The sequence below is a fragment of the Erythrobacter sp. CCH5-A1 genome (assembly GCF_001557115.1).
Lineage (GTDB): Bacteria > Pseudomonadota > Alphaproteobacteria > Sphingomonadales > Sphingomonadaceae > Erythrobacter.
This window is the reverse complement of the sequence record NZ_LSKQ01000176.1, coordinates 1-41,354: the sequence shown is the minus strand read 5'-3', so window position 1 is coordinate 41,354 and position 41,354 is coordinate 1. Positions and strand designations below refer to the sequence as shown.

General features: G+C 66.5%; 33 protein-coding genes and 1 tRNA gene. 23 read left to right on the top strand and 11 right to left on the bottom strand.

All coding sequences use genetic code 11. The features are described from left to right. Positions 1–10 precede the first annotated feature (10 nt). Positions 11–1,183, top strand: a complete 1,173-nt coding sequence (gene purT / locus AX708_RS10390) for a formate-dependent phosphoribosylglycinamide formyltransferase (RefSeq protein ID WP_066527310.1) — start codon at positions 11–13, stop codon at positions 1,181–1,183. A 60-nt stretch (positions 1,184–1,243) separates the two neighbouring features. Here purT and AX708_RS10385 read toward each other — a convergent pair whose 3' ends face one another. Next, positions 1,244–1,573, bottom strand: a complete 330-nt coding sequence (locus AX708_RS10385; RefSeq protein ID WP_066527312.1) for a UrcA family protein — start codon at positions 1,571–1,573, stop codon at positions 1,244–1,246. Positions 1,574–1,824: 251 nt separating this feature from the next. Between AX708_RS10385 and AX708_RS10380 the strand changes: the two genes are divergently transcribed. From AX708_RS10380 to AX708_RS10365, 4 genes are all read left to right on the top strand, one after another. Next, positions 1,825–2,841, top strand: a complete 1,017-nt coding sequence (locus tag AX708_RS10380; RefSeq protein WP_066527314.1) for a nitronate monooxygenase family protein — start codon at positions 1,825–1,827, stop codon at positions 2,839–2,841. 91 nt (positions 2,842–2,932) lie between these two features. Continuing rightward, positions 2,933–4,075 carry a DUF418 domain-containing protein gene (locus AX708_RS10375; protein WP_066527316.1) on the top strand — a complete coding sequence of 381 codons (1,143 nt, stop codon included), beginning with the start codon at positions 2,933–2,935 and terminating at the stop codon, positions 4,073–4,075. A 58-nt stretch (positions 4,076–4,133) separates the two neighbouring features. After that, positions 4,134–5,000, top strand: a complete 867-nt coding sequence (gene purU, locus AX708_RS10370; protein WP_066527318.1) for a formyltetrahydrofolate deformylase — start codon at positions 4,134–4,136, stop codon at positions 4,998–5,000. A gap of 44 nt (positions 5,001–5,044) precedes the next feature. Next, positions 5,045–6,310, top strand: coding sequence for a serine hydrolase (locus AX708_RS10365; protein ID WP_066527321.1), 1,266 nt, complete (start codon positions 5,045–5,047; stop codon positions 6,308–6,310). Positions 6,311–6,318: 8 nt separating this feature from the next. On the opposite strand, the gene AX708_RS10360 is transcribed toward AX708_RS10365, so the two are convergent. After that, a complete protein-coding gene (locus tag AX708_RS10360) occupies positions 6,319–8,499 on the bottom strand; it encodes a PQQ-dependent dehydrogenase, methanol/ethanol family (RefSeq protein WP_233999645.1) in 2,181 nt (726 codons plus the stop codon). A gap of 158 nt (positions 8,500–8,657) precedes the next feature. Between AX708_RS10360 and AX708_RS10355 the strand changes: the two genes are divergently transcribed. The 3 genes from AX708_RS10355 to AX708_RS10345 all read left to right on the top strand — a co-directional run bounded on the left by AX708_RS10355 (position 8,658) and on the right by AX708_RS10345 (position 10,551). Beyond that, positions 8,658–9,128: a hypothetical protein gene (locus AX708_RS10355; RefSeq protein ID WP_067490103.1), complete on the top strand. Its 471-nt coding sequence runs from the start codon at positions 8,658–8,660 to the stop codon at positions 9,126–9,128. A 95-nt stretch (positions 9,129–9,223) separates the two neighbouring features. Then, the gene (locus AX708_RS10350) at positions 9,224–10,102 is read left to right on the top strand and encodes a dienelactone hydrolase family protein (protein WP_066527323.1); all 879 of its coding nucleotides are present in this window, start codon (positions 9,224–9,226) and stop codon (positions 10,100–10,102) included. A 32-nt stretch (positions 10,103–10,134) separates the two neighbouring features. After that, complete coding sequence (locus AX708_RS10345) at positions 10,135–10,551, top strand: winged helix-turn-helix domain-containing protein (protein WP_066527326.1); 417 nt, start codon at positions 10,135–10,137, stop codon at positions 10,549–10,551. On the opposite strand, the gene AX708_RS10340 is transcribed toward AX708_RS10345, so the two are convergent. Next, positions 10,535–12,850, bottom strand: a complete 2,316-nt coding sequence (locus tag AX708_RS10340; protein ID WP_197426375.1) for a TonB-dependent receptor — start codon at positions 12,848–12,850, stop codon at positions 10,535–10,537. The genes AX708_RS10345 and AX708_RS10340 overlap by 17 nt on opposite strands. Before the next feature lie 446 nt (positions 12,851–13,296). Next, positions 13,297–14,274, bottom strand: coding sequence for a complex I NDUFA9 subunit family protein (locus AX708_RS10335; RefSeq protein WP_066527327.1), 978 nt, complete (start codon positions 14,272–14,274; stop codon positions 13,297–13,299). A gap of 214 nt (positions 14,275–14,488) precedes the next feature. Here AX708_RS10335 and AX708_RS10330 point away from each other — a divergent pair. After that, a tRNA-Leu gene (locus AX708_RS10330) sits at positions 14,489–14,575 on the top strand. Between the two features lie 132 nt (positions 14,576–14,707). On the opposite strand, the gene AX708_RS10325 is transcribed toward AX708_RS10330, so the two are convergent. The 3 genes from AX708_RS10325 to AX708_RS10315 all read right to left on the bottom strand — a co-directional run bounded on the left by AX708_RS10325 (position 14,708) and on the right by AX708_RS10315 (position 17,717). After that, positions 14,708–15,784: an alkaline phosphatase D family protein gene (locus AX708_RS10325; RefSeq protein ID WP_066527328.1), complete on the bottom strand. Its 1,077-nt coding sequence runs from the start codon at positions 15,782–15,784 to the stop codon at positions 14,708–14,710. A gap of 96 nt (positions 15,785–15,880) precedes the next feature. Then, positions 15,881–17,236: a glutamate--tRNA ligase gene (gene gltX, locus AX708_RS10320; RefSeq protein ID WP_066527330.1), complete on the bottom strand. Its 1,356-nt coding sequence runs from the start codon at positions 17,234–17,236 to the stop codon at positions 15,881–15,883. 40 nt (positions 17,237–17,276) lie between these two features. Further along, the gene (locus AX708_RS10315) at positions 17,277–17,717 is read right to left on the bottom strand and encodes a DNA-directed RNA polymerase subunit beta' (protein WP_066527331.1); all 441 of its coding nucleotides are present in this window, start codon (positions 17,715–17,717) and stop codon (positions 17,277–17,279) included. 191 nt (positions 17,718–17,908) lie between these two features. Here AX708_RS10315 and AX708_RS10310 point away from each other — a divergent pair, with 191 nt between their 5' ends. Then, positions 17,909–19,516, top strand: coding sequence for a hypothetical protein (locus AX708_RS10310; protein WP_066527333.1), 1,608 nt, complete (start codon positions 17,909–17,911; stop codon positions 19,514–19,516). A 90-nt stretch (positions 19,517–19,606) separates the two neighbouring features. Here the strand turns inward: AX708_RS10310 and rpoC are convergent, their stop codons facing one another. From rpoC to rpoB, 3 genes are read right to left on the bottom strand one after another with little or no spacing between them, the layout of a single operon-like run. Further along, the gene (rpoC, locus tag AX708_RS10305) at positions 19,607–23,908 is read right to left on the bottom strand and encodes a DNA-directed RNA polymerase subunit beta' (RefSeq protein ID WP_066527335.1); all 4,302 of its coding nucleotides are present in this window, start codon (positions 23,906–23,908) and stop codon (positions 19,607–19,609) included. 12 nt (positions 23,909–23,920) lie between these two features. Then, positions 23,921–24,289 carry a hypothetical protein gene (locus AX708_RS10300; protein WP_156443313.1) on the bottom strand — a complete coding sequence of 123 codons (369 nt, stop codon included), beginning with the start codon at positions 24,287–24,289 and terminating at the stop codon, positions 23,921–23,923. 4 nt (positions 24,290–24,293) lie between these two features. Further along, a complete protein-coding gene (gene rpoB / locus AX708_RS10295) occupies positions 24,294–28,484 on the bottom strand; it encodes a DNA-directed RNA polymerase subunit beta (RefSeq protein WP_066527341.1) in 4,191 nt (1,396 codons plus the stop codon). A gap of 253 nt (positions 28,485–28,737) precedes the next feature. Between rpoB and AX708_RS21275 the strand changes: the two genes are divergently transcribed. The 4 genes from AX708_RS21275 to AX708_RS10285 all read left to right on the top strand — a co-directional run bounded on the left by AX708_RS21275 (position 28,738) and on the right by AX708_RS10285 (position 29,875). After that, positions 28,738–28,860, top strand: coding sequence for a hypothetical protein (locus AX708_RS21275; RefSeq protein WP_255357994.1), 123 nt, complete (start codon positions 28,738–28,740; stop codon positions 28,858–28,860). A 71-nt stretch (positions 28,861–28,931) separates the two neighbouring features. After that, positions 28,932–29,069: a hypothetical protein gene (locus AX708_RS20895; protein WP_197425963.1), complete on the top strand. Its 138-nt coding sequence runs from the start codon at positions 28,932–28,934 to the stop codon at positions 29,067–29,069. Positions 29,070–29,093: 24 nt separating this feature from the next. Continuing rightward, positions 29,094–29,639 carry a DUF2975 domain-containing protein gene (locus AX708_RS10290; RefSeq protein ID WP_066527343.1) on the top strand — a complete coding sequence of 182 codons (546 nt, stop codon included), beginning with the start codon at positions 29,094–29,096 and terminating at the stop codon, positions 29,637–29,639. Continuing rightward, positions 29,639–29,875 (top strand): helix-turn-helix transcriptional regulator, encoded by a 237-nt coding sequence (locus AX708_RS10285; RefSeq protein ID WP_066527346.1) that lies wholly within the window; start codon positions 29,639–29,641, stop codon positions 29,873–29,875. Before AX708_RS10290 ends, AX708_RS10285 begins: the two co-directional genes overlap by 1 nt. Positions 29,876–29,920: 45 nt before the next feature. Here the strand turns inward: AX708_RS10285 and AX708_RS10280 are convergent, their stop codons facing one another. Next, positions 29,921–30,316, bottom strand: coding sequence for a phosphate-starvation-inducible PsiE family protein (locus AX708_RS10280; RefSeq protein WP_066527349.1), 396 nt, complete (start codon positions 30,314–30,316; stop codon positions 29,921–29,923). Positions 30,317–30,708: 392 nt separating this feature from the next. Here AX708_RS10280 and rplJ point away from each other — a divergent pair, with 392 nt between their 5' ends. The 9 genes from rplJ (at position 30,709) to AX708_RS10235 (ending at position 41,216) form a co-directional block, all read left to right on the top strand. Beyond that, positions 30,709–31,224, top strand: a complete 516-nt coding sequence (gene rplJ, locus AX708_RS10275) for a 50S ribosomal protein L10 (protein WP_066527352.1) — start codon at positions 30,709–30,711, stop codon at positions 31,222–31,224. Between the two features lie 72 nt (positions 31,225–31,296). After that, on the top strand, positions 31,297–31,674 hold the full coding sequence (rplL, locus tag AX708_RS10270; protein WP_066527358.1) for a 50S ribosomal protein L7/L12: 378 nt from the start codon (positions 31,297–31,299) through the stop codon (positions 31,672–31,674). A 374-nt stretch (positions 31,675–32,048) separates the two neighbouring features. Beyond that, a complete protein-coding gene (locus AX708_RS10265; RefSeq protein WP_066527360.1) occupies positions 32,049–32,468 on the top strand; it encodes a curli assembly protein CsgF in 420 nt (139 codons plus the stop codon). Between the two features lie 8 nt (positions 32,469–32,476). Beyond that, positions 32,477–33,466, top strand: a complete 990-nt coding sequence (locus tag AX708_RS10260; protein ID WP_066527361.1) for a CsgG/HfaB family protein — start codon at positions 32,477–32,479, stop codon at positions 33,464–33,466. Between the two features lie 415 nt (positions 33,467–33,881). Continuing rightward, entirely contained in the window at positions 33,882–35,966 is a 2,085-nt protein-coding gene (locus AX708_RS10255) for a hypothetical protein (RefSeq protein ID WP_066527363.1), read from the top strand. Between the two features lie 103 nt (positions 35,967–36,069). Further along, on the top strand, positions 36,070–37,698 hold the full coding sequence (locus tag AX708_RS10250) for a Curlin associated protein (RefSeq protein ID WP_066527365.1): 1,629 nt from the start codon (positions 36,070–36,072) through the stop codon (positions 37,696–37,698). A 92-nt stretch (positions 37,699–37,790) separates the two neighbouring features. Beyond that, positions 37,791–39,716 carry a hypothetical protein gene (locus AX708_RS10245; RefSeq protein WP_066527374.1) on the top strand — a complete coding sequence of 642 codons (1,926 nt, stop codon included), beginning with the start codon at positions 37,791–37,793 and terminating at the stop codon, positions 39,714–39,716. Between the two features lie 70 nt (positions 39,717–39,786). Continuing rightward, positions 39,787–40,449 carry a hypothetical protein gene (locus AX708_RS10240; protein WP_066527379.1) on the top strand — a complete coding sequence of 221 codons (663 nt, stop codon included), beginning with the start codon at positions 39,787–39,789 and terminating at the stop codon, positions 40,447–40,449. An 8-nt stretch (positions 40,450–40,457) separates the two neighbouring features. Further along, on the top strand, positions 40,458–41,216 hold the full coding sequence (locus AX708_RS10235; protein ID WP_066527381.1) for a hypothetical protein: 759 nt from the start codon (positions 40,458–40,460) through the stop codon (positions 41,214–41,216). The last annotated feature ends 138 nt before the right edge of the window (positions 41,217–41,354 follow it).

The following is a 41,354-nucleotide window of genomic DNA, read 5'->3' as shown; positions in this document are numbered from 1 at the left end:
AACCGCCCGCATGAGCCACATTGCCACCATCCTGCTGCTCGGTTCGGGCGAGCTGGGCCGCGAATTCGTCATTTCCGCCAAGCGCCTCGGCGCGCGGGTGATTGCCTGCGACAGCTATGACAATGCTCCCGCGATGCAGCTCGCCGATGCGCGCGAGGTGTTCTCGATGCTCGACGGCGCGGCCCTGCGCGCGGCGGTGGAGAAGCACCGCCCGGACCTCATCGTCCCCGAGATCGAGGCGATCCGCACCGAGGTGCTGGGCGATCTGGAAGCGGAAGGCTTCACCATCGTCCCCTCGGCGCGCGCCGCGCAGCTGACCATGAACCGCGATGCGATCCGGGATCTGGCGGCGGGCGAACTGGGCCTCGTGACCTCGCAATATGGCTATGCGGAGAGCTTTGCCGAATGCAAGGCGATCGCCGCGCGCATCGGCTATCCGCTGGTGATGAAGCCGGTCATGTCGTCCTCCGGCAAGGGCCAGAGCAAGGTCGACGGGGCGGAAGCGCTCGAAGCCGCGTGGGAATACGCGGTCGCCAACATGCGCGGCGACAGGGCGCGGGTGATCTGCGAGCAGTTCATCGCCTTCGATTACGAGATCACGCTGCTGACCGTCCGCCACGCCGGGGGCATCAGCTTCTGCCCACCCATCGGCCACCGGCAGGAACGCGGAGACTACCGCGAGAGCTGGCAGCCCGCCGCGATGTCCGCCGCCGCGCTGGCAGCCGCGCAGGACATGGCCGCGAAGGTCGTCATGGCGCTGCAGGGCGGAGGGCGTGGCTGGGGCCTCTACGGGGTCGAGTTTTTCGTGAAGGGCGAGGAGGTAATCTTCTCCGAGCTCTCCCCCCGCCCGCATGACACCGGCATGGTGACCCTCGCCTCGCAGGACCTGACCGAGTTCGACCTGCACGCCCGCGCAATCCTCGGGCTGCCGGTGCCGGACAGCATCGCCGCCCACCCTGCGGCAAGCGCGGTGATCCTTGCCGACCGGGATTCGGACAGCTTCGCCTTCGAAGGGCTTGCCGAGGCGCTGGGCGAGGGCGACACCGATGTGCGGATCTTCGGCAAGCCCGTCACCCGGCCGTACCGCCGCATGGGCGTGGCGCTGGCCCGCGCGGGCGATGCCGCAGCGGCCGTGGAACTCGCCAAGGCGGCGGCCGCCAAGGTGCGGATCGTCTACGACTGACGCGAAAAGGGCGGCCGCGCCTTGCTTGCGCGGCCGCCCTTCTGCTTGTCCGTGCAGCGATCAGAGGCCGGCGAACACCGCCAGCTTGGCCGACAGCACCGCCACGCGGCGGGCGTTGGCGGCATTCAGTGCCAGCTCCACCTGCGGCTCGGCCGAAGCGCGCGCTTCGGCGATGCAGGCGCGGCGGGCGGAAAGGCGCGCCAGGTCGCGCACGTTGACGGGGCCGCAGACCTTGTTGGCGGCGCGGGCCAGACGGGCGTCGAGCGCCTTGCGGCCGGCTTCCTTGGTGAGATCGAGATCGCCGTAAGGCACGACGACGCTGACCGGCTCGGCCAGAGCGGGAGTGGCGGCGGCAAGCGCCAGAGCGGGAAGGACAATGCGCATAAGCATGGCGGGGGTTCCTTTGCGAGATGTGTCCGTCAAATCGATGCCAGCCGGAACAGGGAGAGGAGAGGAGAGGCCCGGCTGACGTGCCGCCAATGGCAGGGTTTGATTACACCTTGCGGTCGATTGAAAGAAAGTTTCGTTATGAAGCAATCATAAGGCGGTCACGCGACAGACTCGCAAGCGTCGCCATTGCCACACGACTGTCTTGTACGCCCGCTTGCGACAAGCCGCGCCAGCGCCTAATCGCCGCTCCCATGGAAACCTATCCCAAGACCGCCGCGCTGATGCAGCGCGGCACCGACTTCCTCGGCTGCGAAACCGCGATCCTGTGCGGCGCGATGAGCTGGGTGAGCGAGCGCAACCTTGTCGCCGCGATCAGCAACGCGGGCGGCTTCGGCGTGATCGCCTGCGGAGCGATGACGCCCGAACTGCTCGACACCGAGATCGCGGCCACCAGGGCGCTGACGGGCAAGCCCTTCGGCGTCAACCTCATCACCATGCATCCGGCGCTGTTCGATCTCATCGCAGTGTGCCGCAAGCATGGCGTCACGCACGTGGTGCTGGCAGGCGGCATCCCGCCCAAGGGCAGCGTCGAGGCGATCAAGGCGGACGAGTCCGGCATCAAGGTGATCTGCTTCGCGCCCACCCTCGCGCTCGCCAAGAAGTTGCTGCGTTCCGGGGCGGATGCGCTGGTGATCGAGGGGATGGAAGCCGGAGGCCATATCGGCCCGGTCTCCACATCCGTGCTGGCGCAGGAAATCCTGCCCGAGCTTGCGAGCGATCATCTGATCTTCGTCGCCGGCGGCATCGGCCGGGGCGAGGCGATTGCCTCCTACCTCGAAATGGGCGCAGCCGGGGTGCAGCTCGGCACGCGCTTCGCCTGCGCGACCGAAAGCATCGCCCACCCCGATTTCAAGAAGGCCTTCTTCCGCGCTTCGGCCCGCGAGGCGGTGGCGAGCGTGCAGGTCGACCCGCGCCTGCCGGTGATCCCGGTACGCGCGCTCAAGAACAAGGGCACCGAGGAATTCACCGCCAAGCAGCGCGAAGTCGCAGCCCTGCTCGATGAAGGCGGGATCGACATGGCCGAGGCCCAGCTCCAGATCGAACACTTCTGGGCCGGTGCCCTGCGCCGCGCGGTGATCGAGGGCGATGTCGAGAACGGCTCGGTGATGGCCGGGCAGTCGGTCGGTATGGTGACGAAGGAAGAGCCCGCCGCCGCGATCATCGCCGAACTGATGGCGCAGGCCGAGGCGGCGCTCACGAGGGGCTAGCGCTGCCCCTCCTCCCCATGTTAGCGTTCACATAGAGCGATAAGCATGGGGGGAGAAACGGGTCTTGTCAGCCGGAAGTGATCGCATTGCGATGGTCGACGCCCTGCGCGGCTTCGCGCTGTTCGGGCTGCTGATGGTCCACTGTGTCGAGCGGTTCGAGCTCTACTGGCTCGCGCCCCGGCCCGATCCCTGGGTCGACGCGGTCTTCGCGCTGTTTTCGAGCAAGGCCTATGCGATCTTTGCGCTACTTTTCGGGTTCAGCTTCGCCACGATCATGGCCAATGAACGCGCCCGCGGCGGCGATGCGACGCGCCGCTTCGTATGGCGGCTGGTGATCCTGCTGGCGATCGGCACGCTCCACTCCATCGTCTATCGCGGCGACATCCTCCAGGTGCTCGCGGTGATCGGGCTGCTGCTGATCCCGACCGACCGGATCCGCGCCAACGACGTGCTGCTGGCCCTGGCCGCGATCATGCTGGTGCAGGTGCCGCTGATCGTCCGCGCATGGGCGGCGAGCCGCGGTATCGGCTGGGCCGAACAGACGCCGTTCTACTGGGCCGACAGCGGGCTCGGGACGCTCGCCTCGGGCAGCCTGCCCGAGATGCTGGCGGTCAACCTGTGGCAGGGGATGGCGGCCAAGTGGTCGTTCTATCTGGAAAACGGTCGGGCGGTGGAGATCGTCGGCCTGTTCCTGATCGGCACGGTGCTGCAACGCACAGACCTGTTCGCGCGCGCCGGGGCGCGGCGCGCCATCTGGGTGGCGATCATGGTCGCGGGCGCGACGGTGTGGGGCCTGGCGAGCCTTGCCGAGAGCCGCACGCTGCCCGTCGAGGGCCCGGCGATGGTGGTGGATTCGATCACCACCCTGTTCACCCGCTACCGCGCCGTGGGGGCGACCTTCTTCCAGATCGCGCTGTTCGTGCTGGCCTGGCACACGCCGCTGCACAAGGTGCTGGCGGTGCTGGTGCCCGCGGGCCGGATGACGCTGACGCTCTATGTGCTCCAGTCGCTCGTCTTTGCGCCGGTGTTCTACGGCTTCGGCCTCGGCCTGCATGACGACCTTTCGACCCGCGCGACGGTGCTGATCGGGGTTGCCGCCTTCGCAGTGCAGATCGTGCTCGCGGCAGCGTGGTTCAGGGTGTTCCGCTATGGCCCGCTCGAATGGCTGTGGCGGGCAGCGACCCGCGGCGATTTCGCAACGCCCCTGCGGCGCAGCGCGGGCCTCGCCGCGTGAGCGGCCGCCTGCGCCCCTGTCTTGTTATCGCGGCACGCTTGCGGCAGGGGCAGCGGCCATGACCCAGCCGCTTGTCCTCACCCTCGCCTGCGCCGACCGGCCCGGCATCACCGCGCGCGTCACCGGCTTCCTGTTCGAGCGGGGCGCGAACATTCTCGATGCGCAGCAGTTCAACGACCGCTGCGAGGCGGGCGGGACCGACCGCTTCTTCATGCGCGTGGTGTTCGACCCCGACGGCGCGACCGCCGAAGGGCTGCGGGCGGATTTCACCGCGCTGGCGGGCGCGTTCGGGATGGAGTGGAAGATGGCGCGCGAGGATCGGCCGCGCCGCACCATCATCATGGTCAGCAAGTTCGACCATTGCCTCGTCGATCTGATCTACCGCTGGCGCACGGGGGAGCTGGCGATCGATCCGGTCGCGATCGTCTCCAACCACCCCCGCGAGGCCGCGATCCGGGTCGATATCGGCGACATTCCCTTCCACCACATCCCCGTCACCCCCGAGACCAAGCCCGCCGCCGAGGCGCAATTGCGGGCGCTCGCCGAAGAAACAGAAGCCGAGCTGGTGGTGCTCGCGCGCTACATGCAGGTCTTCTCGGACGATCTCTCGGCCCATTTCGCAGGCCGCGCGATCAATATCCACCACTCCTTCCTCCCCGGCTTCAAGGGCGCCAAGCCCTATCACCAGGCCCACGCACGGGGCGTGAAGATCATCGGCGCGACCGCGCATTTCGTCACCGCCGACCTCGATGAAGGCCCGATCATCCATCAGGATGTCGAGCGCATCACCCACGCCGACAGCCCCGAAGACCTCGTGCGCAAGGGCCGCGACATCGAGCGCCGGGTGCTCGCCGAGGCTGTGCGGCTGTTCGCCGAGGACCGCGTGCTGATGAACGGCAACCGGACGGTCGTGTTCAGGGGTTAGGCGTCTTCGGGGGCTGATCCGGCCCGCAAGCGAGGGAGAGGGAAATGATCAGAACCGCCGCCGCATTGGCGCTCGCCATGATAGCGCTACCGGCCTCCGCACAAGAGGCGCCCTACCGCCCGGACTGCGGCAAGATCGAGGCCTTCCTCGACACGGTGGTGAAGCAGGGCCGCACCGTCGGCGCCTCGGCTCTGGTGTGGAAGGATGGGGCGGAAGCCTGCTTCGAGACTGCCGGCGATGCCGACCGTGAGACCGCGCGGCCGATGACGCGCGACACGCTGTTCCAGATCTATTCGATGACCAAGCCCGTCACCGGGGTCGCGCTGATGCAATTGTGGGAAGAGGGCAAGTTCGGGCTCGACGATCCGCTCGAATGGCACCTGCCCGAATTCGCCGCGCTGAAGGTCGCCGACGGGGAGAACCCCGATGGCTCGCCGATCCTGCGCGAGCCCCGCCGCAAGGTCACGATCCGCGACGTGTTGCGCCACACCGCAGGCTTCACCTACGGCGCGGACGGCGATCCGCAGAACGCGGCCGACCGCGCCTGGAACCGCCTGCAACCGCTTGCCTTCGACAAGACGCTTGCCGAATTCTCGCAGGCGATGGCGCAGGTGCCGCTGCTCTACGATCCGGGCACGCACTGGCATTACAGCGCCGGGGTCGACGTGCAGGCGCGGCTGGTCGAGGTGCTCTCGGGCCAGCCTTTTGCCGATTATGTGGCGCAGCACATCTTCCAGCCGCTCGGGATGAAGGACAGCGGCTGGAAGCGCACCCCGGCAGACCGTGCGCGGCTGGCGAGCGCCTATTACGCGGAGGCCGGCACGCTCGTCCCGGTGCCCGAAGCGCTGCTGCTCGAACCCAATTTCACCGGCAAGCCGATGACGATGGGCGGCGCGGGGATCGTCACCACGGTGGACGATTACATGATCTTCGCGCGGATGCTGCTCGGACAGGGCACGCTCAATGGCACGCGCATCCTCAAGCCTTCGACGCTGCGCTTGATGACCACCGACCAGCTCGATCCGCGCATTGGGGCCGAAAACCGCCTGTGGCTCCCCAGCAAGGGCAGCGGCGGCTTCGGCATCGACCTGTTCGTGCGCACCGCCCCGCCGCAGACCCCGCAAGAGAACCGCGGCAGCGTCGGCGAGTTCTTCTGGGACGGTTTCCCCTCGATGCTGTTCTGGGTCGATCCGGCGCAGGACATGGCGGTGGTCTTCGCCACGCAGAAGATACCCTTCGACAACGACATGCACCGCGAATTCCGCGCGGCGGTCTATGGCGCAGATTACAGGGGGCCGGCGGGGGACTAACCCCCGCCCTACCGTCGGGCGATCTTCTTGCCCGCTTCGAGCGCCTTGTCCTCGTTCGCCCGCTTGATGACATAGGCGCGGATCGCCTCGATCTCGTCTTTCGACAAAGAGCTTGCGAAACTCGCCATGCCGCGATCCTTGAGCGCGCCGTCATGCACCACCGCGCTCCATGTGGCGGCGCTTTCCAGCGCGCCCGCGCGGCGCAGGTCGGGCAGAACGGTCGAGCCGACCGCGCCCGGCGCATGGCACACCGCGCAGTAGCGGGCATACTTGGCCTGCCCCACCGCGATCACCTGGGCGGGCGCGGTGCTCGGCGGCGGGTCGAGCGGCAGGTCGGCAAGTGCGGGCGGCGCGGGAAGCTGCGCCTTGCCGCCGAGCTTGAACACCAGCAGGCGGCTGATGTTGCGCACCGGGGCCTTCCTCGCCAGCAGGTCGCCGTCGACCGTGATCGCATAGGCCCCGCCCCACCCGGCGAGGACGGCGACATATTGCTCGCCGTTCACCGTGTAGGTAACGGGCGGCGCGACCACGCCAGTCTGGGCGGCGAAGCTCCACAGCTTCTTGCCGTTCGCGGCGTCATAGGCGTTGAACTCGCTCCCCGCGGTGCCCTGGAACACGAGCCCGCCGCCGGTCGCGAGCAGGCCGCCGTTCCACGGGCCAGGGTGCTCGACCGTCCAGCGCGGCTTCTGCGCGACCGGGTCCCACGCCACAAGCATCCCGCGCAAGGTGCCCGCGACCTGCTTGCGGAAGCCCCCGTCGGGCGGCAGATCGCCCGCGCCGAGGTTGAAGCCGACATTGAAGCCGCGCGCCTTGTCGGGCTTCCAGCCGGCCTCGGGCGCGTAGAGCATCCCCGCCTCGAAGGCCGGGATGTAGACCAGCTTCTCGGTCGGGCTGAAGGCCATCGGGTGCCAGTTGTGGCCGCCCAACGCGCCCGGCATCACCAGCGCCGGCTTGCCGGTGCGGTCGACGCGGGCTTCGGGGTTTTCGATGGGACGACCGGTCTTGGGGTCGATCCCGCTCGCCCAGTTGATCGAGACATAGGGCTTGGCGCTGATGAACTTGCCCGTCTCGCGGTCGATGACGTAGAAGAAGCCGTTTTTCGGGGCCTGCATCAGCACTTTGCGCATCTTGCCCTCGATCTCCATGTCGGCGAGCATGATGTGTTGGGTGGCGGTGAAGTCCCACGTCTCGCCCGGCGTGGTCTGGTAGTGCCAGACATATTCGCCGGTCTTGGGCCGGATCGCGACGATGCTGGAGAGGTACAGGTTGTCCCCCTCCCCGCCAGAGCCGTCCTTGGCGGGGCTGCGATAGGCGCGGTTCCAAGGCGAGCCGTTGCCGACGCCGATATAGAGCAGGTCAAGCTCGGGGTCGTAGGCCATCGAATCCCACACCGTGCCGCCACCCCCAATCGCGTCGCTGGCGCCGAGGACGTCCATGTTCCACGTTTCGGCCGCCTTCTGGAGATAGGCGGGCTGGTCCTTGGCGTCGCCGCCCTCGGGCACGGTGTAGAATTTCCACAGCTGCTCGCCCGTGTCGGCCGAATAGGCCGCGACGAAGCCGCGCACGCCGAATTCCGCGCCGCCATTGCCGATGATCACCTTGCCATCGATCACGCGCGGCGCGCCGGTGATGGTGTAGCTCTTGGACTGGTCGACCGTGACCTTCTCCCACACGGGCTTGCCGGTTTCGCGGTCGAGCGCGATCAGGCGGCCGTCGAGCGTGCCGAAGAACAGCTTGTCGCCGTACGCGGCCAAGCCCCGGTTGACGACGTCGCAGCAGGCCTTGACGCCTGTCTCGCCCGGGACCTTGGGGTCGTATTCCCACAGCTTGGCGCCGGTCGTCGCGTCGAAGGACTTCACCTTGCTCCACGCGGTGGTGAGGTAGAGCTTGCCGTCGATGACGATCGGCGTCGCCTCCTGCCCTCGGCCTGTATCCATGTCGGCATACCAGGCGAGCCCCAATTGGCCGACATTGTCGCGGTTGACCGCGTCCAAGGGCGAGAAGCGCTGCTCGGAATAGGTGCGCCCGTGGCTGATCCAGTTGGCGCTGTCGCCGTCGGCGCCCACCAGCATCGCGGTGGTGATCCCGCCCTCGCCCCCTTCGGCGCTGCCGAAAATCTGGCTGCAATTGGCCAGCATGCCACCTGACAGCAACAGGGCAGCGCCCAGCGTCCAGCGCCTCACGTCCATCAATTCCTCTCTCCCCGGCATTCTTTCTTTTGCCGCATGTTGCCGAGCCACTGGCCGCTTGTCCATTGCCCAGATATGTGCAAATCCTTAACCAGGGTCGCGACGAGGTTTACCGCCTCGCGCTCTTGGGGCGCGTGGGCAGCAAGGGGGAAATATCGATGGCTAATCGTTCAACGTCGCGCAGGCGCGCAGGCCAGACCGTATCGCGCCGTCAGTTCGGGGCGACCGCCGGCATCGCGGTGATCGGCACCGGGCTCGTCGGCATGGGCCTGCTCGACAAGCCGCGCGGCACCTTCGCGACGATCGGTCAGCCGGTTGCGATGGGCGATCCGGCGAACCCGACCATGGGCTATTTCGTCCGGCCGCAGAGCGGCAAGCACCCGGGCGTGGTGACCTGGCGCAGCGGCGAGGCGATGACCGAAGCCGACCGTGACGCAGCGCGCGAGCTTTCGGCCAAGGGCTATGCGGTGGTGGTGATCGACCGCGGCAGCGGTGACGCGGCGTCGGCTTTCGGCGATACCCGCAACGCCACCTGGTTCCTCAAGAACCAGCAGCAGGTCAACATGGACATCGGCATCGGCACGCCGAAGTGGGCCGAATACCGGCTGGAGCCGGTCCGGCGCGTCTGACCCTCTCTCCCGTGCAGGGACAAGGAAACGCGGCGCTTCCGGCCAGGCCCGGAATGCGATAAGCCCTTGTTCCAGAGACACGGGAGACTCCGATCATGTGCGATGAAAGACAGCTCGAAACCTGGGCCCGCGATACCCTGAGCCGCCGCCAGTTCGGCGCGTTGAGCGGCGCGGCGGCGCTTGCGGCCTGCGCCTCGGGGACCACCGAAAGCAAGGCGAGCGCCGCGGCCGGTCTCAAGGAACAGGGCGTCAGCTTCGCCACCCCCGACGGCACAATGGACGCCTTCTTCGTCCAGCCCGAAAAGGGCAAGCACTCCGCCGTGATCCTGTGGCCCGACATCGCCAGCATCCGCGAATCCAAGCGCAACATCGCCCGCACCCTGGCGGGCAAGGGCCATGCCGTGCTGGTCGTGAACCCCTATTACCGCGACGTCGCGGGCGAACAGTTCGCCGACTTTGCCGCCTTCATCTCGCAAGGCGGCTTCCAGAAGGTCGGTCCGTGGCGCGGCAAGCTGAACGCCGAGACGATCATGCGCGATGCAACCGCGATCGTCGCCTGGCTCGATACGCAGGCGGGCGTCGACACCGCGCGCGGGATCGGCACGCAGGGCTATTGCATGGGCGGTCCCTTCACCGTGTGGACCGCGGCTGCCGTGCCCGCCCGGATCAAGGCCGCGGCAAGCTTCCATGGCGGCGGCCTTGTCCGCCCGGACTACCCGATGAGCCCGCACAAGGTGCTGGACAAGGTCGATGCCAATCTGCTGATCGCGGTCGCACAGGACGACGACGCTAAGGCCCCCGCCGACAAGACCACTTTTGCCGATGCCGCCAAGGCCGCCGGGGTCGAGGCCAAGGTCGAAGTCTATGCCGGCGACCACGGCTGGATGGTGTCCGACAGCCCGGCCTGGAACGCCGCCGCCGCGACCAAGGGCGAGGCCGACCTGCTGGCGCTGTACGGGGCGGCTTTGGCGTAGGACCCGCAGCCCCGCCCGGCACCCTTAGCGCCATGACGCCGCCGTCGCCCTTCAAGCTCAAGCTCAAGCTCCAGATCATGTGCGGCGACGAAATCGCGATGGGTCCGGGCAAGGCCGATCTGCTCGATGCCATCGCGCGGCACTGCTCGATCTCGGGCGCAGGGCGGGCGTTGGGGATGAGCTACCGCCGCACGTGGCTGCTGGTCGATGCGATGAACCGCTGCTGGGAGGCACCGCTAGTGGCAACCACTCCCGGCAACCAGAAGGCGGGCGCACAGCTGACGCCGCTGGGGGAGGAGGTGCTTGCCCGTTACCGCCAACTGCAAGGCGATGCCGAGCGCGCGGCCTTGTCAGGCTTTGCCACCATCGCCGAAGCGCTGCTCCCCGCCCCCCTGCCCCCGAAGCGCAGCGAGGGGCGCCCTCAAGACGCGCCTAATTCCGCCACCTGAGCGTCACCCCCACGGTGCGCGGATCGCTGGGCGTGCCGAGGATCAGCCCCGAATTGCCCGCCTGGATCGTCAGGTTCTGGATGTAGTCTGCACCGAGCAGGTTGCGCGCGAAGACAGCAATCTCCCAGCCCTTGCCCTCTGCATCCTCGCGGCGGTAGCCGAGGCTGGCATTGGTGAGGTTGTAGCCCTCGATGACAGTGAAGCGCGACAGGCTCGGATCGCCGGGATAGCCGCTGCGCCAGTTGCTGTCGCCATGGAGGAACACCGCGCCCCGCCCAAGCGGCACGGCATAGTCGGCGCTCAGCGTCTGCGACCAGCGCGGCAGGCCGGCGAGGCGCTGCCCCGTCAGGTCGCAGGCCGCGGTCGCCGCGGTCTGGCGTTCGAGCGGGCAGGGGCCTGCCGGGTAATCGGTGTATTCCCCGTCGCCAAAGGCCAACGCGCCCACCAGCGTCAGCCTGCCGAGGGCGAGCCGCGCATCGGCCTCGAACCCCTGCACCCGCACCGCAGGAATGTTCGAGAGGTAGCCGCGCAGCGCGACGGTCTGGCTCGAATCCACCACCGTCGCCTGAAAGTCGCGCACCGTGGTGCGATAGGCGGCGAGATTGAGCGTCAGGCGCCCGTCCCACAGCGCCGCCTTGACCCCCGCCTCCCATGTCGTGTTGCGCTCCGGCTCGATCACCGCAGTCGCCAGCGCGGGCTGGTTGCTGGCATCGAGCGGCAGGCCCGACATGTTGATCCCCCCCGATTTGAACCCCCGCGCGAAGCTGGCGTAGAGCAGCACATCGTCCGCAGGCTCCCACGCGATATTCGCGCGGCCCGACAAGCTCCCCTCGCTGTCGCGCGCGGAGTAGGTCTGCGGCCGCAGCACGCCGAGCCGCGCATTGATCAGCGCGGGCGCAGTCACCACCGGCCCGCCGAACACCCGCGTGCTGTAATCGCCCTCCTTGCTCTCGTAGGTGTAGCGCAGCCCCCCGGTCAGCGTCAGGCGCGGCGCGATCCGCCAGTTCGCCTCGGCGAAGGCGGCATAGCTGTTCACCGCAAAGCGCGTCTCGCCGGTCTGCCCGTAGCCATCGAGCAGGTTCGCGGGCACCGGCGTCGCATTCGCCCCCGTCGTCGCCCCGATCAGCCACGGCGCGCCATAGGGGCCGAACACCGAATTGGGGCTACCGGTCAGCACCTGCCGGAAGACATAGAGCCCCGCGACATAGCTCAGCGCGCGATCCCCATCCGACGCGATCCGCACCTCCTGGCTGAGCTGGTCCTGCCGCGAGGGGATGCGCTGGATCAGCTGGATCTGCAGGCCCGTGTAATCGCGGTCGTTGGCCGCATCCCAGTTCCAGAAGCGCCATGCGGTGATCGCAGTGATCGTCGCCGGGCCGATGTCCCAGTCCGCCGTCGCCGCAACCCCGCCCTCGCTGGTGTCGACGCCGAGCGGGGCGTCGATATCGGTCAGGCGGTCGTAGGGATCGGTGCTCGGCGGGGCATAGCCTGCCGCTGCCGCCAGCGCCGGATATTGCCGCGCGGGCGGTCGCAGGCTGGTGCCGACCCGCAGGAACACCTGCGTGCAGCATTCGCTGTCGAAATTGGCCAAGTCGGCGATCAGCCGAAGCCGGAAGTCCGCCGAGGGCTGCCACAGCACCTGCCCGCGCACCGCCTGCGCGCCGAGCGTGTTCTGGTCGCGGCCGTTGGTGGCGTTGCGCAGCACCCCGTCACGCCGGGTGAAGGTGCCCGAGAGGCGATAGGCGAGCGTCTCGCCCGCAAGCGGCCCGGTGGCCGAAAAGCGCCCCTGCGCGAAAGCGCGCTCGCCGCCGCTCAGCTCGGCATTGTAGGCGCGGGTGAAGCTCGGCGCGGCCGAGACGATGTTGATTGCGCCCGCCGTGGTGTTCTTGCCGAACAGCGTCCCCTGCGGCCCGCGCAGCACCTCGATCCGCGCGATGTCCGAAAAGTCGAAGGCGGCGGTCGCCGGCCGTGCGTGATAGACCCCGTCGACATAGTAGCCCACCCCCGGTTCGAGCCCGTCATTGGCCTGACTGACCGCGACCACGCTCGACCCCAGCCCGCGGATGGTGAAGGCAATGTTGCGCGGATTGGCCGAGGAATAGTTGAGCGCCGGAACCAGCGTGGTGAGGTCGCGGGTGTTGAGCGTGTAGGACTGCTCGAGCCAGCGCGCGTCCACAACCGAGAGCGCGGCGGGCACGTCCTGCGCCCCCTCTGCCCGCTGCCGCGCGGTAACGATGATCGGCGCAGGTTTGCCCTCGCCTGCATCCTCGCCCGCCGAGGCGGCCTCGGCCATTGCCATAGCCGGGGCAAGGTGCAGGACGCCGCCGATGAGGCCCAGCCGGAGAAGGGTGTGCAAGCGAGCCTCGCGCATCGTTCGAACCTATATCTGATCATATATAGATTGAGCCTCAAGGCAACGGCGATCGGCTGAGCCAGATTTTTGGCGCAAGTTTTGGCAAATCCGGATGGGGGCCGAGCGCGGCTCCCGGCAGTTGGGAATTGTTGGCCCCGCACGCGGCGAATTGGGCGCTTTCCTACTGCCCTCGGGCGGGGTTAGGCTTGCCCTCATGGCCCCTCGCCTGCCCTTCGCCTGCCTCCTGCCCGCCCCCTTCGGCATGCTGCGCGAGGGGAGGGTTTTCCGGCCCTGGACAGTGTCTCATGTGTCTCCAACAGACAGGCCGAGACGCGGGTTGGTGAACGGCGGCAGCGACCGGCGCGGGGCGCCTCGCCGCGGGCCGGTCGTCCTCAGGAGCCGTGGCGCTTGGCCCGCTCGTTCGCCGCGCCGAAGCGACCGTGCTTGCGGTAGCGCAGCATCCACTTGTCGAGGAACAGGCCGAGCGGCTTCGCCTCGATCCCGAGGTCTGCAAGACCGAGGGCCCCCTCGGCCACCGTGCTGCCGGGCTTGAGCAGCGTCCACTGGTCGCGGCTCATCGGGGTGAGCGGGAGCGCGGCGAAGGTCGCCGAGACGCCATCGGGCATGGCGAGGAAGGTGCGATTCCTCCCCTGCGCTGCGGCGATGCGGCGGTGGAGCTCCATCATGGTGAGCTGCTCGGGCCCGCCCAGTTCGAAGGTCTTGCCGCCGTGCACCTCGGGGTGCTCGAGCGCACGGGCGACGGCTTCGGCGACGTCCTCGGCGTGGACGATCTGGAGCTTCGCCTCGGGCCCGAACACGGGGAGGACGGGGAACAGCTCGATCATGCCGGCGAAGAGGTTGATGAACTGGTCGTCCTTGCCGAACACGATTGAGGGTCGCAGGATGGTGGCCTTGGGGAAGGCCGCGAGGGTCTTGGCCTCGCCCATCGCCTTGCCGCGCGCATAGGCGGTGGGGCTGGCGGGGTCGGCACCGATCGCGCTGATCTGGACGAGCGCGGTCACGCCCCGTTCCGCAGCAAGGCGGGCGACGGTGCCGGGCGCCTCGCCGGTGAGCTTGATGAGGTCGCCCGCGAAGGCGCCCACGAGGTTGACGACATGGTCCGCCCCCTCAAGCGCGGCAGCGACGTGGGCCTCGTTGGTGACGTCGCACGGCATCAGCTGCAACTGTCCGAGGTTGGCGAGCGGCTTGAGGCTCTGGGCCTTGGCCGGCGCCCGGCTCGCCAGCCGCAGCCGCGCCCCGCGCGAGAGGAGGGCCTGCGCGACGTAGTTGCCGATGTAGCCGGTCCCGCCGAAGATCGTGACCAGCTTGCCGGACAGGGGGGAAGAGGTGGGCGTCGGGGAGGAAGGCATGGGGGTGTGCTCGCTCGTGATGGCTGGCTCGTGGCTTTGCGAGCGCCGCTTTGCGGCAAGCGCGCAGGAGAGGCAAGGGGTCGAAAGCGCGCGATGCCGTGGCCGGCGGGCGAAATGCGCGGGCGATGGGAGGTTTGCATTGACAGCCCCCCGAACCCTTCGCTAATGGCCCGCGCCTACCCGGCCTCCCGGCAGCGATGACCGGAGGCCCCGTGCCCAGATGGCGGAATTGGTAGACGCACCGTCTTCAGGTGGCGGCGCTCGCAAGGGCGTGGAGGTTCGAGTCCTCTTCTGGGCACCAAAAAATATGCTCGGGCTTTGCCCCGATGGCTTCCCAGTAAAAGCCACGCCTACGTCGGAGCGGCCGGACCTGCGGGGAGAGGCTCGGGCCGGCTTTGGGTTCTGATCGGGATCGTCTCCACCGTCCTGCAGGTCAGCGCGCGGATGTTTGCCTCAGGTCGGCGAGGCTTATCGCGTGGCTGATGCCGATGCTGCCGTCGAGCATCTCGACCTCCATCAGCACGCGGGGCGAGGGGGTGTCCCAGTCGATCGTCAGGCGCCCGTAGTTGGGCATCAGCGGCGCCTTGGCGATGCGGTTCTTGTTGGGGCCGAAGACCGGCCACACCTCGGTGAGGCCCGACGACGTCAGCTCGTAAACAGGATAGGGCATGCGCGCGTCGAGCCGCGAGAGCTCGGCATAGTGCGTGTCGCCCGAGATGATCACGAGGTTCTCGACCTGGGCGAAATCGATGAGGTCGAGAAGGCGCTGGTGATCGGCCTGGAAGTTGATCCACGCCTCGTAGCCGGGTGCGTCGGGCAGGATCTGGGTCGACGAGGCAAGGATGCGCAAATTCGCCGGGCGGCGCAGTTCGGCCTCCAGCCATTCCCATTGCTCCTGGCCGAGCATGGTCGCATCCGGATCGGGGTTGACGAGATACTGGCCCTTGTCCGCCGGCTCCACGCTGTAGCCCAGCAGCGGCGTGCGGAAGGTGCGGTTGTCGGGCAGGATCACCTGCACCCGGCGGCCTTCGGGGCCGAAGAAATAGCTGCCGTAGATGCCGCCTTGCGCCCGCCTGCGCGGATGGTCGGCCGGCACGCCCCAGAAATCGAGGAAGATCGCCGCGCTCTCGGCCTTCATCGGATATTCGCTGCCGCCGTCATTGACGCCGAAATCATGATCGTCCCATGTCGCGATCACCTGCGCGTTGCGGCGCAGGGTGCGGAAACCGGGCTTCTCGGCGAGCTTCTGGTACTTGGCCCGCAGCAGCGCCATGTCCTCGGTATCGCCGTAGATATTGTCGCCGAGGAAGATGAACAGCTCGGGGGCGAAGGCGTTGACGCGCTCCCAGATCGGCTGGTCCTTGTCCTGATGCGCGCAGGAGCCGAAGGCGATCCGGGTGAGCGCCCGCTCTTCCCGCTCGCCCGGGGCAGCCATGACGGGCGCGCTCGCCAGCGCGGCTCCTGCTGCGGCACCGGCCATCACCTGCCTGCGCGAAACGCCGTCTGCCATCCTTGTGTCTCCCCGCCTTGACTTGCCGTCAGGCTTGTCGACGCGGATTGTTGCAGAGTCCGGACAAGCGGGCCGCACCAGCGAAGCCCGAGGGGGTCAGCCAGTCCCGGCCGCCTGCGCCAGCCGCGCACGGGCCTCGGCCTCGCCGATCAAGGGGAGGAGTTCGCCCATGTCGGGGCCGTGGTCCATGCCGGTCAGCGCCTGACGCAGCGGCAGGAACAGCGCGCGCCCCTTGCGCCCGGTCGCTTCCTTGAGCGCGGCGGTGAGCGCGGCCCACGGGTTCTCACCCCATGTCAATGCGGCGGCGGCCGCAGCGAGGAACGCCTTGTCCTCCTCGGCGAATGCAGGCTGCGTGATCGGGCCGGTGACGAGCCGCCACCACTCCGCCGCCTCGCCGATCTGGGCAAGGTTGGGCCGCACCGCGTGCCAGCCGGCGGCGTCCATTCCTTCGGGCAGGCGTGCGGCGACGGCCTCGTAGGGGAGCTGGTGGACGATCCCCGCGTTGAGGCGCTCGAGATCCTCCTCGTCGAACTTGGCGGGCGCGCGACCGAAGGTGGACAGATCAAAGCTCGCAGTGAGTACGGCGCGGTCGGCGATGGGCTCGACCGGCTGCGAAGTGCCGAGCCGCGCAAGCAGCGCGATGATCGCCTCGGGCTCGATCCCGCGCTCCCGGAACGCGTCGCAGCCGAGCGAGCCGAGGCGCTTCGACAGCTTGCCCTCGCGCCCCACCAGCAGCGCTTCATGGGCGAACCGGGGCAGTGGTTTTGCTGCACTGAATTGTGCACTATAAAGTGCGGTAAAGATCTGAATTTGAACAGCAGTATTCGAGACGTGGTCCTCACCGCGCAGCACTTGCGTCACGCTCATGTCGATATCGTCGACGGCGCTCGGCATCATGTAGAGCCACGATCCGTCGGCGCGGCGGATCACGGGGTCGGAGAGCTGGGCGGCATCGAATTTCTGAAGCCCGCGAATGCCATCCTCCCATGCGATCGGCTCGGCATGGTCGAGCAGGAAGCGCCAGTGCGGCTGCACACCTTCAACCTCCTTGGCAGCGCGCTCGGCCTCGGTGAGCTTGAGCGCGGCGCGGTCGTAGATCGGGGGCAGCCCGCGCGACAGCTGGATCTTGCGCTTGACGTCGAGCTCGTGCGCGCTCTCGTAGCAGGGATAGATGCGGCCCGCCGCGCTGAGCGCGTCGAAGGCCGCCTGGTAGCGATCCAGGCGAGCAGACTGGCGTTCCTCGCGGTCCCAGGTGAGGCCCAGCCAGGTGAGATCCGCACGGATCGCCTCGACAAAGTCCTCGCGGCTGCGCTCGGCATCGGTGTCGTCGATGCGCAGGATGAAGGTCCCGCCACCCGCCTGCCGCGCGAGCATCCAGTTGTGGAGCGCGGTGCGGATGTTGCCGACATGCAGCCGGCCGGTGGGCGAAGGGGCAAAGCGCGTGGTCGTCATGGGCAGCGCGGTAGAGCGCCCCGCCCTGCCCCGCAAGCCGCTAGAGCGCGCGGACTTCAGCGGAGGCCAGCGCCAGTGCGGCCTCCCACAGCCGATGCGCCCGGTCGGCCCGGACCAGCCCGTCGAGCGCGACCTCGAACCCGCGCCGGTCGCCCGCTGCCGCCGCATCGACCACGGCGCCGATGGTCGCCTCGTCGTGGCTCATCAACCGGCAGCAGAAGCGCGAGACCGCGATGTTCTCGGGCCAGGTGGCGGCAATCGCCTGGGCGAGGATCAGCGCCTTGGCCGCGACTTCGACGCTGCCGAGCCGGGCGGCCAGCTCCGGCACCGGATCGCGCCCCGCTGCATCGTGCACCGCGATCAGCCGCAGGGCATGGACAAAGCGGCCGGCGATCGGGCCGAGCCGCTCTACCCTGGGCGGCGCGAGCAGCTGCGCTATGACCTTGCGGGTGCTGGCGGAGGGGGCTTGGTGGTGGGGCATCTTACCTCGCTTACGGTCAGATTGGGCGGCGTGTGGGCACATCCCCTTCATGCCCGTATTGCGAATGCTTCGCAATAGCTAATCTCATCTTGCGCCAACTCTTGCGCTTCCACCCGGGACAGTGCCTGCAAGGCATTGCGTCGTCGCGAAAATTGCGCTGAAACCAGCACGTCGCAAACAGGGGCCCATCCATGAAAAAACTGCTCGCTGCGGTCGCGTTGACCGCGCTTACCTGCAACACGTCCATCGCCCACGCCCAGACTGCCGCGGAACGCGCCGCCGAGCGCGCCGAGGAAAAGAAGCTCGGCTCGCGCTATCTGCGCTGCGATGGCGAACCCAACAATGTCACGGGCGGCGAAACCTTTGCCCGGCTGCTCGGCGCGGTCACGCTGCTCGGCCTGTTCGCGCCGACCCCCGAGAGCCCCGATCCCTCCAAGCGGCTGTTCGGCGAGGCAGGCGTCGCGGTGTGTTCCGAACTCATCGACGGCGACAAGGCGGAAGCCAACGCGGTGCGCCGTGTGCCGCTGATCCTCGCGCGCGCGCTGCATCACATCGAAGCCAAGAACTACCCCGCCGCGCTCGCCGATGTCGAGAAGGCGCGCAGCGAGGCGGCCGCCGCTAAGCTCGCCGGCAACCCCTATTTCGACCGCTCGATGGGCCTGTCCTTCTCGAACATCGAGGCCGAGGTGCACCTGCGGATGGGCAATCCCGAGGCCGCGCAGAAAGCCTCGCTCGCAGCGCAGGGTACGATGAAATACAGCTTCGTGCCGAGCATCGTCATCAGGGACTACAGCGATTTCGTGCGCGGCTTGTCGCCCGAAGCCGAAGCGCGGATGGCCGCCAATGCCAGAATGGTGCCGCCGCTGCTGATCGGCTACGCCAACCGGCTCGATGAAGTGGGCCGCTTCGCCGACGCCGCCGCCAAGAACGAAGCGCTGATCGAAGTCGCCGAAGGCCTGAAGAGCGACAACGGCAAGGGCTCGCTCCCCTACGCGCGTGCCGCCCTGTCGCATGCGCTGGCCGGGCAGTGGGACAAGGCCGATGCCCGCGCCGCATTCGCCCGCACCAACCTTGCCGCGCGCCGCGCCGACGGCAAGCCCGAGGACAACGCCGCCCAGGTGGTCGAGGTGCTCGACCTGTTCGAGATCGTCAAACTGGCGCAGGGCGGCGATCTTGCCGCAGCCCGGCGCAACTTCGCGGCGCGCTCGGAATGGACCGCGCCCAGCTTCGGCGCGGTCATGGAAGTCAACCGCCGCCTGCGCGAAGGTGCCTCCGAGGCCGAGCTGTTCGGCGCGCTCGCCAAGACGCCCGAGGCGATGTGGCAGGCCCGCTATGACGATCTGCTGGCAGTGCGTCTGCAGCGCGATACCGACAACAAGGCGCTGTTCGCACTGATCCAGAATTACGCGGAAGTCGGGAATTTCGAAGGCCGCAGCAAGGCCACCTACCAGGTGGCGAAGTCCAAGATGATGGCCAAGAAGGCCGATGATGACGGCCAATGGCCGATCTTCGCGGGCGGCGACCTCTATTCCGGGATCGATTCGATTATGCTCCACGCTGCGCTACAGGCCAGGGCGCAGGGGAAGGAAGGCTTCACGATGTTCATCGTGCTGCCGCGCGTCACGCCCGGCTACTACCCGCCGCCGATCGCGGGCTATACCCGCTTCGTCAACCGCGGCGAACCGGGCGCGGGCGAGGCGCAGTTCATTTCCGCTGCCGAAGTCATCGCCGAACTTGCGCCGGTCATTCCCTCGCCTGCGGAGCTGAAGGAACGCAAGCAGCGCCGCACCAGGACCTGACAGCGCAGACCCCGCTCAAAGAAAAGCCCCGCCCGCGCCGAAGCGCGGGCGGGGCTTTTTCGTGAGGCCGCGGGACGCCCGGCGGAGAGCTTACTCTTCGCCCTCGTCCTCGACGCTCGCCGCGGGGGCGGAGGCCGCCATCGCGGCCATCGCGGCCTTCATCTTCTCTTCCGAACCGATCGCATCGGCGGCCGGCTCGACTTCGCGCTGGCCCGAGGCCGAGAGGGCTTCCTGCTGACGCTTCCACGCCGCCTTCAGCGCCGCGTCGCGGCTGTTGGCGGTGACGCGCAGGCGGTTCATGCCCGCACCCGTGCCCGCCGGGATCAGACGCCCGACGATCACGTTCTCCTTCAGACCGATCAGGGTGTCCTTCTTCCCTTCGACCGCCGCCTGCGTCAGCACGCGGGTGGTTTCCTGGAACGAGGCCGCCGAGATGAACGAGCGGGTCTGCAGCGAAGCCTTGGTGATGCCGAGCAGCACAGGATTGCCGGTCGCGCCCTGCTTGCCCTTGGCGAGCTTGGCGTTGATCTCGAGCATCTCGGCCAGATCGACCTGTTCGCCCGGCAGCAGGGTGGTGTCCCCGCCGTCGGTGATCTCGACCTTCTGCAGCATCTGGCGAACGATCACCTCGATGTGCTTGTCGTTGATCTTCACGCCCTGCAAGCGATAGACTTCCTGGATCTCGTCGACGAGATATTCGGCCAATGCTTCGACGCCCATCACCTCGAGGATGTCGTGCGGGTTGGGCGAGCCGGAAATCAGGGTGTCACCCTTCTTCACGTAGTCGCCTTCCTGCACGTCGATCACCTTGGTCTTGGGGATCAGGTACTCGACGGGTTCACCCTCCTCGGGAATGATGGCGATCTTGCGCTTCGCCTTGTATTCGCGGACGAATTCGATCCGGCCGGAGATCTTGGCGATGATCGAGACGTCCTTGGGCATGCGCGCCTCGAACAGCTCGGCCACGCGCGGCAGACCGCCGGTGATGTCGCGGGTCTTGGCGGCTTCGCGGCTCGCACGGGCGAGAATGTCGCCCGCTTCGACCGTCTGGCCATCCTCGACCGACAGCGTCGTGCCCGGAGCAAGCATGTAGCGCGCCGCTTCGGTCTCGCCGCTGCCTTCGGCCAGCAGGGTGAGCCGCGGACGAAGGTCTTCCTTCTTCTTGCGGCCGGTCGCCCGGTTCTCTGTCACCACGCGCTGGGCGATGCCGGTGGCATCATCCATCTGCTCCTCGAGCGTGACGCCCTCGGCCAGATCCTGATACTTCACCACGCCCGACTGTTCGGTGATGATCGGCAGGGTGAACGGGTCCCACTCGGCGAGACGATCGCCGATCTTGACGCTGTCGCCATCCTTGAACTTGATCACCGTCCCGTAGGGCACCTTGTGCATCTCGCGCTCGCGCCCTTCGGCGTCGATCACGGCGATTTCGCCGCTGCGCGACAGGCTCAGGATGCGGCCCATCTTGTCGGTGATGGTCTGCATCTCGCGATACTCGACCTTGCCGTCCGAGATGGCTTCGAGGTGGCTGGTTTCGTTGAGCTGCGCCGCGCCGCCGATGTGGAAGGTCCGCATCGTCAGCTGGGTGCCGGGCTCGCCGATCGACTGCGCCGCGATGACGCCCACCGCTTCGCCGATGTTCACCGGAGTCCCGCGGGCGAGGTCACGACCGTAGCAGGTCGCGCAGACGCCCTGTTCGGCTTCGCAGATCAGCGGCGAGCGGATCTTGGCCGACTGGACTTCCGCCGCCTCGATCGCCTTGACCATCGCTTCGTCGAGCAGGGTGCCCGCCGGAACGATGACTTCGCCGGTCGCCGCGTTGACGATGTCTTCCGCGACGGTGCGACCGAGGATGCGCTCGCCGAGCGAGGCGATCACCGAACCGCCCTGCACGATGGCGCGCATTTCGAGCGCGTTCTGCGTGCCGCAATCTTCCTCGACGATGACGCAATCCTGCGACACGTCGACCAGACGGCGGGTGAGGTAACCCGAGTTCGCGGTCTTCAGCGCGGTGTCCGCGAGGCCCTTGCGGGCGCCGTGGGTCGAGTTGAAGTATTCAAGAACGGTCAGACCTTCCTTGAAGTTCGAGATGATCGGGGTCTCGATGATCTCGCCCGAAGGCTTGGCCATCAGGCCGCGCATCCCCGCGAGCTGCTTCATCTGCGCCGGGCTACCACGGGCGCCGGAGTGGCTCATCATGTAGATCGAGTTGATCTGGGCTTCCTTGCCCGTCTCGCTGTCGATCGGCTGCGCCTTGATCTCGGCCATCATCGCGTCGGCGACCATGTCACCGCACTTCGACCAGGCGTCGATCACCTTGTTGTACTTTTCCTGCTGGGTGATGAGACCGTCCTGGTACTGCTGCTCGTAACCGGCAACCAGTTCCTTGGTCTCCTCGACCAGCTTTTCCTTGGCGTCGGGGATGATCATGTCATCCTTGCCGAAGGAGATGCCGGCACGGAACGCGTGGCGGAAGCCCAGCGCCATGATGGCGTCGGCGAACAGTACCGTGTCCTTCTGGCCGGTGTGGCGGTACACCTGGTCGATCACGTCGCCGATCTCGCGCTTGGTGAGCAGGCGGTTGATGATGTCGAAGGGCACCTTGTGGTTCTTCGGCAGGCACTCGCCGATCAGCATGCGGCCCGGGGTGGTGACGAAGCGCTTCATCGCCACCACGCCGTTCTCGTCGGCCTGCGGAACGCGGGCGATGATGCGGGTGTGGAGCGTGACCGCCTTGGTCTCCAATGCCTGGTGCACTTCGGCCATGTCGCTGAAGCGGGGCAGCTTCTCGATCTTGGTGCCGTCGGCTTCCTCGATGAATTCGGGGTGCTTCTCCTGCCGCTCCATCGAGAGGTAGTAGATCCCCAGAACCATGTCCTGCGAGGGCACGATGATCGGCTTGCCGTTGGCGGGCGAGAGGATGTTGTTGGTCGACATCATCAGCACGCGCGCTTCGAGCTGGGCTTCCAGCGAAAGCGGCACGTGGACCGCCATCTGGTCACCGTCGAAGTCGGCGTTGAAGGCCGAGCAGACCAGCGGGTGCAGCTGGATCGCCTTGCCCTCGATCAGCACGGGCTCGAAGGCCTGAATGCCCAAGCGGTGCAGCGTCGGCGCGCGGTTCAGGAGAACCGGGTGCTCGCGGATCACCTCGTCAAGGATGTCCCAGACTTCCTTGCGCTCCTTCTCGACCCACTTCTTGGCCTGCTTGAGGGTCATGGAGAGACCCTTGGCATCCAGACGCGCGTAGATGAACGGCTTGAACAGCTCGAGCGCCATCTTCTTGGGCAGGCCGCACTGGTGCAGCTTGAGCTCGGGACCGGTCACGATCACCGAACGGCCCGAATAGTCGACGCGCTTGCCGAGCAGGTTCTGGCGGAAGCGGCCCTGCTTGCCCTTGAGCATGTCGGAGAGCGACTTCAGCGGACGCTTGTTCGCGCCGGTGATGACGCGGCCGCGGCGGCCGTTGTCGAACAGCGCGTCGACCGCTTCCTGCAGCATGCGCTTCTCGTTGCGCACGATGATGTCGGGCGCGCGCAGTTCGATCAGGCGCTTCAGACGGTTGTTGCGGTTGATGACGCGGCGGTAGAGGTCGTTGAGGTCCGAAGTCGCGAAGCGGCCCCCGTCGAGCGGCACCAGCGGGCGCAGTTCGGGCGGGATGACCGGGATCACTTCGAGGATCATCCATTCCGGACGGTTGCCGGATTCGATGAAGCTCTCGACGACCTTGAGGCGCTTGATGATCTTCTTGGGCTTGAGCGCCGACTTGGTGGTCGCCAGCTCGTCCATCAGCGCTTCGCGCTCGGCTTCGAGGTCGAGCTGCATCAGCATGGTGCGCACGGCTTCGGCGCCGATGTCGGCGGTGAAGGCGTCCTCGCCGTACTCGTCCTGCGCTTCGAGGAGTTCATCCTCAGTCAGCAGCTGGTACTTCTCGAGCGGGGTGAGGCCCGGCTCGGTGACGATGTAGCTTTCGAAGTAGAGCACGCGCTCGAGCTGCTTCAGCTGCATGTCGAGCAGCAGGCCGATGCGGCTGGGGAGCGACTTCAGGAACCAGATGTGCGCGACGGGCGCGGCCAGTTCGATGTGGCCCATGCGCTCGCGGCGGACCTTGGTCACGGTGACTTCGACGCCGCACTTTTCGCAGACGACGCCCTTGTACTTCATGCGCTTGTACTTGCCGCACAGGCACTCGTAGTCCTTCACGGGGCCGAAGATGCGCGCGCAGAACAGCCCGTCACGCTCCGGCTTGAAGGTGCGGTAGTTGATCGTCTCGGGCTTCTTGATCTCGCCATAGGACCACGAGCGGATGCGCTCCGGCGAGGCGATGCCGATCTGGATCTGGTCGAAGGTTTCGGGCTTCGCCAGCTGGTTGGTGAATTTGGTCAGGTCGTTCATGACTGTGTTCCCTTAACCTTGGCCGGAACGCACAAGGCATAATTCCAATGTGGTGACATCGAGCATTTTCTGTGACTTGGCCGCGTCACCGGTCTTATATGCTGTTTCGTTCGTATATGCCGCCATGTCAGCATCAACTTCGTCGCGTGACTTGCCGAGCTTTGCACCTTCCGCGACCGCGTCAGCTATGAATTGCCTTCCGACAGCTTCGAAGCGACTCGGATCGCGGCCGGCTTCCTTCTCTTGACCCATGACGCTGACAGCAGAGTAGGCGCATTCGATACTGTCCTCGTAGGGCAATCGCTCTTTCGACAGACCATCCGATGAACCGCAGGCGGTTATCGGACCCGAAATCAAAAGAGCGCAAATCGCGGCCCTCATCGCCTTATTCCGCTGCCTCCAGCATCTCGCCGTCGTCGTCCTCGTCGAGGATCGACTTCAGTTCGACGTTGAGGCCGAGGCTGCGCATTTCCTTCACGAGCACGTTGAAGCTCTCGGGAATGCCGGCCTCGAAGGTGTCGTCGCCCTTGACGATCGCTTCGTAGACCTTGGTGCGGCCGACCACGTCGTCGGACTTCACCGTCAGCATTTCCTGCAGGGTGTAGGCCGCGCCGTAGGCCTGGAGCGCCCAGACCTCCATCTCCCCGAAGCGCTGACCGCCGAACTGCGCCTTGCCGCCCAGCGGCTGCTGGGTGACGAGCGAGTAGGGGCCGATCGAACGCGCGTGGATCTTGTCGTCGACCAAGTGATGGAGCTTGAGCATGTAGATGATGCCCACGGTCACCTTGCGGTCGAAGGCCTCGCCGGTGCGGCCGTCATAGAGGACGCTCTGGCCCGAGGAATCGATCCCTGCCTTGACCAGCATGTCCGAAACGTCGGCTTCACGCGCGCCGTCGAACACCGGGGTCCCCATCGGCACACCGGCCGAAAGGTTGCCCGCCAGTTCCACGATATCCGCGGTCGAACGGCTTTCGAGGTCCTCGACATACTGCTCGCCGTAGATGTCCTTGAGACGTTCGAGCACGGCCGCGGGCGGCGCCACATTGGCGTAGTCTTCGGCCGCGTTCGGGTTGGCGGCGCGCCAATCCTCCAGCAGCCCCTTGATCTCGTGGCCGAGCGCGCGGGCGGCAAAGCCCAAGTGCGTCTCGAAGATCTGCCCGACGTTCATGCGCGAAGGCACGCCCAGCGGGTTGAGCACGAGGTCGACATGCGTCCCGTCGGCGAGGAACGGCATGTCCTCGATCGGCAGGATGCGGCTGATGACGCCCTTGTTGCCGTGACGGCCGGCCATCTTGTCGCCCGGCTGGAGCTTGCGCTTCACCGCGACGAAGACCTTGACCATCTTGAGCACGCCCGGAGCCAGCTCGTCACCGCGCTCCAGCTTTTCCTTGCGGTCGTGGAACTTGGCATCGATCAGCGCGACGGCTTCGTCGTACTGGCTCTTCACCGCCTCGATCTGCGCCTGACGGCCGTCATCGGCGACCGCGAACTTGAACCATTCGTGGCGGTCGATCTCCTCGAGGACCTCCTCGGTGATTTCGATGCCCTTCTTCAGCCCCTTGGGAGCGGCCGAAGCGGTCTGGCCGAGCAGCATGTCGCGCAGGCGGTTGTAGGTCGCACGGTTGAGGATGTTGCGCTCGTCCGCGGCGTCCTTGCGCAGGCGTTCGATTTCCTCGTTCTGGATCGCGCGGGTACGGTCGTCGATCTCGATCCCGTGGCGGTTGAACACCCGGACCTCGACGATGGTGCCCGCGACGCCCGGGGGCAGACGCAGCGAGGTGTCACGCACGTCGCTCGCCTTTTCGCCGAAGATCGCGCGCAGCAGCTTTTCTTCCGGCGTCATCGGGCTCTCGCCCTTGGGCGTGATCTTGCCGACGAGGATGTCACCGGGGTGCACTTCGGCGCCGATGTAGACGATGCCCGCCTCGTCGAGGTTGCGCAGGGCTTCCTCGCCGACGTTGGGGATGTCGCGGGTGATGTCTTCCGGCCCGAGCTTGGTGTCGCGTGCCATGACTTCGAACTCCTCGATATGGATCGAGGTGAAGACGTCGTCCTTCACGATGCGTTCGCTGATGAGGATCGAGTCTTCGTAGTTGTAGCCATTCCACGGCATGAAGGCGACGAGGCTGTTCTTGCCCAGCGCCAGCTCGCCGAGGTCGGTCGAGGGACCGTCGGCGATGATGTCGCCGGCTTCGATCACGTCACCCACCTTCACCAGCGGACGCTGGTTGATGCAGGTGTTCTGGTTCGAACGCTGGAACTTCTGGAGCGTGTAGATGTCGACGCCCGACTGGCCGGGTTCGACATCGCCGATCGCGCGGATCACGATACGGGTCGCGTCGACCTGGTCGACGATCCCGCCGCGCTTGGCCGCAATCGCCGCGCCCGAATCGCGCGCCACGGTCTCTTCCATCCCCGTGCCGACCCAGGGCGCTTCCGCCTTCACGAGCGGCACGGCCTGACGCTGCATGTTCGAGCCCATCAGCGCGCGGTTGGCGTCATCGTTTTCGAGGAACGGAATGAGCGAAGCCGCGACCGAAACCAGCTGCTTCGGCGAGACGTCCATCAGCGTGATGTGCTCGCGCGGAGCCATCAGGTTATCGCCGTTGTGACGCGCCGAGACCAGCTCTTCCACGAACGAGCCATCGGCGTTCAGCTCAGCCGACGCCTGCGCGACGGTGTGCTTCTGCTCTTCCATCGCCGAGAGGTAGATCACGTCCGAAGTGACCTTGCCGTCCACCACCTTGCGGTAGGGGGTTTCGATGAAGCCGTACTTGTTGACGCGCGAGAACGACGCCAGCGAGTTGATCAGACCGATGTTCGGGCCTTCGGGCGTTTCGATCGGGCAGATGCGGCCGTAGTGCGTCGGGTGAACGTCGCGCACTTCGAAGCCGGCGCGCTCGCGGGTGAGACCGCCCGGCCCGAGCGCCGAGACGCGGCGCTTGTGGGTGACTTCCGAGAGCGGGTTGGTCTGGTCCATGAACTGCGAGAGCTGCGAGGAGCCGAAGAACTCGCGCACCGCCGCAACGGCGGGCTTGGCGTTGATGAGGTCGTTCGGCATCACGGTCGAGACGTCGACCGAGCTCATGCGCTCCTTGACCGCGCGCTCCATGCGCAGCAGGCCGACGCGGTACTGGTTTTCCAAGAGCTCGCCCACCGAACGCACGCGGCGGTTGCCGAGGTTGTCGATGTCGTCGACTTCGCCCTTGCCGTCCTTGAGGCCAACAAGCTCCTTCACCACCGCGAGGATGTCTTCCTTGCGCAGCGTGGTGACGGTGTCCTCGCACTCGAGGCCCAGACGCATGTTGAGCTTGACGCGGCCCACAGCCGACAGGTCATAGCGTTCGGCATCGAAGAACAGGCCTTCGAACAGCGCCTCGGCGGTTTCCTTCGTCGGCGGTTCGCCCGGACGCATGACCTTGTAGATCGCTTCCAGTCCCTCGTCGCGGTTCTCGGCCTTGTCGGCCTTCAGCGTGTTGCGGATCCACGGGCCGGTGTTGATCTCGTCGATGTCGAGCAGCGGCAGTTGGTCGATCCCGGCCTTGTCGAGCGTTTCGACATGCTCGAGCGTCAACTCGTCACCGGCTTCGATGTAGATGCGGCCCGTGCTCTCGTCGATCATGTCGGCGGCGGCATAACGGCTGACGACTTCCTCGGTGGGAAGCAGCAGCTCGGTGAGGCCGTCCTTGGCCGCCTTGTTGGCCGCGCGCGGGCTGATCTTGCTGCCGGCGGGGAAGATTTCCTCGCCGGTCTTGGCGTCGACCAGCGCGAAGGTCGGCTTGGCGTTGCGCCACTGTTCGGCGACGAAGGGGATCTTCCACCCGTCCTTCGCGCGCTCCCACGTCACGGTGTTGTAGAAGTAGCCGAGGATGTCCTCGGCATCGAGGCCGAGCGAGTACAGCAGCGCGGTGACCGGCAGCTTGCGCTTGCGGTCGATGCGGACGTTGACGATGTCCTTGGCGTCGAACTCGAAGTCGAGCCACGAGCCGCGGTAGGGGATCACGCGCGCGGCGAACAGCAGCTTGCCCGAAGAATGGGTCTTGCCGCGGTCATGGTCGAACAGCACGCCCGGCGAGCGGTGCATCTGCGACACGATCACGCGCTCGGTGCCGTTGATGATGAAGGTGCCGTTCTCGGTCATGAGCGGCATGTCGCCCATGTAGACGTCCTGCTCCTTGATATCGAGGACGGAGCGGGTTTCGGTTTCCGAGTCCACCTCGAAGACGATCAGGCGCAGGGTCACCTTCATCGGGGCGGCATAGGTGATGCCGCGCTGACGGCACTCGGTGGTGTCGTACTTGGGCTCTTCGAGCTCGTAATGGACGAAATCGAGCTCGGCGGTGCCGGCGAAATCACGGATCGGGAAGACAGAGCGGAGGGTCTTCTCGAGGCCCGAGACATAGCCCGTGGCCTTGTCCGAACGCAGGAACTGCTCGTAGCTCTCGCGCTGAACCTCGATCAGGTTCGGCATCTGCACCACTTCGTGGATGTCACCGAAGATCTTGCGGATGCGCTTCTTGGCGGTCCCTTGCGCCTTGCGGCTGCGGGTGACGGGCGGCTTCGCCTTGGTGGCCATGGAGGGGTCTTGCCTCTTCAATTGGGCCGCACGAGAGACGCTCGCGCGGACGGGAAAAATCGCTGTCGTTCCACGCGAAAGAGCGGCCATTCCAACGCACAAATGCCGCTTGGCCAACCCCGACTATCCGGCCGGTGCTGGCAGCAGCATTGCAAATTGCGTCGCGAATTGGCCTGCGCCGCTTCCATCCTGAGGCCAATTCCCGCGCATGAATCAGCCTTGCTCGAAGCGGTCGAGAGCGCGCGATGTAGGAGTGGCCCTGCACGATGTCAATGCGGGCACGGCGGGAAGCTGGGCGGTTGCAGGCCTGGCGGGCGCCAATCCGGAGGGTTTACCGCAAAACGACGCGCTAAATATCGTTTTTCAATATTATTGATTGACGATATGCCGCGAATCGGATTAGAGAGGCTTTATCGAATTACGATGTGCCCTCGAAAGGAAAACGATATGACCCGCTTTGCCACCAGCGCTCTCGCCGCCTGCGCCGCCGTTCTCCTCACTTTCGGCTCGATCGGCGCGATCGTCACCATTCCCCCGGCGCAGGCCAAAACTCCGGCCGCCTTCGCTCTGCCCCCGGTCGCCTGACACCGCTTCGATAGGAGACCCGCAATGAACCCCCGAACCGATCTGCTGCTACTGGCAGGCAAGATCCTCACCGTCATCCTGCAGGTCGTGGTCGGCCTCGGCGCAGCCGCTATCACCTTTGCCATCGCGGTCCTGTCCTTCGCCCGCGGCGACATCCTGAAAGGCTTCGCCGATGGCGCCGAGATCGAAATCAACACCCTGCCGCTGGCTCCCACTCTCTCGTTGCTGGCAATCCTGCTGCTGGTGCTGGCCGCGATGTTCATGTTCTTCGGCCGCTTGCGCGCGATCATCAATACTGTGGCCGAAGGCGAACCCTTCGTACCCGCCAATGCCGAGCGGTTGAGCCTGATGGCATGGCTTATGCTGGCGGTGCAGCTGCTGCTGTGGCCCGCCGCATGGCTCGCCGAGATCGTCGCCAAGTGGGCCAACACGGTCGAGGACGCACACCTCTTGGTCGATGGCGACAGCCTCGATCTGACGGGCATCCTGATGGTCATCATCCTCTTCATCCTCGCCCGGGTGTTCCGCCATGGCGCGGCGATGCGCGAAGATTTGGAAGGGACCGTGTGATGCCCCCCAGCAACGACGATCTCGAAGGAGCCCGCATCATGGTCAAATTGGACGACCTGCTCTACGCCCGCCGCATGACGCTGACCGAACTGGCCGACCGGGTGGGGCTGACGCTCGCCAACCTGTCGATCCTCAAGACCGGCAAGGCCAAGGCGATCCGCTTCTCCACCCTCGCCGCGATCTGCCGCGAGCTGGAGTGCCAGCCGGGCGATCTGCTCGGCTATCAGGCGGACTGATTCTTCTGGAATGGGGCCGGGGCAGCGATGCCTCGGCCCTCGTCGCTAGTCCGAGCGTACCTTCCCCATCACCAGCGCCGCAAACGCCAGCAGCAGGATCGCGCCCGCCTCGAACACCACGTTCTCCGCCTGCATGTCCTTCCCCTGAAGCACGATCAGACGCGCGATCGCGGTGATGGCGATGAAGATCGGGAAGACGAAGGAGCTGCCCTTGCCGGTGTAGAACACCGCGATCATCGCGATCACTTCTGTATAGAGGAACATCAGCAGTATGTCGGCGAGCACGATGCTCCCGCGCTGGTAGACCGCCGCCACCTCCGCCCCGGCCGCGCCCAGCGTCATCAGCGCGGCGACCATCAGGAGCCCCTGCTCGATGAAGCGCAGCGCGCGGCCGGCCGGGTTGGCGGCGGCGGGGGACTCGGCGGGATTGGAGCTGTCCATCGTACCGTTCTATACCCCGGGAGCGCGACAAACCAGCGACTTGCCGCCCACTAGGGGTTGATCCGCGCGACCATGACAGCCCCGCCCCCCGGACAATCCGCTTGACTTGTGGGCGCTCATGGCTATTGGCCCCGCCCGATCCTTTCGAGGATCATCCGTCCGAGACAGTTGGTGACCGGAATATGCCGGTCTTAATTTCCAGCCTAGACGGGGAAAAGAGATTTCGCGCTGGGCCTGCGACGATGCAGACACCGCGCTCGTGCCTGATGGCACACCCTCCTTCCCTATCGACGGACTCGCCCGTGTTCGGAGCCCTTGCGGCCCCGCGCATGGACAAACGTAGCCGGTCGTCCGGGAGCCATCCCGGTCGGCCAAATGTGAAGGAGTATGGCATGGATCGTTCGCAGAAAGCCGACGCGGTTGCCCAGCTCAATGCGGTCTTCAACGAGGTTGCCGTGGTGGTCGTCACCCGCAACCTCGGCATGACGGTGGCCCAGTCCACCGACCTGCGCGGGAAGATGCGCGATGCTGGTGCGTCCTACAAGGTTGCGAAGAACCGTCTCGCCAAGCTCGCCCTCGAGAACACCGACTATGTCGGGCTCGGTGACATGCTCACCGGCCCGGTCGGGCTGGCCTGGTCGCACGACCCGGTCGCGGCTGCCAAGGCCGCTGTCGATTTCGCCAAGTCGAACGACAAGCTCGAAATCGTCGGCGGGTCGATGGGTTCGGTCGTGCTCGACGAAGCCGGCATCAAGGCGCTTGCCACGATGCCGAGCCTCGACGAGATGCGCGCCAAGCTCATCGGGCTGGTCAACGCCCCGGCGACGAAGATCGCCCAGGTCGTTACCGCTCCGGCCGCCAAGGTCGCCCGTGTGTTCGCCGCCTATGCGGACAAGGACGCAGCTTAAGAGACGTTTTTCGCCAGTCGAAACAATTCCTTGGGGCAAGTCCGCCCCGCCACCAATTTGGAGTGAACCATCATGGCCGATATTGCCAAGCTTGTTGAAGAACTTTCGAAGCTGACCGTGCTCGAAGCCGCCGACCTCGCCAAGGCGCTTGAAGAAGCGTGGGGCGTGAGCGCCGCTGCTGCGGTTGCCGTGGCTGCTGGCCCGGCTGCCGGCGGCGATGCCCCGGCTGCCGAAGAGCAGACCGAATTCGACGTCATCCTGACCGGCGACGGCGGGAAGAAGATCCAGGTCATCAAGGAAGTCCGCGCCATCACCGGCCTGGGCCTGACCGAAGCCAAGGCGCTCGTCGAAGGCGCGCCGAAGGCCGTCAAGGAAGGTGTCAACAAGGCCGAAGCCGAAGAGATCAAGAAGAAGATCGAAGAAGCCGGCGGCACCGTCGAGCTCAAGTAAGCTCGTCTGCCACCGATCTTCGGATCGACGCGAAAAAGGGGCGGCGCCAGCGATGGTGTCGCCCTTTTTTATTTTTGACGCCCATCGCCGCCGCAAGTGGCTCGATTGAGTCGCTTTTTCGGGCGAGCGGAAAGAATCGCAAAATCGGTGCAGCGGCGCAAAAGCGGTGTGCCCCTGCCCTCGGGAAAGCGCCTCAGAACTGCGCCTCGCGGACCCTTCCGAAAGCCTGACGTGTAAGCCTAACAATAGTTAACAAACTTTACTCCCTGTTGATAAGCCCTACCATCGCGGACACCGGGTGCCGAGTCGCAAGACATTTCACATCCAAAATGGATCGTGTTTGAGGCACCATTGAATATGCCGTGGGGGGATTTATGCGAGGTTGGAAAGCAGGCCTGACGGCTTGTGCAGCGCTATGCGCTTCCCCGCTTTGCGCGCAGGACATGACCTACGAGCCGGTCAGCCCGACCTTCGGCGGCAACCCGTTCAATTCGCAGCACGTTCTGGGCGTCGCCAACGCCAACAACGATTTCCGCGATCCGCGCGCGACCAGCAGCAATTCGCAGGCCGACATCTTCGCCCGCCAGCTGCAATCGCGCCTGCTCTCGGCGCTGTCCTCGCAGATCGTCGATGCGATCTTCGGCGAGAACCCGCAGGAATCGGGCACGATCAGCTTCGGCGGCCAGACCATCAACTTCTTCCGGACGCTCGAGGAAGTGACCATCATCATCCGCGATGACGCGACCGGCGAGGAAACCCGGATCGTTGTCCCGCTGTTCATCGAAGTCGACTGATCCCAACCATGCAACACGTCTCCCGCCTTGCCCTGCTCGCGCTGGCCGCCGCCCCGCTCGCCGGGTGCATGAGCGCGCCGCAGGACGGGCGCAACACGCTGGCAACCACCACCAGCCTCGCCTACTTCCCGAAGAAGACCCAGACCCAGACCCTGCTCAACCAGCTGCCCGTGCCCCAGCGCCCGGTGGCGATCGCGGTCTATGGCTTCACCGACCAGACCGGCCAGTTCAAGCCGACCGAGACCGGCCAGACCCTGTCGCGCGCGGTGACCCAGGGCGCGAGCTCTATGCTGGTGCGCGCGCTTCAGGACGCGGGCAACCGCCAATGGTTCACCGTGGTCGAGCGCGAGCGGCTCGATAACCTGCTCAAGGAACGCCAGATCATCGGCGAGATGCGCAAGCGCTATCTCGGCGAGCAGGAAGTCGATCCCAATGCGCTGCCCGCGCTGCTGTTTGCCGGCGTGCTGCTGGAAGGCGGGATCGTCGGCTACGACACCAACACCGTCACCGGCGGAGCGGGCGCGGCCTTCCTCGGCATCGGGGCGCGGACCGAATACCGGCAGGACACGGTCACGGTCTATCTGCGCGCCGTCTCGGTCCGCACCGGCGAGGTGCTCGCCAACGTGACAACCTCCAAGACGATCGCCAGCCAGGCGATCGGCGCCAACGCGTTCAAGTTCGTCGCCTTCCGCGAGCTGCTCGAGGCCGAGGCCGGTTTCACCTCCAACGAGCCCGATCAGGTCGCGCTCCAGCAGGCGATCGAGAAGGCGGTCTATGGCCTCGTGCTCGAGGGCGTCGAGCTCGATCTGTGGCGGTTCGAGGACATGGCGGCGGCCCAGCCGCTGCTCGCCGCCTACCGCGCCGAGCGCGACGGGAAATATGATGCCAGCGACATCCAGAAGGCGCTCAAGCGGGCAGGCTCGCTCACGGCGCTGACGGTGGTCGATGGCGAGCCTTTGGAGGACAAGCAGCGGGGCGGCCAGAAGGACGGATCGTGACGCTGCAAGGAATTCCCTTGTGATCGTGAGGGTTCAAGGGGGGTAACCAGTCCGGCGGTGCGGCAACACCAAGGGGCTGAAAAACAAAGCACGCAAAGGAGCGGCAACTCCGATGCGCGCGAGGTAAGGTATGCGATAACCTGATGGTCCCAGCGTCTCGACGCGCCGTGGCCAGTGCTCGGTATCGCCTATCGCCCAGGCGGATGCAACAAATGAATACCGAGCGGCACAGGCCCGATTTCAGCAATACCTCCGCGCCGGACCACGCTCCGGGCGCTGCGGCGGGCGATGCGGCATTCTTTTCCCGCAGCATATCCGATCTTCTCCAGTCCCGCATTCCCGCAACCGCAGCGCTCGCCCGCTTGCGGAGCGGGAGCCTGTCTTTTGCAATTTCCGACACAGAAGGATCCGAACAATGAAGAAACCCATCACCGGCAGCGTATCGCTGATCGCGCTGTCGCTCGCGAGCGCCGCGCTGGCGCAGGGCGTGCCCAACAGCTCGACCGTCACCCAGGGCGGCTCCGGCGGCGAGGCGACCGTGACCCAGAAGGGCACCGGCACCAATTCGTCGACCGTCACCCAGAACGGCGCCGACAACACGATCACCGTCGACCAGAACAGCGCGGCGGGCGGCACCAATATCTCGGCCGTCACCCAGTCGGCGGCCGCGAGCGACAGCACCGCAGACATCGACCAGACCGGCGAAGGCAATGACAGCAGCGTCCAGCAGGACGGCGATGACAGCGATGTCGATGTGACCCAGAACGGCACCGACAACGTCTCGCGCATCATCCAGAATGCGATCGGCTCCGACACGACCGTCAACCAGAACGGCAACGCCAACTTCTCGAACGTCGGCCAGACCGGGGACAACGCCAGCATCCTCGTCAACCAGACCAACAGCAATCCGGCCGTGGACGGCAACGACAGCTTTGTGACGCAAAGCGGCGACAACTCGGATGCCATCGTCGGCCAGACCGGCCAGGGCAACATCTCGAACATCATCGAGACCGGCAACGGCGCCTTCACCCAGGTGACGCAGAACGGGACGGGCAATGATTCCCGCGTGACGCAGGGCGGCATCTCGGCCGATGCCTTCGTCAGCCAGAACGGCACGAACAACGGCTCGATCATTGGGCAGACCGGTATCAGCTCGGTCACCGACATCGTCCAGAGCGGCGAAGGCAACCGCTCGACCGTGACCCAGGCGGGCTCGTTCTCGCGCACCGATGTCGACCAGACCGGCGGATTCAACACCTCGAACGTCACCCAGTCCGCCAATCTGGCGGCGGTCAGTGTCGGCCAGAACGGCGAGCGCAACACCTCGACCGTGACGCAGAGCGGCCTTTCGTCGCGCACCACCGTCACCCAGACCAACCTGTCGGGCTCGGTGCCGGGCAACACCTCGACCGTCGGCCAGACCGGCGAGGGTTCGCGAAACACCATCACCCAGACCGGCAGCGCCAACAGCTCGACCTTCACCCAGTCGGGCGCCGGCGCCGTCGCGCGCGTCACCCAGACCGGCACCGGCAACATCGCCTCGGCGACGGAAAGCGGCACGCTGTCCGATCTCGACGTGCGGCAGCTGGGCCAGGGCAACACCTCGAACGTGACCCAGAACGGTGACGGATCGCAGGTCGATATCCTGCAGGACGGCACCACCAACACCTCGCTGGTGACCGGCACCGGGTTCAGCTCGACCGTCGATGTCCGCCAGACCGGCACCGGCAACACCAGCACCGTCTTCCAGGCGGGCGGGTTGCTCAACGGCTTCACCAATGTCGACGTGGTGCAGAACGGGCAGACCAACAATTCAACCGTGCGCCAGCTGGCGGGTGCGGCCGACGTGACCGTGGGCCAGACCGGCGCGAACAACTTCTCCGATGTGGTCGGCGTCGCCAACCTGTCGGATGCGACCGTCAACCAGAACGGTATCGGCAACCGTTCGGAGATCGATCAGAACGCGGCCAACCGCCCTGGCCTGTTCGGTCCTGTCGGGATCACCAACGAGAACCAGAGCGCGACCGTCACCCAGCGCGGCGAAGGCAACAACCAGCGCCTCAACCAGTATGGCCGCGACCAGATCGCCAACATCACCCAGATCGGTGAAGGCAACGTCTCCGGCACGGCCGGGGGCCTCGTCGGGATCACCCAGGTCGGCGACGGCAACCTTGCCAATCTGCGGCAGGAAGGCGACCGCAACAGCTCGGTCATCAATCAGGGCACCTCGGGCAACCTGACCCTCGTCTCGGCGGCTTCGAGCGAGGACAACACCGCCCGCGTCACCCAGACCGGCGACGACGGCAAATCGACCGTCACCCAGAACGGCGACGGCAACCTTGCCACGCTCAATCAGGACGGCCTGCTCAACGAGAGCACCATCATCCAGACCGGCAACAACAACACCGCGGGCGTCACGCAAGGCGGGATGGGCGACGTTTCCGGCATCACCCAGACGGGCAGCGGCCACACCGCCACCGTGTTCCAGAACCAGCCCTGATCGCAGGGCGGGGAGCGGCGGCAGTTCCGCCCTCCCCACCGCCCGGGCGAGTTAGCGTGCAGCCTCGTCCGGCGGGTCCAACAAGATAGAAGAGGACAAGACAATGAAAACGAAGAAGTCCATCATCGCAAGCGTATCGCTGATTTCTCTGGCTTTCGCGACTCCGGCGCTGGCGCAGAGCGTCTCGAAACTCGACCAGAACGGCAACGGCAACGGTGCCACGGTCGCTCAATCCGGCAACAACACCTCGGATGTGAAGCAGACCGGCAACGACAACCGGGCGAGCGCCGATCAGACCGGCAACACGAACTCTTCGACCATCAGCCAGGAAGCGCTGGGTGCCGGTGCCTTCGTGACGCAGAACGGCGAAAACAACAAATCAACCATCATCCAGGAGGATGCCTCGACCGGCAACACGATCAATCGGCCCGAAGACCCGGAATCGACGGTGGTGCAGCGGGGCAACGACAATATTTCGACCGTCAACCAGAACGCGGTGGCGCCCGGGTTCAACCTCGTCGGCAACGTGACCCAGACGGGTGACGACAACATCTCGAACATCGATCAGGATGCGGCGGGGCCCAGCTGGTCGGGAACGATCCGGACGGTCCTTACCCAGACCGGCTCGGCCAATTCGAACATCGTGCAATATGCTGCCAATTCGCGGGATCTTCACGCAACGGTCACGCAGTCCGACTCCGTCCTGACCCTGAACCAGTTGGCGCTCGGGCAGTCATCGGCCGGCCTGAGCGCGAGCGTGCGGCAGCAGAGCGGATCGGCGGCGATCGTCAACCAGACGACCACCGGCGAACGTTCGGGCGACCTTTACGCCATGCTCGACCAGCGCAACGGCGCGATCGCCAACGTCACCCAGACGGCCGGCGGGCTCAGCTCGAGCAACATGGACGCGATCGTGACGCAGGACGGGGCCAACACGGCCAACGTCACGCAGACTTTCAGCCAGCCGGGGAGCAGCACCTTCCTCGCCACCGTTAACCAGGGCGGCACCGGCAACCTCGCCAACGTCACCCAGCGGGATCTGGCGCCGGGATCTGTCGCCGATCCGGACACCGGCCTCACCGCCACGGTGCGGCAGAGCGGCACGGGCAACACGACCGATCTGGTGCAGGAGAACCGGAGCGCCATCGCCACGATCACGCAAGCGGGCAACAACAACCTCGCCAATGCCTTCCAGGGCGATGTCGGGCAAGACTTGACCGTCTCCCAGTCGGGCCGCGACAACCGGTCGTTCTCGAACCAGACCGGGACCGGCAACCTTGCCGACGTGCTGCAAGCCGGCACGGGCGCCACATCGACGGTGACGCAGTCGGGGCGCAACGATCTGGCCTTTGTCGACCAGCTGGTCGGTTCGGACGGTTCGACCTCGCTCATCACGCAGAAAGGTGCGGGCGGCCTGGCCTCGGCCAACAAGGCCGATGTCACGCAATCCGGTGCAAGCAACCGGTCGGAAATCACGCAGAGCGGCTTCGACAGCTCCGCCCTGCTGATCCAGTCGGGTGCCCGCAACACCAGCACCATCACCCAGACCGGCACCGTGGACGGGCTCGACAGCTCTGCCAAGGTCACCCAGTCGGGCAACGACAACATATCGAACATCCTGCAGGACGGCTCGCTCAACTCCGCGACCGTCACCCAGTCGAGCGACAATAATCTGTCGACCATTACCCAGACCGGCACCGGCGGAACGGTGACCGTGACCCAGGGCATGTGACCTTCAACCCTCCGGGCACGGCGCAAGCTGCTGCCCGGACCGGACAACATCGATCATTCGCAAGACAACCTGTTTTCAACGAGGAACTTGAAATGAAGAAGACGATCCTTGCCGGCGCCTCAATCATGGCGCTGACCATCGCGGCTCCGGCCTTTGCGCAGAGCCAGTCGGACATCAACCAGAGCGGGACCGGCAACGCGGCCACCGTCACCCAGAGCGGCACCAACACCTCGGAGATCGACCAGACCGGCGCAGGCGCGGTCGCGACGGTCAAGCAGGCCGGTACGGGCAGCGATTCCAACGTCACCCAGAACGGCGGCGGCACCGTGACCGTCGACCAGTCGGGCGTCACCGGATCGACCTCGAACGTCACCACGCTGGCCGATGACCGCGCGCCCGAAAGCCGGGTGGACGTCGTCCAGACCGACACCGGCGCCAGCAGCGCCGCCGCGGGCCAGGCCAACGTCTCGACCGTGATCCAGGACAACGTCAACGGCTTCGGCAGCTCGGGAACGGGGAGCACCGTCTCGGTCAACCAGACCCAGAACGCGGCCGGAGCCGGGCAGAACTTCTCGCTCGTCACGCAGGGCCGCAATGCCAACAGCGGCCAGGTGACCGTGCAGCAGACCGGCGGTGACAACTCCTCGATCTACAGCTCGACCACCTCGACCGACAATGACGCCTTCATCACCCAGAACGGTCAGGACAACAACTCGAGCGTCACGCAGAACTTCCAGAACGGCGCGGCCATCGCCACGGTCAACCAGACCAATGCCGGCGGCGCGGTGAACAGCGCGACGATCAGCCAGACCTCGGCGGGCTTCTCCACCAACCCGGCGCAGTTCGCGCTCGGGGCCGATGCCACCATCACCCAGAACGGCGAAGGCAACGTCGCCTCGATCAACCAGACCGGCTACGCCGATGCGGCGATCGAATCCAATGAAGCCAGCAGCAACCAGCAGGGCAGCTTCAACGGTTCCTCGATCACCCAGAGCGGCACGCTCGGCTTTGCCAGCGTGCTGCAGACGGGCAACGAGAACGACTCCTTCATCACCCAGTCGGGCGAAGGCTCGCGCGCGACCGTCACGCAGACCACGGTCGAATCAGGCAACGGCACCCGCACCCGCGGCAAGGATGGCACTGACAACCCGTCAGGCGACGTGATCCGCAGCAACTTCTCGAGCATCGAGCAGACCGGCAACGGGGTCGAAGCGTCGATCACCCAGACCGGCGATCTCAACCGCTCGGGCCTGGTCCAGAGCGGCAACGGGGCATCGGCGACGCTGCGCCAGACCGGTATCTTCAACAATTCGCAAATCAACCAGAGCGGCGATGCCACGGCGAATGTCACCCAGGGCGGCGGCTATGGCGACAACAACTCGCAGATCGTCCAGACCGCCGATGGCGCTTCGGCGACCGTGACCCAGTCGGCCGACACCACCGCGCCGACCTTCTTCCCGACCAACCAGTCGATCATCACCCAGTACGCGGGTGCCGGGGCGATCGTCGGCCAGAGCGGCCAGCAGAACGAATCGAACATCACCCAGGATGTCGGCGCCGAAGGGTCGAATGCCAGTGTCACCCAGACCAACCTGCTCGGCCTCACCGCGCTCGACACCAACCTGTCGAACATCACCCAGACGGCTTCAAACAGCGGGATCAGCGTGATCCAGACCGGCCTCGGCAACACCTCGGGCGTCCAGCAGGCAGGGTCGGGCAACACCGTGTTCGTCGATCAGATCGGCAACTTCAACCGCTCGACGGTGACCCAGACAGCCGGCAGCTCGGGCGGCATGGCCGATATCAACCAGACCGGCTCGGACGGGCTGTCGACCCTCACCCAGACTGGCTCGGGCCAGAAGGCGACGCTTAACCAGGGCGGGCTCGACAACGAATCGATCATCGACCAGTCGGGCAGCGGCAACACCGCGACCGTGACCCAGACGAGCAACGGGAACTACTCGTCCGTCATCCAGAACGGGACGGGCAACACCGCCACCGTCACGCAGAACCCGTAAGCGGCCATCGGCCACGCTCCGGGCGAGACCCGCTCTCGCCCGGAGCCTTCCTTTGCGTTACAAGAGTGCGATGACGCGGATGACACAGCCCGGAACGGTCCGCTCCCCGAGCGCAGCCGCCTTTCTCGCTGCGGCGGCGCTGGCCTTTGGCCCGGCCCCGGCGCTTGCCCAGAGCGCGCCCGAACGCGGCGTGTTCGTCTCCCAGATCGGTGATGGCAGCGAAGCGACTGTCACCCAGCAGAATTCCGACAGCCTCGCCCGCGTGGCGCAGGACGGCAACGACAACCGCGCGCGCCTCACTCAGAAGGGCCCCGCCCCGCAGATCGCCCGGATCGCGCAGGATGGCGATGACAACCGCGCCGATGTCATGCAGGACGGCACCGGCACCGCCCAGCTCGGCCTGGCACAAGAGGGTGATGCCAACACCGCAATCGTCATGCAGAGCGAGACCAGCGCCGATGCGCAGTCGCTCGCCGCGATCCTCCAGCGTGGCAACAACAACACCCTGGTGCTGGTGCAGGACGGCAGTGACAACCGCGCGAGCCTCACCCAGATCGGGGACGGCAACGCCATGACCGCGACCCAGCTCGACAGCGGCAACCGGCTGGAATGGACCCAGAGCGGCGACGGGCTGGCCGATCTCAGGATCACCCAGACCGGCGGGTCCAATCTCCAGATCACCCAGAGCAACACCGGCGCGCAGTTCGCGCCGCCGCCCCCGCCGGGCGGCTAGGCCGAGGCATGGCGCGCTCCCGCATCAGGCTTGTCTGGCCGGCAGCGGCCATGGCAGCGGCGGGTCTGGCCGCGCAGGAGGCGCCGGCGCCCGACATCGACCGCACCGGAGCGCTTCAGATCGAGCTTCCCGCGCAGGCGCCCGCCACCGGGCCGGGCCGCGCCTATCTCGACGAAAGCGGTGCGCCCGCCCTCCCCCGCGCGCCGCGCGCCAGCCTTGCGGGAGAGGCGGCCGACCGGCTCTCCCCGGCCGAAAGCAGCGCGCCCGCGCGCCAGATTTCCGCACTCTCCGACAGCGGACCGGCCGTCGCGCAGCTCAGCCGGGCCGATCTCGACGCGCGCCTCGCCCAGCTTTCAGCGGCCGAGCGGAGGGTGCTGTTCCAGGCGATCGAGGGCAGCGACATCTGCAACGATCCCCCGCGCGTCGCCGAGATCATGGCGCTGTGCCGAGGCCGCATCGAGACCCGCTCGGGCGAGTTCGCCGCACGCACCGAGGCAGGCCTCAGCGCCGAAGACCGGCTGCTGCGCGGCGATCTCGAAGCCAGCACGCTGCCCACGCTTGCGGCGGTGATCGACCGGCTCGGGCGGGGCGGCGCAGCGGTCGGCGATCCCAGCAACCAGGCGATCGCCGCGATCGCGCTCGGCACCGGCCTGTCCCCCTCCGACGGCAAGCCCGACGGGGACGGTGCGGGCAAGCCGCAGGTCGGCGAGGAAACCCAGGCGCTGATCAATGCGCTCGTCAATCAGCTCGGAGGCGCAGCCCCATGATCGCAAAGCTTGTCGCCCTGCTCGCCGCTGCGGCTTCCGCAGCCCCCGCCGTTCCCCCCGCGCGCCAGGAGAGCCCCGCCATGTCCGCCGACCCCACTGACACCGCCCGCGCCCTCAGCCTCGATGTCGCGGCGGGGG

What these genes read in the sequence shown, in the direction of transcription:
- AX708_RS10310 (WP_066527333.1), top strand. Translation starts at nt 17,909, where the DNA reads ATGAAAAAACTGCTCGCTGCGGTCGCGTTGACCGCGCTTACCTGCAAC.
- AX708_RS10245 (WP_066527374.1), top strand. Translation starts at nt 37,791, where the DNA reads ATGAAGAAGACGATCCTTGCCGGCGCCTCAATCATGGCGCTGACCATC.
- AX708_RS10315 (WP_066527331.1), bottom strand. Translation starts at nt 17,717, where the DNA reads ATGCCCCACCACCAAGCCCCCTCCGCCAGCACCCGCAAGGTCATAGCG.
- rplJ (WP_066527352.1), top strand. Translation starts at nt 30,709, where the DNA reads ATGGATCGTTCGCAGAAAGCCGACGCGGTTGCCCAGCTCAATGCGGTC.
- AX708_RS10340 (WP_197426375.1), bottom strand. Translation starts at nt 12,850, where the DNA reads ATGGCAATGGCCGAGGCCGCCTCGGCGGGCGAGGATGCAGGCGAGGGC.
- AX708_RS10260 (WP_066527361.1), top strand. Translation starts at nt 32,477, where the DNA reads ATGCAACACGTCTCCCGCCTTGCCCTGCTCGCGCTGGCCGCCGCCCCG.
- AX708_RS20895 (WP_197425963.1), top strand. Translation starts at nt 28,932, where the DNA reads ATGACCCGCTTTGCCACCAGCGCTCTCGCCGCCTGCGCCGCCGTTCTC.
- purT (WP_066527310.1), top strand. Translation starts at nt 11, where the DNA reads ATGAGCCACATTGCCACCATCCTGCTGCTCGGTTCGGGCGAGCTGGGC.
- rpoC (WP_066527335.1), bottom strand. Translation starts at nt 23,908, where the DNA reads ATGAACGACCTGACCAAATTCACCAACCAGCTGGCGAAGCCCGAAACC.
- AX708_RS10385 (WP_066527312.1), bottom strand. Translation starts at nt 1,573, where the DNA reads ATGCTTATGCGCATTGTCCTTCCCGCTCTGGCGCTTGCCGCCGCCACT.
- AX708_RS10285 (WP_066527346.1), top strand. Translation starts at nt 29,639, where the DNA reads ATGCCCCCCAGCAACGACGATCTCGAAGGAGCCCGCATCATGGTCAAA.
- AX708_RS10365 (WP_066527321.1), top strand. Translation starts at nt 5,045, where the DNA reads ATGATCAGAACCGCCGCCGCATTGGCGCTCGCCATGATAGCGCTACCG.
- AX708_RS10355 (WP_067490103.1), top strand. Translation starts at nt 8,658, where the DNA reads ATGGCTAATCGTTCAACGTCGCGCAGGCGCGCAGGCCAGACCGTATCG.
- rplL (WP_066527358.1), top strand. Translation starts at nt 31,297, where the DNA reads ATGGCCGATATTGCCAAGCTTGTTGAAGAACTTTCGAAGCTGACCGTG.
- AX708_RS10265 (WP_066527360.1), top strand. Translation starts at nt 32,049, where the DNA reads ATGCGAGGTTGGAAAGCAGGCCTGACGGCTTGTGCAGCGCTATGCGCT.
- AX708_RS10280 (WP_066527349.1), bottom strand. Translation starts at nt 30,316, where the DNA reads ATGGACAGCTCCAATCCCGCCGAGTCCCCCGCCGCCGCCAACCCGGCC.
- AX708_RS10335 (WP_066527327.1), bottom strand. Translation starts at nt 14,274, where the DNA reads ATGCCTTCCTCCCCGACGCCCACCTCTTCCCCCCTGTCCGGCAAGCTG.
- AX708_RS10250 (WP_066527365.1), top strand. Translation starts at nt 36,070, where the DNA reads ATGAAAACGAAGAAGTCCATCATCGCAAGCGTATCGCTGATTTCTCTG.
- AX708_RS10235 (WP_066527381.1), top strand. Translation starts at nt 40,458, where the DNA reads ATGGCGCGCTCCCGCATCAGGCTTGTCTGGCCGGCAGCGGCCATGGCA.
- AX708_RS10300 (WP_156443313.1), bottom strand. Translation starts at nt 24,289, where the DNA reads ATGAGGGCCGCGATTTGCGCTCTTTTGATTTCGGGTCCGATAACCGCC.
- AX708_RS10290 (WP_066527343.1), top strand. Translation starts at nt 29,094, where the DNA reads ATGAACCCCCGAACCGATCTGCTGCTACTGGCAGGCAAGATCCTCACC.
- gltX (WP_066527330.1), bottom strand. Translation starts at nt 17,236, where the DNA reads ATGACGACCACGCGCTTTGCCCCTTCGCCCACCGGCCGGCTGCATGTC.
- AX708_RS10350 (WP_066527323.1), top strand. Translation starts at nt 9,224, where the DNA reads ATGTGCGATGAAAGACAGCTCGAAACCTGGGCCCGCGATACCCTGAGC.
- AX708_RS10375 (WP_066527316.1), top strand. Translation starts at nt 2,933, where the DNA reads ATGGTCGACGCCCTGCGCGGCTTCGCGCTGTTCGGGCTGCTGATGGTC.
- AX708_RS10240 (WP_066527379.1), top strand. Translation starts at nt 39,787, where the DNA reads ATGACGCGGATGACACAGCCCGGAACGGTCCGCTCCCCGAGCGCAGCC.
- AX708_RS10325 (WP_066527328.1), bottom strand. Translation starts at nt 15,784, where the DNA reads ATGGCAGACGGCGTTTCGCGCAGGCAGGTGATGGCCGGTGCCGCAGCA.
- AX708_RS10360 (WP_233999645.1), bottom strand. Translation starts at nt 8,499, where the DNA reads ATGGACGTGAGGCGCTGGACGCTGGGCGCTGCCCTGTTGCTGTCAGGT.
- AX708_RS10345 (WP_066527326.1), top strand. Translation starts at nt 10,135, where the DNA reads ATGACGCCGCCGTCGCCCTTCAAGCTCAAGCTCAAGCTCCAGATCATG.
- purU (WP_066527318.1), top strand. Translation starts at nt 4,134, where the DNA reads ATGACCCAGCCGCTTGTCCTCACCCTCGCCTGCGCCGACCGGCCCGGC.
- rpoB (WP_066527341.1), bottom strand. Translation starts at nt 28,484, where the DNA reads ATGGCCACCAAGGCGAAGCCGCCCGTCACCCGCAGCCGCAAGGCGCAA.
- AX708_RS10380 (WP_066527314.1), top strand. Translation starts at nt 1,825, where the DNA reads ATGGAAACCTATCCCAAGACCGCCGCGCTGATGCAGCGCGGCACCGAC.
- AX708_RS10255 (WP_066527363.1), top strand. Translation starts at nt 33,882, where the DNA reads ATGAAGAAACCCATCACCGGCAGCGTATCGCTGATCGCGCTGTCGCTC.